General features: G+C 53.9%; 55 protein-coding genes and 1 pseudogene (2 of these 56 running past the window's edge). 43 read left to right on the forward strand and 13 right to left on the reverse strand.

Going from position 1 to position 57,671, the window contains the following annotated elements:
• The 4 genes from HV037_RS07185 to HV037_RS07200 all read left to right on the forward strand — a co-directional run.
• Positions 1 to 1,204, forward strand: the 3' portion of a protein-coding gene (locus HV037_RS07185) for a 6-phospho-beta-glucosidase (protein WP_019077368.1). The gene continues 227 nt to the left of window position 1, outside the view; only the last 1,204 of its 1,431 coding nucleotides appear in the window; its start codon lies off the left edge, out of view; it ends in the stop codon at positions 1,202 to 1,204.
• A gap of 183 nt (positions 1,205 to 1,387) precedes the next feature.
• Complete coding sequence (gene upp, locus HV037_RS07190; protein ID WP_103284105.1) at positions 1,388 to 2,014, forward strand: uracil phosphoribosyltransferase; 627 nt, start codon at positions 1,388 to 1,390, stop codon at positions 2,012 to 2,014.
• A gap of 95 nt (positions 2,015 to 2,109) precedes the next feature.
• Positions 2,110 to 3,399, forward strand: coding sequence for a uracil permease (gene uraA, locus HV037_RS07195; RefSeq protein WP_016157119.1), 1,290 nt, complete (start codon positions 2,110 to 2,112; stop codon positions 3,397 to 3,399).
• 95 nt (positions 3,400 to 3,494) lie between these two features.
• The gene (locus HV037_RS07200) at positions 3,495 to 4,196 is read left to right on the forward strand and encodes a DnaA inactivator Hda (protein ID WP_200049399.1); all 702 of its coding nucleotides are present in this window, start codon (positions 3,495 to 3,497) and stop codon (positions 4,194 to 4,196) included.
• 34 nt (positions 4,197 to 4,230) lie between these two features.
• On the opposite strand, the gene arsC is transcribed toward HV037_RS07200, so the two are convergent.
• Positions 4,231 to 4,590 carry an arsenate reductase (glutaredoxin) gene (gene arsC / locus HV037_RS07205; protein WP_103284104.1) on the reverse strand — a complete coding sequence of 120 codons (360 nt, stop codon included), beginning with the start codon at positions 4,588 to 4,590 and terminating at the stop codon, positions 4,231 to 4,233.
• 87 nt (positions 4,591 to 4,677) lie between these two features.
• A complete protein-coding gene (gene bepA, locus HV037_RS07210; RefSeq protein WP_075847663.1) occupies positions 4,678 to 6,141 on the reverse strand; it encodes a beta-barrel assembly-enhancing protease in 1,464 nt (487 codons plus the stop codon).
• A 226-nt stretch (positions 6,142 to 6,367) separates the two neighbouring features.
• Between bepA and HV037_RS07215 the strand changes: the two genes are divergently transcribed.
• The 4 genes from HV037_RS07215 to iadA all read left to right on the forward strand — a co-directional run bounded on the left by HV037_RS07215 (position 6,368) and on the right by iadA (position 9,896).
• Positions 6,368 to 7,432 carry an AI-2E family transporter gene (locus HV037_RS07215; RefSeq protein ID WP_016153975.1) on the forward strand — a complete coding sequence of 355 codons (1,065 nt, stop codon included), beginning with the start codon at positions 6,368 to 6,370 and terminating at the stop codon, positions 7,430 to 7,432.
• 166 nt (positions 7,433 to 7,598) lie between these two features.
• Positions 7,599 to 8,258: a nucleoside recognition domain-containing protein gene (locus HV037_RS07220; protein ID WP_103284103.1), complete on the forward strand. Its 660-nt coding sequence runs from the start codon at positions 7,599 to 7,601 to the stop codon at positions 8,256 to 8,258.
• 1 nt (position 8,259) lies between these two features.
• Positions 8,260 to 8,721: a YjiG family protein gene (locus HV037_RS07225; protein WP_003037948.1), complete on the forward strand. Its 462-nt coding sequence runs from the start codon at positions 8,260 to 8,262 to the stop codon at positions 8,719 to 8,721.
• 11 nt (positions 8,722 to 8,732) lie between these two features.
• The gene (iadA, locus tag HV037_RS07230) at positions 8,733 to 9,896 is read left to right on the forward strand and encodes a beta-aspartyl-peptidase (protein WP_103284102.1); all 1,164 of its coding nucleotides are present in this window, start codon (positions 8,733 to 8,735) and stop codon (positions 9,894 to 9,896) included.
• A gap of 115 nt (positions 9,897 to 10,011) precedes the next feature.
• Here the strand turns inward: iadA and bcp are convergent, their stop codons facing one another.
• Entirely contained in the window at positions 10,012 to 10,482 is a 471-nt protein-coding gene (gene bcp, locus HV037_RS07235) for a thioredoxin-dependent thiol peroxidase (protein ID WP_003835095.1), read from the reverse strand.
• Positions 10,482 to 11,054: a glycine cleavage system transcriptional repressor gene (locus HV037_RS07240; protein ID WP_019077363.1), complete on the reverse strand. Its 573-nt coding sequence runs from the start codon at positions 11,052 to 11,054 to the stop codon at positions 10,482 to 10,484. Before HV037_RS07240 ends, bcp begins: the two co-directional genes overlap by 1 nt.
• A 145-nt stretch (positions 11,055 to 11,199) precedes the next feature.
• Between HV037_RS07240 and dapA the strand changes: the two genes are divergently transcribed.
• From dapA to ypfH, 6 genes are all read left to right on the forward strand, one after another.
• Positions 11,200 to 12,078 (forward strand): 4-hydroxy-tetrahydrodipicolinate synthase, encoded by an 879-nt coding sequence (dapA, locus tag HV037_RS07245; protein ID WP_016153972.1) that lies wholly within the window; start codon positions 11,200 to 11,202, stop codon positions 12,076 to 12,078.
• A 16-nt stretch (positions 12,079 to 12,094) separates the two neighbouring features.
• Positions 12,095 to 13,129: an outer membrane protein assembly factor BamC gene (gene bamC / locus HV037_RS07250; RefSeq protein WP_103284100.1), complete on the forward strand. Its 1,035-nt coding sequence runs from the start codon at positions 12,095 to 12,097 to the stop codon at positions 13,127 to 13,129.
• A gap of 111 nt (positions 13,130 to 13,240) precedes the next feature.
• On the forward strand, positions 13,241 to 13,954 hold the full coding sequence (gene purC, locus HV037_RS07255; protein ID WP_003835086.1) for a phosphoribosylaminoimidazolesuccinocarboxamide synthase: 714 nt from the start codon (positions 13,241 to 13,243) through the stop codon (positions 13,952 to 13,954).
• Positions 13,955 to 14,082: 128 nt separating this feature from the next.
• Entirely contained in the window at positions 14,083 to 14,949 is an 867-nt protein-coding gene (locus HV037_RS07260; RefSeq protein ID WP_016153970.1) for a neutral zinc metallopeptidase, read from the forward strand.
• Positions 14,950 to 14,964: 15 nt separating this feature from the next.
• Positions 14,965 to 16,980, forward strand: coding sequence for a GNAT family N-acetyltransferase (locus tag HV037_RS07265; RefSeq protein ID WP_103284099.1), 2,016 nt, complete (start codon positions 14,965 to 14,967; stop codon positions 16,978 to 16,980).
• Positions 16,981 to 17,053: 73 nt separating this feature from the next.
• The gene (gene ypfH / locus HV037_RS07270) at positions 17,054 to 17,752 is read left to right on the forward strand and encodes an esterase (RefSeq protein WP_049270071.1); all 699 of its coding nucleotides are present in this window, start codon (positions 17,054 to 17,056) and stop codon (positions 17,750 to 17,752) included.
• Between the two features lie 48 nt (positions 17,753 to 17,800).
• On the opposite strand, the gene HV037_RS07275 is transcribed toward ypfH, so the two are convergent.
• The 3 genes from HV037_RS07275 to HV037_RS07285 are packed head-to-tail and all read right to left on the reverse strand — an operon-like array spanning position 17,801 to position 19,516.
• Positions 17,801 to 18,001, reverse strand: a complete 201-nt coding sequence (locus HV037_RS07275; RefSeq protein ID WP_003835080.1) for a YpfN family protein — start codon at positions 17,999 to 18,001, stop codon at positions 17,801 to 17,803.
• Positions 18,002 to 18,028: 27 nt separating this feature from the next.
• The gene (gene dapE, locus HV037_RS07280) at positions 18,029 to 19,156 is read right to left on the reverse strand and encodes a succinyl-diaminopimelate desuccinylase (protein WP_049270076.1); all 1,128 of its coding nucleotides are present in this window, start codon (positions 19,154 to 19,156) and stop codon (positions 18,029 to 18,031) included.
• Positions 19,157 to 19,159: 3 nt separating this feature from the next.
• The gene (locus HV037_RS07285) at positions 19,160 to 19,516 is read right to left on the reverse strand and encodes an ArsC family reductase (protein WP_016153966.1); all 357 of its coding nucleotides are present in this window, start codon (positions 19,514 to 19,516) and stop codon (positions 19,160 to 19,162) included.
• 389 nt (positions 19,517 to 19,905) lie between these two features.
• Between HV037_RS07285 and ypfM the strand changes: the two genes are divergently transcribed.
• Positions 19,906 to 19,965 carry a protein YpfM gene (gene ypfM / locus HV037_RS07290; RefSeq protein WP_001386977.1) on the forward strand — a complete coding sequence of 20 codons (60 nt, stop codon included), beginning with the start codon at positions 19,906 to 19,908 and terminating at the stop codon, positions 19,963 to 19,965.
• 75 nt (positions 19,966 to 20,040) lie between these two features.
• Here the strand turns inward: ypfM and acrD are convergent.
• Positions 20,041 to 23,155, reverse strand: a pseudogene (acrD, locus tag HV037_RS07295) (multidrug efflux RND transporter permease AcrD).
• Between the two features lie 184 nt (positions 23,156 to 23,339).
• Entirely contained in the window at positions 23,340 to 25,037 is a 1,698-nt protein-coding gene (gene narQ / locus HV037_RS07300) for a nitrate/nitrite two-component system sensor histidine kinase NarQ (protein WP_016157109.1), read from the reverse strand.
• A 263-nt stretch (positions 25,038 to 25,300) separates the two neighbouring features.
• Between narQ and aegA the strand changes: the two genes are divergently transcribed.
• The 3 genes from aegA to HV037_RS07315 all read left to right on the forward strand — a co-directional run bounded on the left by aegA (position 25,301) and on the right by HV037_RS07315 (position 29,180).
• Complete coding sequence (gene aegA, locus HV037_RS07305) at positions 25,301 to 27,280, forward strand: formate-dependent uric acid utilization protein AegA (RefSeq protein ID WP_049270080.1); 1,980 nt, start codon at positions 25,301 to 25,303, stop codon at positions 27,278 to 27,280.
• Positions 27,281 to 27,437: 157 nt separating this feature from the next.
• Positions 27,438 to 28,013 (forward strand): GDP-mannose pyrophosphatase NudK, encoded by a 576-nt coding sequence (gene nudK / locus HV037_RS07310; RefSeq protein ID WP_016157107.1) that lies wholly within the window; start codon positions 27,438 to 27,440, stop codon positions 28,011 to 28,013.
• 123 nt (positions 28,014 to 28,136) lie between these two features.
• Complete coding sequence (locus HV037_RS07315; RefSeq protein ID WP_029139621.1) at positions 28,137 to 29,180, forward strand: DUF1176 domain-containing protein; 1,044 nt, start codon at positions 28,137 to 28,139, stop codon at positions 29,178 to 29,180.
• Here HV037_RS07315 and tkt read toward each other — a convergent pair.
• Positions 29,170 to 31,164, reverse strand: a complete 1,995-nt coding sequence (gene tkt / locus HV037_RS07320; RefSeq protein ID WP_016157105.1) for a transketolase — start codon at positions 31,162 to 31,164, stop codon at positions 29,170 to 29,172. The genes HV037_RS07315 and tkt overlap by 11 nt on opposite strands.
• A gap of 280 nt (positions 31,165 to 31,444) precedes the next feature.
• Between tkt and maeB the strand changes: the two genes are divergently transcribed.
• The 18 genes from maeB (at position 31,445) to eutR (ending at position 48,657) form a co-directional block, all read left to right on the forward strand.
• On the forward strand, positions 31,445 to 33,724 hold the full coding sequence (maeB, locus tag HV037_RS07325; protein ID WP_016153959.1) for an NADP-dependent oxaloacetate-decarboxylating malate dehydrogenase: 2,280 nt from the start codon (positions 31,445 to 31,447) through the stop codon (positions 33,722 to 33,724).
• A 160-nt stretch (positions 33,725 to 33,884) separates the two neighbouring features.
• Positions 33,885 to 34,220 (forward strand): ethanolamine utilization microcompartment protein EutS, encoded by a 336-nt coding sequence (eutS, locus tag HV037_RS07330; RefSeq protein WP_003037995.1) that lies wholly within the window; start codon positions 33,885 to 33,887, stop codon positions 34,218 to 34,220.
• 12 nt (positions 34,221 to 34,232) lie between these two features.
• Complete coding sequence (gene eutP, locus HV037_RS07335; protein WP_016153958.1) at positions 34,233 to 34,712, forward strand: ethanolamine utilization acetate kinase EutP; 480 nt, start codon at positions 34,233 to 34,235, stop codon at positions 34,710 to 34,712.
• A complete protein-coding gene (gene eutQ / locus HV037_RS07340; protein WP_049270083.1) occupies positions 34,690 to 35,394 on the forward strand; it encodes an ethanolamine utilization acetate kinase EutQ in 705 nt (234 codons plus the stop codon). The genes eutP and eutQ overlap by 23 nt, the downstream gene beginning before the upstream one ends.
• Positions 35,395 to 35,403: 9 nt before the next feature.
• Positions 35,404 to 36,207, forward strand: coding sequence for an ethanolamine utilization cob(I)yrinic acid a,c-diamide adenosyltransferase EutT (eutT, locus tag HV037_RS07345; RefSeq protein WP_049282277.1), 804 nt, complete (start codon positions 35,404 to 35,406; stop codon positions 36,205 to 36,207).
• The gene (pta, locus tag HV037_RS07350; protein ID WP_181500212.1) at positions 36,204 to 37,220 is read left to right on the forward strand and encodes a phosphate acetyltransferase; all 1,017 of its coding nucleotides are present in this window, start codon (positions 36,204 to 36,206) and stop codon (positions 37,218 to 37,220) included. Before eutT ends, pta begins: the two co-directional genes overlap by 4 nt.
• A gap of 35 nt (positions 37,221 to 37,255) precedes the next feature.
• Positions 37,256 to 37,549, forward strand: coding sequence for an ethanolamine utilization microcompartment protein EutM (gene eutM, locus HV037_RS07355; protein WP_003835054.1), 294 nt, complete (start codon positions 37,256 to 37,258; stop codon positions 37,547 to 37,549).
• A gap of 114 nt (positions 37,550 to 37,663) precedes the next feature.
• Positions 37,664 to 37,951 carry an ethanolamine utilization microcompartment protein EutN gene (gene eutN / locus HV037_RS07360; RefSeq protein ID WP_016153954.1) on the forward strand — a complete coding sequence of 96 codons (288 nt, stop codon included), beginning with the start codon at positions 37,664 to 37,666 and terminating at the stop codon, positions 37,949 to 37,951.
• An 11-nt stretch (positions 37,952 to 37,962) separates the two neighbouring features.
• The gene (locus HV037_RS07365) at positions 37,963 to 39,366 is read left to right on the forward strand and encodes an aldehyde dehydrogenase family protein (protein WP_016153953.1); all 1,404 of its coding nucleotides are present in this window, start codon (positions 37,963 to 37,965) and stop codon (positions 39,364 to 39,366) included.
• A gap of 12 nt (positions 39,367 to 39,378) precedes the next feature.
• A complete protein-coding gene (gene eutJ, locus HV037_RS07370) occupies positions 39,379 to 40,218 on the forward strand; it encodes an ethanolamine utilization protein EutJ (RefSeq protein ID WP_065554055.1) in 840 nt (279 codons plus the stop codon).
• Positions 40,208 to 41,395 (forward strand): ethanolamine utilization ethanol dehydrogenase EutG, encoded by a 1,188-nt coding sequence (gene eutG / locus HV037_RS07375; protein ID WP_016153951.1) that lies wholly within the window; start codon positions 40,208 to 40,210, stop codon positions 41,393 to 41,395. Before eutJ ends, eutG begins: the two co-directional genes overlap by 11 nt.
• A 27-nt stretch (positions 41,396 to 41,422) precedes the next feature.
• Positions 41,423 to 42,655: an ethanolamine utilization protein EutH gene (gene eutH, locus HV037_RS07380; protein ID WP_016153950.1), complete on the forward strand. Its 1,233-nt coding sequence runs from the start codon at positions 41,423 to 41,425 to the stop codon at positions 42,653 to 42,655.
• Positions 42,652 to 44,055, forward strand: a complete 1,404-nt coding sequence (gene eutA, locus HV037_RS07385) for an ethanolamine ammonia-lyase reactivating factor EutA (protein WP_016153949.1) — start codon at positions 42,652 to 42,654, stop codon at positions 44,053 to 44,055. Before eutH ends, eutA begins: the two co-directional genes overlap by 4 nt.
• A gap of 11 nt (positions 44,056 to 44,066) precedes the next feature.
• Positions 44,067 to 45,428 (forward strand): ethanolamine ammonia-lyase subunit alpha, encoded by a 1,362-nt coding sequence (eutB, locus tag HV037_RS07390; protein WP_003038029.1) that lies wholly within the window; start codon positions 44,067 to 44,069, stop codon positions 45,426 to 45,428.
• 20 nt (positions 45,429 to 45,448) lie between these two features.
• Positions 45,449 to 46,345 (forward strand): ethanolamine ammonia-lyase subunit EutC, encoded by an 897-nt coding sequence (gene eutC / locus HV037_RS07395; protein WP_016153947.1) that lies wholly within the window; start codon positions 45,449 to 45,451, stop codon positions 46,343 to 46,345.
• Positions 46,346 to 46,354: 9 nt separating this feature from the next.
• Positions 46,355 to 47,014 (forward strand): ethanolamine utilization microcompartment protein EutL, encoded by a 660-nt coding sequence (eutL, locus tag HV037_RS07400; protein WP_016153946.1) that lies wholly within the window; start codon positions 46,355 to 46,357, stop codon positions 47,012 to 47,014.
• A gap of 11 nt (positions 47,015 to 47,025) precedes the next feature.
• Positions 47,026 to 47,556, forward strand: a complete 531-nt coding sequence (eutK, locus tag HV037_RS07405) for an ethanolamine utilization microcompartment protein EutK (protein WP_103284098.1) — start codon at positions 47,026 to 47,028, stop codon at positions 47,554 to 47,556.
• Between the two features lie 48 nt (positions 47,557 to 47,604).
• Complete coding sequence (gene eutR / locus HV037_RS07410; RefSeq protein ID WP_016153944.1) at positions 47,605 to 48,657, forward strand: HTH-type transcriptional regulator EutR; 1,053 nt, start codon at positions 47,605 to 47,607, stop codon at positions 48,655 to 48,657.
• A 67-nt stretch (positions 48,658 to 48,724) separates the two neighbouring features.
• Here the strand turns inward: eutR and hemF are convergent, their stop codons facing one another.
• Both hemF and amiA read right to left on the reverse strand, forming a co-directional pair.
• On the reverse strand, positions 48,725 to 49,624 hold the full coding sequence (gene hemF, locus HV037_RS07415; RefSeq protein WP_103284097.1) for an oxygen-dependent coproporphyrinogen oxidase: 900 nt from the start codon (positions 49,622 to 49,624) through the stop codon (positions 48,725 to 48,727).
• Between the two features lie 2 nt (positions 49,625 to 49,626).
• Entirely contained in the window at positions 49,627 to 50,496 is an 870-nt protein-coding gene (gene amiA, locus HV037_RS07420; RefSeq protein WP_016153942.1) for an N-acetylmuramoyl-L-alanine amidase AmiA, read from the reverse strand.
• Between the two features lie 211 nt (positions 50,497 to 50,707).
• On the opposite strand from amiA, the gene HV037_RS07425 reads away from it, so the two are divergent.
• The 7 genes from HV037_RS07425 (at position 50,708) to HV037_RS07455 (ending at position 57,185) form a co-directional block, all read left to right on the forward strand.
• The gene (locus tag HV037_RS07425) at positions 50,708 to 51,133 is read left to right on the forward strand and encodes a GNAT family acetyltransferase (RefSeq protein WP_003038048.1); all 426 of its coding nucleotides are present in this window, start codon (positions 50,708 to 50,710) and stop codon (positions 51,131 to 51,133) included.
• Positions 51,120 to 51,569 carry a DUF2919 domain-containing protein gene (locus tag HV037_RS07430; RefSeq protein WP_016157098.1) on the forward strand — a complete coding sequence of 150 codons (450 nt, stop codon included), beginning with the start codon at positions 51,120 to 51,122 and terminating at the stop codon, positions 51,567 to 51,569. The genes HV037_RS07425 and HV037_RS07430 overlap by 14 nt, the downstream gene beginning before the upstream one ends.
• A gap of 59 nt (positions 51,570 to 51,628) precedes the next feature.
• Positions 51,629 to 52,204 carry an RpoE-regulated lipoprotein gene (locus HV037_RS07435; RefSeq protein ID WP_016153940.1) on the forward strand — a complete coding sequence of 192 codons (576 nt, stop codon included), beginning with the start codon at positions 51,629 to 51,631 and terminating at the stop codon, positions 52,202 to 52,204.
• A 93-nt stretch (positions 52,205 to 52,297) separates the two neighbouring features.
• Entirely contained in the window at positions 52,298 to 53,197 is a 900-nt protein-coding gene (gene yfeX, locus HV037_RS07440) for a porphyrinogen peroxidase (RefSeq protein ID WP_016153939.1), read from the forward strand.
• Positions 53,198 to 53,653: 456 nt separating this feature from the next.
• On the forward strand, positions 53,654 to 55,030 hold the full coding sequence (argH, locus tag HV037_RS07445; RefSeq protein WP_047416385.1) for an argininosuccinate lyase: 1,377 nt from the start codon (positions 53,654 to 53,656) through the stop codon (positions 55,028 to 55,030).
• Between the two features lie 60 nt (positions 55,031 to 55,090).
• Positions 55,091 to 55,788 (forward strand): IS1 family transposase gene (locus tag HV037_RS07450; protein WP_223274117.1). Its coding sequence is split into 2 segments (ribosomal slippage): positions 55,091 to 55,340 and positions 55,340 to 55,788, totalling 699 coding nucleotides; the frame shifts between segments, so codons are not numbered across the junction.
• 80 nt (positions 55,789 to 55,868) lie between these two features.
• Positions 55,869 to 57,185, forward strand: a complete 1,317-nt coding sequence (locus HV037_RS07455) for an anaerobic C4-dicarboxylate transporter family protein (RefSeq protein ID WP_181500213.1) — start codon at positions 55,869 to 55,871, stop codon at positions 57,183 to 57,185.
• A gap of 121 nt (positions 57,186 to 57,306) precedes the next feature.
• On the opposite strand, the gene HV037_RS07460 is transcribed toward HV037_RS07455, so the two are convergent.
• Positions 57,307 to 57,671, reverse strand: the 3' portion of a protein-coding gene (locus tag HV037_RS07460) for an anaerobic C4-dicarboxylate transporter family protein (protein ID WP_016153936.1). Its footprint extends 952 nt past the window's final position; 365 of the gene's 1,317 nt are visible here — the last part of the coding sequence; its start codon lies beyond the right edge, outside the window; its stop codon occupies positions 57,307 to 57,309.

The following is a 57,671-nucleotide window of genomic DNA, read 5'->3' on the forward strand; positions in this document are numbered from 1 at the left end:
TGCCGAAATGGGGTTTAAATGTTTTCGCACTTCGATTGCCTGGACGCGTATTTTCCCCTTAGGCGACGAAGCGCAACCCAATGAGGCTGGCCTGCAGTTCTATGATGACCTGTTTGACGAATGCCTGAAATATGGCATTGAACCGGTGATTACGTTGTCGCATTTCGAGATGCCATACCATCTGGTGACGCAATATGGCGGCTGGCGTAACCGCAAACTTATCGATTTCTTTGTCCGTTTTGCCGCAGTGGTTTTTACCCGTTACCAGCACAAAGTGAAGTACTGGATGACGTTTAATGAAATTAACAACCAGGCAAATTATCACGAAGACTTCGCGCCTTTTACTAACTCAGGCCTGAAATATCAGCCCGGTGAAGACCGCGAGCCGGTTATGTACCAGGCGGCGCACTATGAACTGGTGGCAAGCGCGCTGGCGGTAAAGGCTGCGCGTGAGATTAACCCGGCATTGCAGATAGGGTGCATGATTGCCATGTGTCCTATCTATCCACTGACCTGCGCGCCGGACGATATGATGATGGCGATGAACGCCATGCACCGGCGTTACTGGTTTACCGATGTCCATGTGCGCGGCAAATACCCGCAGCATCTTCTCAACTACTTTGCCCGGCGTGGCTTTGATCTTGATATCACCGAGGAAGACCGTCAGGCGCTGACCGAGGGTTGTGTCGATTACATCGGCTTTAGCTACTATATGTCTTTCGCAACGCAGGCCACGGCAGACAACCCACAGTTGGACTACGACGAGTCGAAAAGTCTGGTTTCCAACCCGTACGTGCAGAAATCGGACTGGGGCTGGCAGATTGATCCCGTTGGTCTGCGCTATTCGCTGAACTGGTTCTGGGATCATTACCAACTGCCGCTGTTTATCGTCGAAAACGGCTTTGGTGCGATTGACGTGCAGCAGGCCGACGGATCGGTGGATGATTCCTATCGTATTGACTATATGGCCGCACATATCAGCGAAATGAAAAAAGCGGTAGTGGAAGATGGCGTGGACCTGATGGGTTATACCCCGTGGGGCTGTATTGATTTAGTCTCGGCCGGGACGGGGGAGATGAAAAAACGCTACGGCTTTATCTATGTTGATAAAAATAATGACGGAAGCGGAACGTTAGCACGCTCGCCGAAGAAATCTTTTTCATGGTATCAAAACGTTATCCAGACCAATGCTGAATATCTATAAAATTCATAGTATTGAAAGCCAGCCCCGCCAATAATGCGGGGCTTGTTTTATACTCATCATCCAGACGCAAACGACTTTGGTTGATCCATATCAAGCGTATCCAGTGTTGCGCCAGAGACGAAAAGCGGTATAATCCGGCGATTTTTTTTGTGGTTGCCACTCGTCTGAGGAAAGGAGAAGAGTATGAAGATCGTGGAAGTCAAACACCCACTCGTCAAACACAAGCTGGGACTGATGCGTGAAAACGACATCAGCACTAAACGCTTTCGTGAACTCGCCTCGGAAGTTGGCAGCCTGCTGACTTATGAAGCAACCGCTGGTCTGGAAACCGAAAAGGTGACCATTGAAGGCTGGAATGGTCCGGTTGAAGTTGACCAAATCAAAGGTAAAAAAATCACCGTTGTGCCAATCCTGCGTGCGGGCCTGGGCATGATGGAAGGCGTACTGGAAAACGTTCCGAGCGCGCGTATCAGCGTGGTTGGTATGTACCGTAACGAAGAAACGCTGGAGCCGGTTCCGTACTTCCAGAAGCTGGTATCTAACATCGATGAGCGTATGGCGCTGATCGTTGACCCGATGCTGGCAACCGGCGGTTCCGTTATCGCCACCATCGACCTGCTGAAAAATGCAGGCTGCAACAGCATTAAAGTGCTGGTCCTGGTTGCGGCACCGGAAGGTATCGCGGCACTGGAAAAAGCGCACCCGGATGTTGAGCTGTACACGGCCTCCATCGATCAGGGGTTGAACGAGCACGGATACATTATTCCAGGGCTCGGCGATGCCGGCGATAAGATTTTTGGTACCAAGTAAACGAATAAGTGAAAAGAAGCCGACTTTAAGAGTCGGCTTTTTTTTGAATATAACAACCCAAGGCTAATAACAAACAACACTCAGAGGAAAACACTATGACGCGCCGTGCTATCGGGGTGAGTGAAAGACCGCCGCTTTTACAGACAATCCCGCTTAGTTTGCAGCACCTGTTCGCTATGTTTGGCGCAACGGTTCTGGTGCCAGTCCTGTTCCACATCAACCCGGCTACCGTTCTGCTGTTTAACGGCATTGGTACGTTGCTGTATCTCTTTATCTGTAAAGGTAAAATTCCTGCGTATCTGGGTTCCAGCTTCGCATTTATTTCCCCAGTACTGCTGTTGCTGCCGTTAGGGTATGAAGTGGCGCTGGGTGGTTTCATTATGTGCGGCGTTCTGTTCTGCCTGGTTTCTTTCATCGTTAAGAAAGCAGGAACCGGCTGGCTGGATGTCATGTTCCCTCCTGCGGCGATGGGCGCAATCGTTGCCGTCATCGGTCTGGAGCTGGCTGGCGTCGCTGCGGGCATGGCGGGGTTACTGCCAGCAGAGGGACAATTACCGGATTCAAAAACCATCATCATCTCAATGGTGACGCTGGCGGTTACGGTATTTGGCTCTGTACTGTTCCGCGGTTTTATGGCGATTATCCCGATTCTGATTGGGGTGCTGGCCGGCTACGCGCTCTCCTTCGTGATGGGAGTCGTGGACACCACGCCGATTGCGCAGGCCCACTGGTTTGCTCTGCCAACGTTCTACACGCCGCGCTTTGAATGGGTTGCCATTCTGACCATCCTGCCGGCGGCGCTGGTGGTCATCGCTGAACACGTTGGACACCTGGTGGTAACGGCGAATATCGTGAAAAAAGATTTGATTCGCGATCCTGGCCTGCATCGTTCTATGTTTGCCAACGGCCTGTCTACGGTTATCTCTGGTTTCTTCGGCTCTACGCCGAACACCACGTACGGCGAAAACATTGGCGTAATGGCGATTACCCGTGTTTACAGTACCTGGGTTATCGGCGGCGCGGCAATTTTTGCCATTCTGCTCTCCTGTGTGGGCAAACTGGCGGCGGCGATCCAAATCATTCCACTGCCGGTCATGGGGGGCGTATCGCTGCTGCTGTACGGCGTGATTGGTGCTTCTGGTATTCGCGTACTGATCGAGTCAAAAGTAGACTACAACAAAGCGCAAAACCTGATCCTGACCTCGGTTATTTTGATCATCGGCGTGAGTGGTGCGAAAGTTCACATTGGCGCCGCTGAGCTGAAAGGCATGGCGCTGGCGACCATTGTTGGCGTTTGTCTGAGCCTGATTTTCAAAGTTATCAGCCTGCTGCGTCCGGAAGAAGTCGTGCTTGACGCGGAAGATGCCGACAGTCCGCAACAGTAAATCTCTTACCGGGTGGCGATGCTGCCCGGTTCTATCACGACGTATTTCTGTGTTAAACTCAACGCGATTTTATGAAATCCTGGGTTGAGGTATCTCTGAACACACCGGCACAGCTCTCTTTGCCACTTTATCTTCCTGATGACGAAACTTTCGCAAGTTTCTGGCCGGGGGATAACTCCTCTTTACTGGCTGCACTGCAAAACGTGCTGCGTCAGGACCATAGCGGGTATATTTATCTCTGGTCGCGTGAAGGCGCTGGCCGTAGTCATTTGCTGCATGCAGCTTGTGCGGAACTGTCCGCGCGCGGCGATGCGGTAGGCTATGTGCCGCTCGACAAGCGTACCTGGTTCGTCCCCGAGGTGCTCGACGGTATGGAGCATTTATCGCTGGTATGCATCGATAACATCGAATGTGTGGCCGGGGATTCGCTGTGGGAAATGGCGATCTTTGATCTCTACAACCGCATCCTGGAGTCGGGGAAAACGCGTCTGCTGATCACAGGCGATCGCCCGCCAAGACAGTTGAATCTGGGGTTGCCGGATCTCGCCTCGCGCCTGGACTGGGGACAAATCTACAAGCTGCAGCCGCTTTCCGATGAAGATAAGCTGCAGGCGTTGCAATTACGCGCCAGACTTCGTGGGTTTGAACTGCCGGAAGATGTGGGACGCTTCCTGCTCAAGCGTCTGGATCGAGAAATGCGTACGCTGTTTATGACGTTGGATCAGCTTGATCACGCATCGATCACTGCCCAGCGTAAGCTGACCATTCCATTCGTAAAAGAGATACTGAAGCTGTAAGCGCCGCAGCCGAAAAAACTGCGGCAGGTTCAGGTTAACCGATGATTTCCAGTACCTGCTCCGGCGGGCGTCCAATTCGCGCCTGGCCTTTGGCAACCACAATCGGGCGCTCCATCAATTTCGGGTTTTCCACCATTGCCTGAATCAGCGCATCTTCACTCAGATTTACGTCCGCCAGATTAAGTGACTTATAGAGATCTTCTTTCTTGCGCATCAGCTCGCGCGCGCTGGACATGCCCAGCATCTGCAGCAATTCACGCAGGGTTGTGGCGTCAGCCGGGGTTTCCAGATACAACACCACTTCCGGGTCCACGCCGTTGGATTTCAGTAACTCCAGCGTTTCACGGCTCTTGGAGCAGCGTGGGTTATGGTAGATTTTAATCGCGTCTGACATGACTTCTCCTTGCATAACAATCCTGCCGGATGGCGACCAAAAGACCTTATCTGGCCTACATATCGCCATCCGGCAAGGGTTCGATAATTACATTTTCGTATACGGTTTAAAGCGCTCTTGCAGTTGGCGTAGCTGGTCGATACGGGCATCGTATCTGGCCTGCTGCTGGCTACCCAGCTTGACCTGTGAGCTTGCGCTGCTGAGCATCGAAATCGCCTGATCCAGACGTCCTGCGAGGGCATACCCTTCCGCGCGGGCTGCCAGTTCCTGATCACGGTTGTTCAGGTTGGCTTCCGTTTGCGCTAAAAGATCCCAGCCGTTAGGGTCGTCCTTATGGCTAAACGTATAGCGATTCAGGATGGTCGCTGCCTCTTTGGCTTGCCCGGCCTGTAAATACGCATTTGCCAGGTTGAGCTGCAGTACCGGGTTGGTGCGCAGGTCGCGGGCGTTTTTCAACCGATTAATGGCATCGCTGGTTTTCTTCTGGCCGAGATCGATATCCGTTGCCAGGTCGAGATACCAGGCATTGTTAGCATCTGCCGCCAGCAGCGGTTGCAGTGTTTTACGTGCCTCGTCATATTTACTGGCCTCCATTGCCTGCAATGCCCGGCCATACTGCGCCGCACGTTGCTCACGTATGTTGCCTTTCGACCAGTTACTCAGCAGGTCATCGGTCAGCTGGTTGCGACCAGAGTTGTACATGCCTAAGGTGCGTGCCTTGGCCAGATAAAAATCTTCTGAAGACTGGACGACAGCCGGACGCATTTGGTTGGCGCGGTTACGGGCATCCGACAGACGGCTTTCTGGCAGGGGGTGAGTCAGCAAAATTTCTGGTGGACGCGAAGAGTAACGGGCCTGATCGAGCAATTTTTCCAGAAACGTCGGCATGGCCTGGGGATCGAATCCCGAGCGTTGCAGTACCTGAATACCGATGCGGTCTGCTTCCTGTTCGTTTTGCTGCGTAAAGCTAATCATCCCCTGACGTGTACCCGCCAGCGTACCGGTCAGCGCCGCCATACCCGCTTGCGGGCTGGCCATCGCCAATAAAATTGACCCTAACGCACCCACCCACGTTAGCGGCGCGCTGCGTTTCTGGTCTTCCATTGCACGCGCCAGGTGACGCTGCGTAACGTGGGAAATTTCGTGCGCCATAACCGATGCCAGTTGGCTTTCGTTATCGGAATAGCGGAACAGTGCGGAGTGCAAAACAACGTTGCCGCCAAAGAAAGCAAAGGCGTTGATTTCATCGTTGTTAATCAAAAAGAAGGTGAAGGGCGTTTTTACCGAGTCGGCGTGCGAGACCAGACGCATCCCCAGCGCATTAATGTATTGCGTCAGCAACGGATCGTTAATTAATGGCGCACTGCCGCGCAGCTGGCGTACATAATAATCGCCCATCTGCATTTCCTGTCCTATGGAAAGCGTACTCCCTGCCGAGGTTCCCATATCAGGTAGGGTGTCCGCGGTTTCTGCAAATGCGGGCGCAACCTGACCGATGGTCAGTGCAGCAATGAGGGTAGCAACCAGGTTTTTTTTCAACTGCCTGAACATAACCTCTGTCCTGTATTCTTTTTTGAGATAGCCATTTGACCAATGCCGTGAAGTTTCGTTCACACTCCGCAAGCTTAGGGAGTGTAACTGCGAAACCTGACGATGAACACCCAGGAAAAATGACTTTTCACTTTGCGTAATCCGCTATAAAAAGCGAAGTCTTTTTTGTGACATTTCGATACAATTCGGGATCGCAATCCCGCTATTGGATTCATGGAAGGGTTTTATGCTCGAAATGTTGATGCAATGGTATCGCCGCCGCTTTAGCGACCCCGAAGCCATCGCCTTGCTGATTATTCTGGTTGCCGGTTTTGGCATCCTGTTCTTTTTTAGCGGTCTTCTGGCGCCGCTGCTGGTCGCCATTGTGCTGGCGTACCTGCTCGAATGGCCGACAGTACGGCTGGAACATATTGGTTGTTCACGGCGTTGGGCGACATCGATTGTGTTGGTGGTGTTTGTCGGTATTTTGCTGCTGATGGCGTTTGTGGTAATGCCCGTTGCATGGCAACAGGGGATCTACCTGATCCGCGATATGCCCGGCATGCTCAACAAATTGTCTGATTTTGCCGCCACCTTACCGCGGCGTTATCCGGCGCTGATGGATGCGGGCATTATTGATGCGATGGCGGAGAATATGCGCTCGCGAATGCTCACCATGGGCGATTCGGTGGTGAAATATTCGCTGGCTTCACTGGTCGGATTGCTGACGCTGGCGGTGTATCTGATTCTCGTCCCGTTGATGGTATTCTTCCTGATCAAAGATAAAGGACAAATGCTGAACGCTGTGCGTCGGGTGCTGCCGCGTAATCGCGGACTGGCGGGGCAGGTGTGGAAAGAGATGAACCAGCAAATCACCAACTATATCCGCGGCAAGGTGCTGGAAATGGTGGTGGTTGGCGTGGCGACCTGGCTCGGCTTCCTGCTGTTTGGCCTCAACTATTCGCTGCTGCTGGCGGTGCTGGTAGGCTTCTCCGTGCTGATCCCGTACATCGGCGCTTTCGTGGTCACTATTCCGGTGGTCGGTGTGGCATTGTTCCAGTTCGGGCTTGGCACCGAGTTCTGGAGCTGTTTTGCCGTATACCTGATAATCCAGGCGCTGGACGGTAATTTGCTGGTGCCGGTGCTGTTCTCCGAGGCGGTAAATCTGCATCCGCTGGTGATTATTCTCTCAGTGGTGATATTCGGCGGCCTGTGGGGATTCTGGGGCGTATTCTTTGCGATTCCTCTGGCGACGTTAATCAAAGCGGTAATGCATGCCTGGCCGGATGGTCAGGTCGTTGATGAACCCTAATCTGTTTGCTCCGGCGATGCAATGTCGCCGGAGCCGAACTTGTCTGACCTCTATCCACACATTCTGAATAATCTCCTCTGGTGTCGTTTTTCTCTGCGTTTGTCTTTAACTTGACCCGCGTGATGTCTTTAAGTCACGCAAGGAATAAGGCCAACAGGAGAACAAAATGGATCACAACACACACACGCAGCAGAAGGTGGGATGGGGCGGTTATCTCGCTTTTTTTATTACGATTATTCTTTTTTCCGGCATGTTTGCGAAAAGTACCGAATGGTGGCGAGTCTTTGATTTCACCGTTCTCAACGGTGCGTTTGGGCAGATTAATGCGGCGGGGGACACGGCGGTCTCTTTTCGCGGCACGGGCGGTATGGGCGCAAAAGACGGCTTCTTATTCGCGCTTGAGCTGGCGCCTTCCGTCATTCTTTCACTCGGGATAATTTCCGTCACCGAAGGGCTGGGAGGGTTGCGTGCGGCACAGCAACTGATGACGCCAGTCCTGCGCCCGTTACTCGGTATTCCGGGTATTTGCTCGCTGGCGCTGATTGCGAATTTGCAAAATACCGATGCTGCGGCAGGGATGACTAAAGAAATGGCGGAAGAGGGCATTATCACTGAACAGGAACGTGCCATTTTTGCCTGCTGGCAAACCAGCGGCAGTGCGTGTATTACCAACTATTTTTCCTCGGGTGCTGCGCTGTTTACGATGGTTACCGTTCCGGTGATTACGCCGCTGGCGGTGATCCTTGTCTTCAAATTTGTGGGTGCGAACCTGCTGCGTTTGTGGATTGCGCAGCTGGAAAATCGCCGTACGCAGCAGGAGGCGTGAGATGACAACGCAAGTACGTAAAAACGTCATGGATATGTTTATCGATGGCGCACGGCGCGGATTCACTATTGCAACAACCAGCCTGTTGCCTAACGTGGTAATGGCGTTTGTGATTATTCAGGCGCTGAAGGTGACGGGACTGCTCGAGATTGTCGGGCGGGTATGTGAGCCGGTAATGGCGCTGTGGGGACTGCCGGGGGAATCTGCTACCGTACTGCTGGCGGCGGTGATGAGTATGGGAGGCGGCGTCGGTGTTTGCGCCAGCCTGGTTGTCGCCGGTACGCTTTCGGGACATGATGCTACGGTGCTGTTACCGGCTATCTACCTGATGGGCAATCCGGTGCAAAATGTGGGACGCTGTCTGGGTACCGCGGGGGTCCATCCCCGTTATTACCCGCTTATTATTGCGGTATGCGTAATTAATGCGCTGCTCTCTATTTGGGTTATGCAGGTTATTGCCTGACAAGGAAGGTTATGAACTGTTCCATTCTTAATTTGACGTTGTTCCAGCAGGGACACGTGTACGCGCCGGAAGACTTAGGGCGCCAGGATATACTGGTGTCTGGCAGCAAAATTGTTGCCATCGCACCGTCGATTTCCCCTGACGATTTTCCTGGCTGCGAGTGTATCAATCTTGACGGCGCGATTGTGTGCCCAGGATTTATCGATCAACACGTCCATCTGATTGGCGGCGGCGGAGAAGCGGGGCCGCACACCCGCACGCCGGAAGTGCGCTTGTCGCGGCTGGTTGAAGCTGGCGTCACCTCGGTGGTGGGATTGCTGGGGACAGATGGTATTACCCGTCACCCTGAATCGCTGCTGGCGAAAACCCGCGCGCTGGAATTTGAAGGCATCAGCGCATGGATGCTGACCGGGGCGTATTCTCTGCCTTCCCCGACCATCACCGGCAGTATCGATCGCGATGTGGCGCTGATCGATAAAATCATTGGCGTGAAATGTGCTGTTTCGGACCATCGTTCTTCAGCCCCGGACACCTCGGCGCTGGCAAACATGGCGGCGCAGTCGCGCGTTGGCGGATTGTTAGGGCGCAAGCCGGGGATTAGCGTCTTCCATATGGGCGACAGCCCGCGCATGCTGGAGCCGTTGTACCAGATCCTCGACAGCTGCGATGTACCGATTACCAAGCTGCTGCCCACACACGTCAATCGTGCGGAACCGTTGTTTCAGTCGGCGCTGGAGTATGCCCGCAAAGGCGGTTATATCGACATTACCAGCAGCATTGATGAACCCGTCGACCCGGCCACGGCTATCGCCACGGCACTACGCCAGAACGTGCCGCTGTCGCGTATTACCTTGAGTTCAGACGGCAACGGTAGCCAGCCGGAATTTGATGACTACGGTAATCTTATCGGCATCGGTGTCGCAGGGTTTGAATCACTGGCTGAAACAGTGCGCCAGTTGGTGAAGGTTCATGCCATACCGCTGGAACTGGCGCTGTGTCCGCTGACGCGAACGGTCGCAGAATTTTTGGGACTGGAACATAAAGGGCGTCTGGCGGTGGGATGCGATGCCGACATTCTGGTGCTCAATGATGCGCTTGAAGTTCATCACCTGTGGGCGAAGGGAAAAGCCGTCGTCAGAGAGAAAAAAGCCTGTGTAAAAGGGACGTTTGAATAAACGACGTTGATGCCGGATGGCGGCGTAGACGCCTTATCCGGCTACGGAGTTATGCGGATGGCGGCCTGATAAGACGCGTGGCGTCACCATCAGGCGCTATCTGGCAAAATGTAAATCAGGCGTTCTCTTTCAGCCAGTTCATTACCACGTCGTGGTGGTTGCTGGTTTTGAAGTCATCAAACACATGCTCAATTTTCCCTTCAGCATCAATCAGGAAGCTGATGCGGTGGATGCCATCATAGGTTTTGCCCATAAATGACTTCTCACCCCAGACGCCGAACTGCTCGCAAACCTGGTGATCTTCGTCGGACAGGAGCGTGAAGTTAAGGACTTCTTTCTCCGCGAATCGGGAAAGCTTCTCTGGTTTATCGGTGCTGATTCCCAGCACTTCAACACCTGCTTTTTTTAACTCATCCATGTTATCGCGCAGGCCGCAGGCCTGTACGGTACAGCCGGGTGTCATGGCTTTCGGGTAAAAATAAACCAGAACACGCTGTCCCTGGAAGTCGGTTAAATTTACTTGTTCTCCGTCTTGATCCGGCAAGCTAAATTTCGGTGCGATATCACCGGCTTTCAGTGGGTTCATTACTTAACTCCATCCTGTTCATCATGCTGTGAGTAATTGACGACGTTAATACTGCCTTGCGCATTGAGTTCTGTACAGAGTGCTTTAAACGCATCTTCAATATTTGCCGAATCATGTGACGCAGGACTATGTGCGGTAATTTGAATAAACAGCTGTGCCGCCTTTTCGTTCTCAGCCGGTTGCGTGCGTGAAACCAGTTCCGCAATATTCATTTGGTGGCTGTCAAACAGGGCGGTAAAGCGTTCAATCAAATGCGGAGAATCAGGAACATCGACCTGCACCCATACCGTAGCGGGCATCGCCGGACGGGGGCGTGCGGTCGTGCGCTTCATCACAATCAGTAAATCCAGCTCTGCACCTTTCAACGGCAAGGTTGATTCAATTAGGGTAATGGCATTCCAGGTGCCCGACAGCAACATGATAAACGTGAACTCGTCACCCAGCATGGCCAGTCGGCTGTCTTCGATATTACAGCCGCAACTGCTGACATGACGTGTGATGGTGTTCACAATTCCCGGGCGGTCAGCACCCAGCGCAGTAATGACCAGATAGTGTTGCGATGACGATGTCAAACCTATTCTTCCTTTGAGCGGTGAGGTAATCATAAGGAAAGCATAAAAAAAACATGCATACAACAATCAGAACGGCTCTGGTCGCTTGCTTTTATTGTCGTACCAAACGTACCATTGAGACACTTGTTTGCACAGAGGATGGCCCATGTTCACGGGAAGTATTGTCGCGCTTGTTACGCCGATGGATGAGAAAGGTAAAGTCTGCCGGTCGAGCCTGAAAAAACTGATTGATTATCATGTCGCCAGCGGCACCTCGGCGATCGTTTCGGTTGGCACCACCGGTGAGTCTGCCACCCTGAGTCATGATGAGCATGGCGATGTGGTGATGATGACCCTGGAGCTGGCCGACGGGCGTATTCCGGTGATTGCCGGAACCGGCGCTAATGCGACCGCGGAAGCCATTAGTCTGACGCAGCGTTTCAACGACAGTGGTGTTGTCGGCTGCCTGACGGTGACGCCTTACTACAACCGCCCAACCCAGGAAGGTTTGTTCCAGCATTTCAAAGCCATCGCTGAACATACTGACCTGCCGCAAATTCTGTATAATGTACCGTCCCGTACCGGCTGCGATATGTTGCCGGAAACCGTTGGTCGCCTGGCGAAAGTAAAAAATATTATCGCTATTAAAGAGGCCACGGGGAACTTAAGTCGTGTTCACCAGATCAAAGAGCTGGTTTCAGACGACTTTATTCTGCTCAGCGGTGATGACGCGACCGGACTGGATTTTATGCAGCTCGGTGGTCATGGCGTGATTTCCGTGACGTCTAACGTTGCGGCACGCGATATGGCCGAAATGTGCAAACTGGCGGCAGCCGGGAACTTTGCCGAGGCGCGGGTGATTAACCAGCGTCTGATGCCGTTACACAACAAACTATTTGTCGAACCCAATCCTATCCCAGTGAAATGGGCGTGTAAGGAGTTGGGACTTGTGGCGACCGATACGCTACGTCTGCCGATGACGCCAATCACGGATAATGCTCGTGAAATCGTCAAAGCGGCGCTTAAGCATGCCGGTTTGCTGTAAAGTTTAGGGAGATTTGATGGCTTACTCAGTACAAAAGTCGCGCCTGGCCAAGGTTGCGGGTGTTTCGCTTGTTATGTTGCTCGCGGCCTGTAGTTCTGACTCGCGTTATAAGCGCCAGGTGAGCGGTGATGAATCCTATCTGGAGGCCGCACCGCTTGCTGAGCTTCATGCTCCAGCTGGGATGATTCTGCCGGTTATGTCGGGTGACTATAATATCCCGGTCACCAACGGCAGCGGTGCCGTTGGTAAAGCGCTGGACATTCGCCCGCCGGCTCAGCCGTTAGCATTAGTCACCGGTGCTCGCACTCAGATCGCGGGTGATACGTCGACATTGCTGGTGGAAAATGGTCGTGGCAACACGCTGTGGCCACAGGTCGTTAGCGTCATTCAGTCTAAAAACTACACGATCACCAAACGTGATGATGCCAGCCAAACGTTGACCACCGACTGGGTTAACTGGAACCGTCTGGATGAAGACGAGCAGTACCGTGGACGTTATCAAATCTCGGTTAAACCGCAGGGTTATCAGCAAGCGGTAACGGTGAAACTGATTAACCTCGAGCAGGCGGGTAAACCCGTAGCTGATCCAGCATCAATGCAGCGTTACAGCGCTGAGATGATGAACGTTATCTCCGCAGGTCTGGATAAGAACGCCACTGACGCCGCGAATGCCGCGCAGAACCACTCTGCCGCCACCATGGATGTTCAGAGTGCTGCCGATGACACCGGTTTACCGATGCTGGTGGTACGTGGACCGTTCAACGTGGTATGGCAGCGTCTGCCGGCAGCGCTTGAGAAAGTGGGGATGAAAGTGACCGACAGCACCCGTTCTCAGGGCAGCATCGCCGTGACCTACAAACCACTGTCTGATAGCAACTGGCAGGAGCTGGGCGCAAGCGATCCGGGTCTGGTATCCGGCGACTATAAACTGCAGGTCGGTGATTTAGACAACCGCAGTAGCTTGCAGTTTATCGATCCGAAGGGGCATACCCTGACGCAAAGCCAGAACGACGCGCTGGTCGCCGTCTTCCAGGCAGCGTTCAGTAAGTAAAAATAAAGGGCTGGATAACTCCAGCCCTTTTTTTCTGATATGATACGCAAACGTGTGCGTCGGCAGAAAAACGCAATATTTATCGTTAATTCACACCCAGGAGTAATAAAGATGCAAAAGCAAGCTGAGTTGTATCGTGGTAAAGCGAAGACCGTATACAGCACGGAAAACCCGGACCTGTTGGTGCTCGAATTCCGCAATGATACGTCAGCAGGGGATGGCGCGCGCATTGAACAGTTTGATCGTAAAGGCATGGTGAACAACAAGTTCAACCATTTCATTATGACTAAACTGCAAGAAGCGGGCATTCCTACCCAGATGGAGCGACTGCTTTCCGATACTGAATGTCTGGTGAAAAAACTGGAGATGGTACCGGTTGAATGTGTGGTTCGTAACCGCGCAGCAGGTTCCCTGGTTAAGCGTTTAGGCGTTGAGGAAGGTATTGAACTGAATCCGCCGCTGTTTGATCTGTTCCTGAAAAACGATGCTATGCACGATCCAATGATTAACGATTCCTATTGCGAAACTTTTGGTTGGGTGAGCAAAGAGAATCTGGCGCGTATGAAAGAGCTGACCTACAAAGCCAACGACGTGCTGAAAAAGATGTTTGATGATGCCGGTCTGATTCTGGTCGACTTCAAACTTGAATTTGGTTTGTATAAAGGTGAAGTGGTCCTGGGCGATGAGTTCTCACCGGACGGCAGCCGTCTGTGGGACAAAGAAACGCTGGATAAAATGGACAAAGATCGCTTCCGCCAGAGCTTGGGCGGCCTGATCGAAGCCTATGAAGCCGTCGCGCATCGTCTGGGTGTGAAGTTAGACTAATCCTCCCCTGAGCCGGCGATCGCTCTCCGGCTCATCAATCCCGCCGATTTTGATTACTGTTTCTTATGGTAATCCTGTTCCGAACCGCCTACGATCATCATCATAATGAATAAAAAGTTGAGGTGATTATGCGCTGGCAAGGGCGTCGTGAAAGTGACAATGTGGAAGACAGACGAAATAGCTCCGGTGGCGGCCCTTCTATAGGCGGCCCTGGTTTTCGTTTGCCCAGTGGTAAAGGCGGCATCATCCTGCTGATTGTGGTGCTGGTGGCGGGATATTATGGCGTGGATCTCACCGGATTAATGACCGGCCAGCCAGTTTCCCAACAGCAATCATCACACTCCATCAGCCCAAATGATGATGAAGCAGCAAAATTTACCTCGGTGATTCTGGCCACCACGGAAGATACCTGGGGGCAGCAGTTTGAAAAAATGGGCCGGACCTACCAACAGCCGAAGCTGGTAATGTATCGCGGAGCGACGCGTACCGGCTGTGGCGCAGGTCAGTCGGTGATGGGGCCGTTTTACTGCCCGGCGGATGGTACGGTGTATATCGACCTCTCATTTTATGATGACATGAAAAACAAGCTGGGCGCCGATGGTGATTTTGCTCAGGGTTATGTTATCGCCCATGAAGTGGGCCACCACGTGCAGAAACTGCTGGGTATTGAACCGAAAGTTCGCCAGATGCAGCAGAATGCCTCACAGGCTGAAGTGAACCGTCTTTCCGTACGTATGGAACTGCAGGCGGACTGCTTTGCCGGCGTCTGGGGCAACAGTATGCAGCAGCAGGGCGTGCTGGAGTCCGGCGACCTGGCAGAAGCGCTGAACGCCGCTCAGGCCATTGGCGACGATCGCCTGCAGCAGCAGGGACAAGGACGCGTTGTGCCGGACAGCTTTACCCACGGCACTTCTGAGCAGCGGCTTAGCTGGTTCAAACGCGGTTTTGACAGCGGCGATCCGGGACAATGTAATACTTTTGGTAAAGGCATTTAAGCTACTGAGGCAGGGATGTCTGATAATACGGCGCTGAGCGCGTTAACCGAACAGATGGCCCACGAAGGGATCCGTCGTCTGCTGATTATCAGTGGCGAGGGGAACTGGTGTCAGGAGCGGGCATTAGCGCTACGCGACACGTTACCCGGCGACTGGTTATGGGTGGGCGCACCCGCCCCTGCTGAGCCGAACTGTACGCCACAGGCGCTGCAAACGTTATTAGGCCGCGAGTTTCGTCATGCGGTTTTTGACGCCGGGCAGGGATTTGACGCTGCGGCGTTTGCCGCCTTAAGCGGAACGCTGATCGCCGGGAGCTGGCTGGTTTTGCTGACTCCCCCCTGGTATACCTGGCACACGCATCCTGACGTGGATTCACTGCGCTGGAGCGACTGTGCTGAACCTATCCCAACACCACACTTTGTTGAACATGTCAAACGGGTGATTTCCCGTGACGGACAGGCGCTGCACTGGCAGCAGCATCACGCAGTTTCCAGTCCGCGTTTTCCTGTTCGTGTAGTCTGGCACGCGGCAACCGGTGATCCTCAGCCTGAACAGGCGATGATTTTAACCCAGTTGCTGGATATGCCTCCCGGCGTGGCTGCGGTCACAGCCGCACGTGGCCGGGGTAAATCGGCTCTGGCAGGGCAACTGATAGCACGTATCAACGGGACCGCGATTGTCACCGCGCCTGCTAAAGCGGCAACGGATGTGCTGGCGCAATTTGCCGCAGAGCGATACCGCTTTATGGCTCCGGATGCGCTGTTAAGCAGTTCTGCAACCGCAGACTGGCTGGTTGTGGATGAAGCCGCCGCGATCCCCGCGCCGCTGCTACACCAACTGGTTGCGCGTTTCCCTCGTACGCTGTTAACCACCACCGTACAGGGCTACGAGGGAACCGGCAGAGGCTTTTTGCTGAAATTTTGCGCCCGCTTTCCCCATCTTCGACGCTATGAGTTGCAACAACCCGTGCGCTGGGCGCAGGGATGTCCGCTGGAGAAAATCGTCAGCGATGCGCTGGTGTTTGACGACGAAACCTTTGCGCATGCCCCCTTGGGGGAGCTTAACTTCTCGGCATTTGATCAACTCTCATGGCAGACAAACCCGGCGCTACCGTTAGCGGTATATCAGCTACTTTCCGGTGCGCATTATCGCACCTCGCCACTGGATCTGCGGCGAATGATGGACGCGCCGGGTCAGCATTTTCTTCAGGCTTCGGCTGCTGACTCGGTGGCGGGAGCCGTCTGGCTGGTCGACGAGGGGGGATTATCCGCAGAATTAAGCCAGGCCGTCTGGGCCGGATATCGCCGACCAAGAGGAAATCTGGTTGCGCAGTCACTGGCGGCGCACGGCGGAGACCCATTGGCGGCCACGCTCGTCGGGCGGCGGGTCAGTCGAATTGCGGTTCATCCCGCGCGTCAAAGGGAAGGTATTGGGCAACAGCTGATTCTGCAGGCCCGGCACTATTGCACGCAGTGCGACTATCTGTCCGTCAGCTTTGGTTATACGGCTGAATTATGGCGTTTCTGGCAGCGCTGCGGTTTTGTCCTGGTACGGATGGGTAATCATCGGGAAGCCAGCAGCGGCTGTTATACCGCTATGGCGGTGCTGCCCATCAGCGAAGCGGGAAAACGCCTTGCCTGGCGGGCGCACCAGCGCCTGCGACGGGATGCGGAGATTCTTGCTCAGTGGAACGCAGAGCGCATTCCGCTGGTACCACTGAAAGAGACTACGCTTAATGAGGATGACTGGGGTGAGCTGGCTGGGTTTGCTTTCGCGCATCGACCATTACTGACATCATTAGGTTGTCTGAGTCGTTTGCTTGAGCACAGCGAGTTGCCTCTTCCGGCATTACGCGGGCGTATACAGGCTCAACGCAGCGATGCTGAATTGTGCCAACAGCTGAAAATATCGGGTCGCAAAGCGCTGTTGGCAGTTCAGCGCGCCGAGGCGGCGCAGGCCTTAAAACAGCTGGATGCTGAGCGTGAACAACGGCTACATAATCGCATTATGCAATGGCAATTTTTTCACTAACTTCTTCAATTTCCTGGCATGGTCATTGCGGTTAAGCGGCGTAGAATGATTCTCATCAGTTAAGGAGATCGCCATGAAACATGACCATTTTGTTGTTCAAAGTCCCGATAAACCCGCTCAACAGCTCTTGTTGCTGTTTCATGGCGTCGGCGATAACCCGGTTGCCATGGGCGAAATTGGCACCTGGTTTGCGCCGCTGTTTCCGGATGCGCTAATCGTCAGCATTGGCGGGGCAGAGCCTTATGGTACGACTTCCGGGCGTCAGTGGTTTTCTGTACAGGGGATAACGGAAGAGAACCGCCAGGCGCGTATTGACGCGATTATGCCGGTCTTTATCGAAACCGTTCGCTACTGGCAGAAGCAAAGCGGCGTTTCGCCTCAGGCGACCGCGCTGATTGGTTTTTCTCAGGGCTCGATTATGTCGCTTGAGAGTATTAAAGCCGAGCCTGGGCTGGCGTCGCGGGTCATCGCCTTTAATGGTCGCTATGCCACGTTGCCGGAGGTTGCAACCACCGCGACGACGGTGCATTTGATTCACGGCGGTGAAGACCGGGTGATTGAGTTATCTCATGCCGTTGCCGCACAGGAGGCGTTAATACGTGCCGGTGGGGATGTGACGCTGGATATCGTCGAAAATCTGGGGCACGCCATTGATGAACGCAGTATGCAGTTTGCGCTCGACCACCTGCGTTTTACCGTACCGAAGCACTACTTTGATGAAGCGCTGAGCGGCGGTAAGCCTCACGATGATGATGTGATTGAGATGATTTAACCCGCAGGCCGGATGGCGATGTGAAACCGCCATTCGGCCTACGTTGGCTTATTTCTTCGGTTGATCCTTGTTTGGCCAATCGTCGTCGTCATCCCATTTATCGTTAAAATCACGATGCGGGGGAAGCTCCGGCTTATTGGCAAGAAATTTCTTGTGGTCGACGCGCTTGAGATCTTTAATCACGTTCAGCAATACGCCTACCAGAAACACCAACACTAGAATCCACCAGTATTTTGCCAGCCAGTCCATGCTCATTTCCTCTTACAGGAACACTCATCAGGCGACGAGTTGCTCCATGATACGTTGATACATACGGGCAAGCAGCTGCAGGTCGGCGGCATTAACACATTCATTAATTTTATGAATGGTCGCGTTGACCGGCCCCAGTTCTACTACCTGTGCCCCCATGCGGGCAATAAAACGCCCGTCGGACGTCCCGCCTGTAGTCAGTAACTGCGGTTTAATCTCATTATAGTGCTCAATGGCGTTCACCACCGCATCCACCAGTTTACCGCGTGCGGTCAGGAACGGCTGACCGGAAAGCCACCAGTCGACGGTATAACGCAACTGATGTTTCTCCAGCAGTTCCAGCACCCGGGACTTAATCATTTCATCGTTTAATTCGGTGCTGAAACGGAAGTTGAACTGGATAAACAGTTCGCCGGGAATAACATTGTTGCTGCCGGTTCCTGCCTGAATATTGGCAATCTGCATGCTGGTCGCCGGGAAGAATTCGTTGCCCTGATCCCACTCAATCGCCACCAGTTCATTGAGCATTGGCGCCGCGCGGTGTACCGGGTTATCGGCCAGATGCGGGTAGGCTACGTGGCCCTGCACGCCGTGAATGGTCAGATTGCAGGTCAGTGAACCACGACGCCCATTTTTCACCACGTCGCCAACGATTTCCGTACTGGACGGCTCGCCAACCAGACAATAATCCAGTCGTTCATTGCGCGCTATAAGTGCTTCAACCACTTTTACGGTGCCGTTTTGGGCGCTGGCCTCTTCGTCAGAGGTTATCAAAAACGCCAGACGACCCTGATGGTTCGGATGCTGGGCGACAAAACGTTCTGCGGCCACGACCATTGCCGCCAGTGAGCCTTTCATATCGGCTGCGCCACGCCCGAACAACATGCCATCGCGAATGGTCGGTTCGAACGGTGGATTAATCCAACGATCGACATCGCCGACAGGCACTACGTCAGTGTGACCGGCAAATGCCAGAGTCTCACCTTTGCCGCGCCATGCCCAAAAATTCTGTGTGTCACCAAAATCCATACGCTCAACGGTAAAACCTACCGCGCGCAGGCGTTCAATCATTAACGCCTGGCACCCGGCATCATCCGGGCTCAGGGAAGGACGGCGAATAAGCTGCTGTGTCAGCTCAATAACCGGGCACGACATAGACTATACCTCATTAAAAAACTGCGTATAACTGGATTCACTAAAGCCAAGCAGCATAGGCTTACCCGGCGCGCAGAGCAATGGGCGTTTGATAATTGCAGGCATTTCAATCATCAATGCAGCAGCAGAGGACGCATCGGTGATTTGGTTACGTGTGGCTTCATCCAGTTTGCGCCAGGTGGTTCCACGTGTATTGAGCAGCGCCTCCCAACCTAATTCGCTGATAAAGGCGTGTAATAACGCATTGTCCAGGCCGTCGACGCGATAATCATGGAAGCGGTAGTCGACCCCATTGTCTTCCAGCCAGCGTCTGGCTTTTTTAATCGTATCGCAATTCTTAATGCCGTAGAGGGTGATCATTTGAATCCTTATTGACGTAATTTGAATATTTATTCTCGTGTTCTATAAACATGAATAATACATATTGTCATCGAACCGTTATAGAAAAATATAACATTGTTGTTGAATGGTGAATAATGATTCCTGAAAGTTCCAAAATTCACGGGAAACTGAAAATCAGAATTTGCCTGTTTGCATCAGCCTGTTTTTCCATCAGAATTGCCAAAGTCGTAGATGATGTATGAATATTTCAAAATATTGCAGTAAGTCACATAAAATTTATGGGGTTAGCGCATAGTGATTACATATACCCCCGAACACTGGAGGATGTAATCGCAACCATTGGTTAAATGATCTTCTTTTTATGATGATGATTTCGTAGAATGCCCATAATAATAAGAGAGGTTGTTATGATTGAACGTGAACTGGGGAACTGGAAAGACTTTATCGAAGTGATGCTTCGTAAATAATTTTCTGGAAGAAATTCATATCCTGCAAAGGATAATAAAAGGCGACTCAACGTAAGTCGCCTTTTTTGTGTCCGATTATTCTGGGCGTGGCTTCAACGGGAAACGTCTGCGTACCAGCACAAAGAACAGAGGAACAAAGTAAATCGCCAGGATAGTGGCAGAAATCATCCCGCCCATTACGCCAGTCCCCACCGCATGCTGACCGCCGGAACCTGCGCCACTGCTGATGGTCATCGGCAACACCCCAAAGATAAACGCCAGTGACGTCATCAGAATTGGGCGTAAGCGTTGGCGACAGGCATGCAGCGTGGCGTCGAGCAAGTCGTGACCTTTCTCGTTCATCTCATTGGCGAATTCAACAATCAATATTGCGTTCTTCGCCGAAAGCCCGATCACGGTGAGTAAACCCGACCTGAAAGTACACGTCGTTTTCCAGGCCGCGCATCCAGGTAGCGAGCAGCGCGCCAATGACCCCCAGCGGTACAACCAGCATGACGGAGAAGGGAACCGACCAGCTTTCGTACAACGCCGCCAGACACAGGAACACCACCAGCAAAGAAATGGCGTACAGAGCTGGCGCCTGAGAGCCCGACAGCCGTTCCTGGTAAGACATCGCGGTCCATTCGAGGCCGAATCCGGTCGGCAACTGGTGGACCAGCGATTCCATAATGTCCATCGCCGTACCGGTACTGACGCCTGGGGCGGCTTCGCCAACAATCTCGACGGCGGAGTAGCCGTTATAGCGTTCCAGACGCGGTGAACCCGTTTCCCAGCGCGACGTGGCAAAGGCCGAGAAAGGCACCATGCCGCCGCTATTATTGCGGACGTACCACAGATTGATGTCGTCCGGGAGCATGCGATATTTTGCCGCCGCCTGCACGTAAACCTTCTTCACGCGACCCCGGTCCATAAAGTCATTGACGTAGCTGGAGCCCCAGGCCGTTTGCAAGGTGTCGTTGATGTCATCAATGGAAACGCCCAGCGCCTGGGCTTTGCGCTGATCGATATCAATTTGCAACTGCGGGCTGTCGTCCAGACCATTATGACGAACGCGGGTCAGAGACGCGTCTTTCCCGGCCAGCTCAATCAGCTTGTCGCGCGCGGCCATTAACGCATCATGGCCCGCACCGGCGTGATCTTGCAGCTCCATATCGAAACCGGCAGAGCTCCCGAGACCGCTAATCGCCGGAGGGCTGCTGGCGAAGACGCGGGCTTCCTTAATCTTATTAAAGGCTTTGGTCGCGCGCTCGATGATGGCGAAAGAGGTTCCGGTGGTGGTGTCGCGATCATCCCAGTCTTTTAAGCGGACAAACATCCGCGCCACGTTTTGACCGTTCCCGCCAGGGCCGGAACCGACCGTGGAAAAGACCGACGTAATGTTGTCTTTCTCATGGGTGAAGTAATACTTCTCCACTTCCTCAACCACTTTCAATGTTTGCTGCTGCGTGGAGCCGCTGGGCAACTGTATCGAGGTGGTAAACATGCCGCGGTCTTCGAGCGGCAGGAAGGAGGTTGGCAGGCGCAGGAACAGGAAAACCATACCGCCGAGCAGCAGGCCGTAAATCAGTATCCAGCGCAGGCTGCGGTGCAGGATCCTGGCGACGCCTTTTTCGTAGCGTTCGGCGTTGCGGTTAAACATCCGGTTAAACCAGCCAAAGAAACCGGTTTGCCCGTGATGCTCGCCTTTATGTAGCGGTTTGAGCAGAGTGGCGCACAGAGCAGGGGTGAGGATCATCGCCACCAGAACTGAAAGAACCATTGCGGAGACGATGGTAATCGAGAACTGGCGGTAAATAGCCCCGGTAGTGCCGCCGAAGAACGCCATCGGGATAAACACCGCCGACAGCACCATGGCGATACCGACCAGCGCGCCCTGGATTTGCCCCATCGATTTCCGCGTCGCTTCCCGCGGCGAGAGGCCTTCCTCACTCATAATACGCTCGACGTTTTCCACCACCACAATGGCATCATCGACCAGCAAGCCGATCGCCAGCACCATCGCAAACATCGTCAGGGTGTTAACGCTGTAGCCAAAGGCGTAGAGCACGGAAAAAGTACCCATCAGGACGACGGGAACGGCGATTGTAGGAATCAGCGTGGCGCGGAAGTTTTGCAGGAACAGGTACATCACAAGGAATACCAGCGCGATCGCTTCCAGCAGTGTTTTCACCACGTCGATGATTGAGGCTTTGACAAAGGAGGTAGTTTCATACGCCACCTTGTATTCCAGCCCGTGCGGAAAATACTGTGAGAGCTCGTTCAGGCGGTCGATAACCAGCTCCGCCGTTGCCATTTCATTGGCGCCGGAGGCCAGTTTTACCCCCAGACCGGAAGCCGGGTGGCCGTTGAAGCGGCTGAGATAGTCGTACTTTTCCGCTCCCATTTCGACCGTCGCCACATCGCCCAGTTTAACTTCTGAGCCGTCCTGATTGACGCGTAGCGTAATCGCGCGAAATTCATCCGGAGTCTGCAGCAGCGACTGGGCGTTGATCGTCGCATTCAGCGCTTGTTTGTCCACCGAAGGCGTGCCGCCAAGTTGCCCGACGGCAATCTGCGCATTCTGTGACTCGATAGCATCGGTCACATCTTTGGCGGTCATCTGGAAGCTGTTAAGTTTGACCGGGTCGAGCCAGATACGCATGGAATATTGTGAACCGTAGGCGTCAATATCGCCCACGCCGTTTATACGACTGAGCGGATCCTGGATATTACTGGCGACGTAGTCGGCGATGTCCTGCTTATCCATTGAGCCATCGGTGGAGACGAAGGCGATGGTCAGAATATTGGTGTCACCGGTCTTGCGCACCGTGACCCCTTGATTCTGTACCGCCTGCGGCAGCTTACGCATTGCCGATTGCAGCTGGTTTTGCACCTGCTGGACGGCTTCATCAGGATCGGTTCCCGCGAGGAAGCTCAGCGTAACCGACGCCTGGCCTGTCCCGCTGCTCTGCGACGACATGTACATCAGATTATCGAGACCAGTCATGTTCTGCTCGATAACCTGGGTGACGGTATTTTCCAGGGTTTGTGCGGACGCGCCAGGGTAGTTCGCGGTTACCCGCACGTTTGGCGGTGCCAGATCGGGATATTGCTCAACGGGCAGCGAAAAAATAGCCAGGGCTCCTGTCAGGCACAACAGGATTGCTAACACCCAGGCAAAAATGGGGCGATCGATGAAAAAATTCGCCATTAAAAGGGGACCTCGTGTTTCTGCGTATCGTTATGGGTGTGAATTGCTTCACTTTAGCGGCAAGGTACGGGGCAAACGTGGAGAAAAAAAGAAGATAATGTAAATTATCATGCCCGTTTACAGCTTACCTTTCGTGCCAACGCCGTCAGGCCTGGATCGAGAACCGACGGCGCTTTGCGGTTCTTTACGTTAGCTCACCGTCGGATTCTGCCGAACGAAAACTGATACTCACCAGCGTTCCCCCTCCGGAGGGTTGAGAGAAAGTCAGCGTGCCGCTCAGCCTTTCCGCCCGCTCGCGCATAATATTTAACCCATAGTGCCCCGAAGGCTCATGCGGCTCGCCAATGCCGATGCCGTTATCGCGAATATAAACCGTGTGATTACCATCCGGCGCGGTCACGCAACTGACGGCAATTTCGGTTGCGCTGGCATGTTTAATCGCGTTCAGCACCGCTTCACGGACGATCTGCAGCAGATGCACCTGCATTTGCGCGTCCAGCGCCAGCGTCGGTAACCGGCAATCAAGCGTCAGTTTAGCCGAGGTCTGATTTTGCAGCGTTTCCAGCATTTCATGCAGGGCGGAGGGGAGATCGGCCTGCTGTAAAGTCAGGCGGAAGGTTGTGAGCAGTTCGCGTAGCTGGCGGTAGGCGTCGTTCAGCGCCTGAGAGAAATCCGCCATAATGCTTTGCGCTGGGGCGTTATCTTCGGGAATCGAACGCTTCAGCAGCGTGAGCTGAATGCGTAAATAAGAGAGCACTTGCGCCAGCGAGTCGTGCAGCTCGCGCGCAATCGTCGCCCGCTCCTCCATTAACAACAGCTGCTGAAAATGTTTTTGCGCCTGGTTGAAGTACAACCCGCGACCGAGCATCGAGGAGACGCTGTTAAGCAACGGGGTAGAAGCATTGACGTTCGGGCTTTGCCAGTGCAGTTCACCGTAGACGGTTTCCTGCATGGTGACCGGCAGGATCTGCATCGGCAGCTCGGGGCTTTTTGCGCCTTCGCTAATTCGCCAGTTATCTCCGACGGTGAGTTCCAGGAAATAGGCGGCGTCATGCTCGCGGACGATCTGTAAAATATGGCGGAAGCAGTACACATCAATCTGACTGGTATTTAACGCCTGAGAGCACTGATACAACACTTCCAGACGACGATTAGCTTCGTGGAGATCGTGGGTCTTCTCAGCGACAGACGCTTCCAGTGAGCGGTACAGCTTGTGTAATTCACTCGACATCTGGCTGAAGGTCTTGCCCAACAACCCGAGTTCGTTGGGCAAATCAGTATCCAGCGAGGGGATGTCAAACTGACCGTGTTCAATGTGCTGGCTGGCCACCACCAGCTTATTCAGCGGACGCACCACCTGCTGGCGAATACGCCGTAAGGTAAAGAAAACGAGGGTGAAAATGCCGATCCCGCCTGCCAGTGAAATACCAAAAACCAGCATCACTTTGCGTTCAGCATAATGTTGCAGCGCCAGCACGAAGAGATCGATTTGATCGACATAGTTATTGATATTGCTCTGGTACCAATTTAAATCGCCATCGATCAGACGGGCGTTCATTTCCAGCCAGTTTGCATGTAGACGTCCATAGCGACTTTTTACCGCTTGAGGCACGTACCACGCGTTCAGGTTCTGTAGTGCTGGCGAATTTAGCGCCTGCTGGAAAAGCTGGCGGTGAGCGTTAAGCTGCGGACTTTGGCTTTGCAGATCGTAACCCAGACGGTAACTTTGCATGCGCAATGAGCCAGCCACGTTGATGGCTTCAGCATCTCGCAAGCTGCTGGTCAGCGTGAGCAGAGCAATACCCGTTGAGAGAATCGACAACAGCACTATGTAGAAAAAAGCTTTAGCCAGACTGGCCGAGACCGGACGCTTTACCGTCACTTGTGCATCCTCACACAATACACGTCGCGCCTTAAAACAGCCCGAACGATGCGGTGTATTTGATAAATGTTAATAAAACGCCATGAAACTGGATGGTAACTGAAACGCAATTTCATATGCGATGAAATAAATTGATCTGCCACAGGTTCTGGATAAATAGTTGTGCTTCCTGGGCAAATGAACATTGCCGCTTCCTTCCGTGTCGGTTAATAACAACACTCATATAAAGAATAAGGTTTTTGCAACCAAAAAAGAAGGAAGCCATGAATCGTTTTATTATGGTTAATAGCCAGCAGTGCCTGGGATGCCATGCCTGTGAGGTCGCCTGCGTCATGGCTCACAATGGCGAGCAGCATGTCCTGAGTCAACGGCATTTCCAGCCCCGAATTACCGTCATCAAGCATCAGCAGCAGCGCAGTGCGGTAACCTGCCATCACTGTGAAGATGCGCCCTGCGCCAGAAGTTGCCCGAACGGGGCAATCAGCCATGATAACGACAGCGTTCAGGTGAACCCGAAAAAGTGTATTGGCTGTAAATCGTGCGTCGTTGCTTGTCCTTTCGGCACGATGCAGATCGTACTCACTCCTGTCGCTAAAGGGAAGGTGAAAGCCACTGCGCACAAATGCGATTTGTGTCAGGGACGCGAACAGGGACCCGCCTGCGTAGAGAACTGTCCGGCGCAAGCGTTACAACTGGTGACGGAAAATTCGCTTACCGGTCTGTCAAAAGCGCGCAGGCTACGCACCGCCAGTCTGGAAAGCCAGCCCTGGCATGCCAACGCCACCGATTTCGTTTCGCATGCAATTACCAAACGTGAGCAAATGCAGGCGACGCCTGCGCGTGGTGAGCCGGATAAGCTGGCAATTGAGGCCCGTAAAACCAGCTTTGAGGAGATCTATCTGCCGTTTCGTACGGCGCAGGCGGAACGGGAAGCGTCCCGCTGCCTGAAATGCGGCGACCACAGTATTTGCGAATGGACCTGCCCATTGCATAACCATATTCCGCAGTGGATTGAACTGGTCAAAGCCGGGAATATCGATGCGGCGGTTGAGCTTTCTCACCAGACCAACTGCCTGCCGGAAGTGACCGGGCGCGTATGTCCGCAGGACCGACTTTGCGAAGGGGCATGTACGGTGCGTAGCGAGCATGGGGCGGTCACTATCGGAAATATTGAGCGTTACATCTCTGATCGGGCCCTGAGCAAAGGATGGCGACCGGACTTAAGCCACGTGCAGAAAGTGGATAAGCGCGTTGCTATCATCGGCGCGGGTCCGGCGGGTCTGGCCTGCGCGGATGTGCTGGCGCGCAGCGGAGTCAGCGCCACCGTATACGATCGCCACCCTGAAATCGGCGGTTTGCTGACGTTCGGCATTCCGGCCTTCAAGCTGGACAAATCGCTGCTGGCCCGCCGCCGTGAAATCTTCAGCGCCATGGGTATTCATTTCGAACTTAACTGTGAAGTGGGTAAGGATGTGGCGCTGTCGGCGCTGCTGGAGGATTACGATGCCGTGTTCGTGGGCGTAGGAACCTATCGTTCCATGAAGGCGGATCTGCCGAATGAAGACGCGCCTGGCGTTTATGACGCGTTACCGTTCCTGATTGCCAACACCAAGCAGGTGATGGGGCTGGATGAACTGCCTGAAGAGCCGTTTATCGACACCGCCGGACTGAACGTGGTTGTACTGGGCGGAGGCGATACGGCAATGGACTGCGTGCGTACCGCGCTGCGTCATGGCGCACGCCAGGTGACCTGCGCTTATCGTCGTGATGAAGCCAACATGCCCGGTTCGAAAAAAGAGGTGAAGAACGCCCGGGAAGAGGGGGCGAACTTCGAGTTTAACGTCCAGCCGGTTGAGCTGGTGTTGCATGATGATGGGCGAGTCAGCGGCGTGCGTTTTTTACGTACCCAGCTTGGCGAGCCGGACGCGCAGGGGCGTCGTCGCCCGGTTCCCCTCGCCGGGAGTGAGTTTGTCATGCCCGCAGATGCGGTGATCATGGCGTTTGGTTTTCACCCACATGGCATGCCGTGGCTGGAGACGCATGGGGTTAAGGTCGATAACTGGGGGCGCATTGCCGCCAATGTTGAAAGCGCATACCGTTATCAAACCAGCAACCCGAAAATCTTCGCCGGTGGTGACGCGGTACGCGGTGCGGATCTGGTGGTTACGGCGATGGCGGAAGGACGGCATGCCGCCCAGGGGATCGTCGACTGGCTGGGCGTAAAATCAGTCAAATCTCACTAAGTCGCTAAGAAGGCCGGATAAGGCGCGTTAGCGTTGCTATCCGGCTCTGTGCCGCATAATTGCCTGATGGCGCTTCGCTTATCAGGCCGACATTGCACCAAGACAAACCCGGTTTCACGGCGTAGTATTATTTCTCACTTCTTGCTGTGGAGCCGGTATGTCGCAAAAAATTACCCTCATCAAAGATAAAGTCCTTTCCGATAACTACTTCATCCTGCGCAATATCACCTATGACCTGACCCGTAGCAATGGAGAGGTGATTCGTCACAAACGCGAGGTTTACGATCGCGGCAACGGCGCCACTATCCTGCTGTATAACCCGGAGAAGAAAACGGTGGTGCTCATCCGCCAGTTTCGCGTCGCCACCTGGGTCAATGGTAATGAAAGCGGTCAACTGATTGAAACCTGCGCCGGGCTGCTGGATAACGACGAACCGGAAGCGTGCATTCGGAAAGAGGCCATTGAAGAGACCGGCTTTGAAGTGGGTGAAGTGCGTAAGCTGTTTGAACTCTATATGTCGCCGGGCGGCGTGACGGAGATAATTCATTTCTTTATTGCGCAATACAGCGACAGCCAGCGGGCAAATGCGGGCGGAGGGGTGGAAGATGAAGATATTGAGGTTCTGGAGCTGCCGTTCACACAGGCGCTGGAAATGATTAAAACGGGTGAGATCCGTGACGGTAAGACGGTGCTATTGCTGAACTATTTGCAGTCGTCGCATCTCATGGACTAATGCGCGGGATTTATATTTCTTTACAAATTTTCGGCCAATCCGACGATTCTTATTGAGCCACATCAGTCGCGCAAGGAAGATACCGCTTAGGCTGTGTGTTTTGACTTCGGGGTTGTACCGTCCATGCGCTATCGCGTTATTTTACTTTTCCTGCTCGGGTTGTTACCCGTCCGTTTGCTGTGGGCCGCGCCCGCGCAACAGACGTTTTCTGACTGGCAGGTGACGTGCAATAACCAAAACTTTTGCGTGGCGCGCAATACCGGAGAACATCACGGCCTGGTCATGACCTTGAGCCGCAGTGCCGGGGCACATACCGACGCCGTGTTGCGTATTGAACTGGGTGGGCTGGAATCGCCCACAGCCAAAGAGAGCGATATTGCGCCACGTCTGCTACTGGATGGCTCAGCGCTCCCGCTTCGCGGCGAACACTGGCGTATTACCCCCTGGCAACTGATGACCGATGATCCGGCCACCATCAGCGCATTTTTAACAACCGTACAGGACGCGAAGGCGATAACCCTGCAAAAAGGGGCGCAAAACCTGTCCCTGGTCGGGCTAAAAGCCGCGCTGCTTTTTATCGACGCCCAGCAAAAACGGGTCGGCAGCGAAACCGCATGGATTGAAAAAGGCGACGAGCCTCCGCTCAGCGTACCTCCCGCTCCCGCTTTAAAAGGCGTGGCTGTGATTAACCCAACGCCAACGCCTCTCACGCAACAAGAGCGCAGTGAATTGCTGGATTACGGTAACTGGCGGATCAACGGTATTCGCTGTTCGATCGATCCGCTGCGTCGCGAGATGCGCGTCACGGCCTTAACGGATGATAAAGCGCTGCTGATGATCGGCTGTGAAGCCGGGGCATATAACACCATCGATCTGGCGTGGGTGGTTTCACGTACTACCCCGTTGACGTCACGGGCGGTACGGCTAAGCCTGCCTTTTAAAACGGATGCGGAAAGTCGCGATATGGAGCTGACCAACGCCACGTTTGATGAGAAGTCGCGCGAGCTGGTAACCCTCGCTAAAGGACGAGGGTTGGCAGATTGCGGTATCCAGACCCGCTGGCGCTACGACGGCCAGCGTTTTCGTCTGGTGCGCTATGCCCAAGAGCCAAGCTGCGATAACTGGCATGGGCCAGATGCCTGGCCCACGCTGTGGATCACACGTTAAGCACCTTATGCGCTTTGTCGACAATGTTATCCACCGTAAAGCCGAAGAACGGGAACAGCTTGTCTGCCGGAGCCGACTCCCCATAACCCGTCATACCGACAATCGCCCCTTTCAGCCCAACATATTTGTACCAGTAGTCGGCAATTCCTGCTTCTACCGCCACGCGCGCGCTGACGTTTGAGGGGAGAACCGATTCCCTATACGCCTCATCCTGGGCGTCGAAGATATCGGTTGAGGGCAGAGAAACCACTCGCACGTTACGACCTTCACCGGTCAGTTTTTCCGCTGCCAGCAGTGTGATTTCCATTTCTGAACCGGTAGCAATCAGGATAACATCCGGCTTACCGCCACCATCCTTCAGCACATAGCCGCCGCGGGCAATCTGCTGCACTTGCTCAGGCGTCCGCTCAACCTGCGCCAGATTTTGCCGCGAGAGGATCAGCGCCGTTGGCCCGTCATGGCGTTCGACCGCCAGCTTCCAGCCTACCGCCGCTTCAACCTGATCGCAGGGTCGCCAGGTGCTGAAATTAGGCGTCAGACGCAGGCTGGCGAGCTGTTCGACGGCCTGGTGCGTGGGACCATCTTCCCCAAGGCCAATCGAGTCGTGGGTATAAACCATGATTTGTCGGGCTTTCATCAGCGCCGCCATGCGTGCGGCATTACGGGCATATTCGACAAACATCAGGAACGTTGCGGTGTACGGTACGAAGCCCCCGTGGTGAGCGATACCGTTGGCAATCGCGGTCATGCCAAACTCCCGCACGCCGTAGTGGATGTAGTTTCCTGCATGATCCTCTTTAAGAGAAGTGGAGCCTTTCCAGATGGTCAGGTTGCTGGGCGCCAGATCCGCCGAACCGCCAAGTAGCTCAGGCAGTATCGGCCCGTAGGCGTTCAGGGTATTTTGCGAGGCCTTACGGGTGGCGATTTTGGCCGGATTGGCCTGCAGCTCGGTGATATATTTCTGGGTCGTTTCTTCCCACTCTTCCGGCAGTCCACCGCTCATCCGGCGGGTAAACTCTGCCGCCAGATCCGGATGCGCATGTCGATAAGCGGCGAATTTCTCATTCCAGCTCTGTTGGGCTTTCTCGCCTTTTTCACGAGCGTCCCACGCCCGGTAAATCTCTTTGGGGATTTCAAAGGCAGGATGATGCCACCCCAACTTCTGCCGGGTCAGCGCCACTTCTTCTTCACCCAGCGCCGCGCCGTGCGCTTCTTCTTTCCCGGCTTTATTCGGTGAACCAAAACCAATCACCGTGCGGCAGATAATCAGCGACGGTTTATCGGTAACGGCCTGTGCTTCCTGAATCGCTTTTTTCACCGCCTCAGGGTCATGACCGTCAATCTCGTGCACCACATGCCAGTGATAGGCCTCAAAGCGTTTCGCGGTATCGTCGGTAAACCAGCCGTCGGTTTCGCCATCAATTGAGATGCCGTTGTGATCGTAAAAGCCGATGAGTTTGCCAAGTCCCAGGGTGCCCGCCAGCGAGCACACTTCGTGAGAAATGCCCTCCATCAGACAGCCGTCGCCCATAAAGACCCAGGTATAGTGATTAACAATCTCGTGGTCTGGCTGGTTAAACTGCGCCGCCAGCGTGCGTTCTGCAATCGCCATTCCGACAGCGTTGGCTAAACCCTGACCCAACGGTCCGGTGGTGGTCTCCACGCCCGGCGTATAGCCAATTTCCGGGTGTCCTGGCGTCTTCGAATGGAGCTGGCGGAAGTTCTTTAACTCTTCGAGCGGCAGGTTGTAGCCGGAAAGATGCAACAGGCTGTAAAGCAGCATTGAGGCGTGGCCATTGGATAAAATAAACCGGTCACGATCGTACCAGGTGGGATCGGACGGGTTATGGCGCAGGAAATCGTTCCACAGTACTTCGGCGATATCGGCCATCCCCATTGGTGCTCCAGGGTGGCCAGAGTTAGCTTTTTGGACGGCATCCATACTTAGCGCACGAATGGCATTGGCAAGCTCTTTACGGGTCATAGGAAATACTCCTTGAAAAGTAAAGTGTTAGATGCGTGTTGTGATTCACACTTTTGAGATAATTGCGGGCGTTGTCAGCAAAAAGCATAGCAGACAAGCATGGTATTGCTGGCTTAAGCAGGTAACATAGATGTTATAAATTGATAACAAATTCTTTCTTTGAATGGTGAGAGTATGGGGACCTTCAAAGTTTGTGCCGTTGACTGAGGTGATAATGTGCGGCTCAGTAGAATGGTTACCCGCGCCACTTTTTTGATAGATACGTGAAAGGAACAACAAGATGGATGACCAGTTAAAACAAAGCGCCCTCGATTTCCACGAATTTCCGGTACCCGGTAAAATCCAGGTTTCTCCGACCAAGCCTCTGGCAACCCAGCGCGACCTCGCGTTGGCCTACTCGCCGGGCGTGGCTGCACCGTGTCTTGAAATTGAAAAGGACCCGCTGGCAGCCTACAAATACACCGCACGCGGCAACCTGGTTGCGGTTATTTCCAACGGTACTGCGGTTCTGGGCCTGGGTAATATTGGCGCGCTGGCCGGTAAACCAGTGATGGAAGGTAAAGGTGTTCTGTTTAAGAAATTCGCCGGGATTGACGTGTTCGACATCGAAGTTGATGAACTCGATCCGGATAAATTTATCAACGTGGTAGCGGCGCTTGAACCAACGTTTGGCGGCATTAACCTCGAAGATATCAAAGCGCCGGAGTGCTTCTACATTGAGCAAAAACTCCGTGAGCGCATGAATATTCCGGTATTCCATGATGACCAGCACGGTACGGCAATCATCAGTACTGCCGCAATCCTTAACGGTCTGCGGGTGGTTGAGAAAAATATCTCTGATGTGCGCATGGTGGTGTCCGGTGCAGGTGCGGCGGCGATTGCCTGTATGAACCTGCTGGTGGCGCTGGGTATGCAGAAACACAACATTGTGGTCTGTGACTCCAAAGGGGTGATTTACAAAGATCGTGAACCAAACATGGCGGAAACCAAAGCGGCTTACGCAGTGGTGGATGACGGTAAGCGTACGCTGGATGATGTCATTGACGGCGCAGACATTTTCCTCGGTTGCTCGGGTCCGAAAGTGCTGACGCAGGAAATGGTTAAGAAGATGGCGCGTGCGCCAATGATCCTGGCCCTCGCCAACCCGGAACCGGAAATCCTGCCGCCGCTGGCGAAAGAGGTGCGTTCTGACGCCATCATTTGCACCGGCCGTTCCGACTACCCGAACCAGGTTAACAACGTTCTGTGCTTCCCGTTCATCTTCCGCGGCGCGCTGGACGTCGGCGCTACTGCCATCAACGAAGAGATGAAACTGGCCGCGGTACACGCCATTGCTGAGCTGGCGCACGCCGAGCAGAGCGAAGTGGTGGCCTCCGCCTATGGCGACCAGGACCTGAGCTTCGGGCCGGAATACATTATTCCGAAACCGTTCGACCCGCGTCTGATCGTCAAAATCGCCCCTGCGGTGGCGAAGGCGGCGATGGATTCCGGTGTGGCAACGCGTCCAATTGCCGACTTTGACGCTTACATCGATAAGCTGACCGAATTCGTCTACAAAACCAACCTGTTCATGAAGCCGATTTTCTCTCTGGCACGCAAAGCGCCGAAGCGCGTGGTGCTGACTGAAGGGGAAGAGGCGCGTGTACTGCATGCCACGCAGGAGCTGATCACTTTAGGTCTGGCGAAACCGATCCTGATCGGTCGCCCGAGCGTTATCGAAATGCGTATCCAGAAACTGGGTCTGCAGATCAAAGCGGGCGTCGATTTTGAGATCGTCAACAATGAGTCAGATCCGCGCTTTAAAGAGTACTGGAGCGAGTACTACCAGATTATGAAACGTCGTGGTATTACCCAGGAGCAGGCGCAGCGTGCGGTAATTGCCAACACCACGGTGATCGGCGCGATCATGGTGCAGCGCGGCGAAGCGGATGCAATGATCTGCGGTACGATTGGCGACTACCATGAGCACTTCAGCGTGGTGAAAGAGGTGTTTGGTCACCGCGATGGCGTGCATACTGCCGGGGCGATGAACGCCTTGCTGCTGCCAAGCGGTAACACCTTTATCGCCGATACCTACGTTAACGACGATCCTACGCCGGAGCAACTGGCGGAAATCGCCGTGATGGCGGCAGAAACCGTGCGTCGCTTTGGTATCGAACCGAAGGTAGCGCTGCTGTCGCACTCCAACTTTGGCTCATCTAACTGTCCGTCGGCCAGCAAAATGCGCGAAGCGCTGGAGCTGATTAAGGCGCGTGCGCCAGAGTTGATGATTGATGGCGAAATGCACGGCGATGCTGCGCTGGTGGAAAGCATCCGTCATGACCGCATGCCGGACAGTCCGCTGAAAGGCTCAGCGAATATTCTGGTGATGCCGAATATGGAAGCTGCCCGTATTAGTTACAACTTACTACGCGTTTCCAGCTCTGAAGGCGTAACGGTCGGCCCGGTGCTGATGGGGGTTGCGAAACCGGTTCACGTATTAACGCCGATCGCTTCTGTTCGTCGTATCGTTAATATGGTGGCGCTGGCGGTCGTAGAAGCCCAAACTCAGCCGCTGTAATTTCACTTTAATTTATTTCCGGCGCGGGTTTCTCCCGCGCCTTTTTATTTCCCCTTTCTTAGTGATCCACTTCACCTTTTAAACATGGTTGCCGAATTTTGTTATTTACTCTGACAAAAAATTGCCACGATGAGGGCAGTTTTAGCGGAGGCGGTGAGCAATGGAAAAAGAACGCATTATTCAGGAATTTGTGCCGGGGAAACAGGTTACGCTGGCGCATCTCATTGCGCACCCTGGTGAGGAACTGGCGAAAAAGATCGGCGTTCCCGAAGCGGGTGCCATCGGCATCATGACGCTGACGCCAGGCGAAACCGCGATGATTGCCGGTGACTTAGCTATGAAGGCGGCAGATGTACATATCGGCTTTCTCGATCGATTCAGCGGTGCGCTGGTCATCTACGGCTCGGTAGGCGCGGTAGAAGAAGCGTTATTACAGACGGTAAGCGGTCTGGGTCGGTTATTAAATTTCACTTTGTGCAACCTGACAAAAAGTTAATCAGAGGCGGCGATGAAACGTATTGCGTTTGTCGGTACGGTGGGGGCGGGGAAAACAACGCTCTTTAATGCGCTACAGGGAAATTATTCCCTCGCCAGAAAAACACAGGCCGTGGAGTTTAATGAAAATGGCGATATCGACACGCCAGGAGAATATTTTAGCCATCCGCGCTGGTATCACGCCTTAATTACCACGCTGCAGGATGTTGATACGTTGATTTATATACACGCGGCAAATGATAAAGAAAGTCGCTTACCTGCCGGGCTGTTGGATATCGGCGCCAGTAAACGACAAATCGCCGTTATCAGCAAAACGGACATGCCGGATGCCGACGTCGCCGCAACGCGACAACTACTTCGCGGGATAGGGTTCCAGGAGCCGATTTTCGAACTCAACAGCCATGACCCGCGCAGCGTGCAGCACCTGGTGGATTATCTGACTGAGCTCAGCCAAAAGGAGGAAAGGGCAGGTGAAAAAACTCATCACAGCTAACGATATTCGTGCGGCCCACGCACGCGGCGAACAGGAAATGTCGGTTGTTCTGCGCGCCAGCATCATCACCCCGGAGGCGCGCGAAGTTGCGGAGCTGCTGGGCGTCACCATCAGTGAATGCGATGAATCCGCGCCAACCGTCGCTGCTGCTGCACCGGCTGCGGTGGATGATGGCAAAACGGAAAGCCAGCGCATTCGCGAAACCATCATTGCGCAGTTACCGGAAGGGCAGTTTACCGAAAGCCTGGTCGCCCAACTGATGGACAAAGTCATGAAGGAGAAACAGTCGCTGGAGCAGGGCGGAATGCAGCCGAGCTTTAACTCGGTGACCGGCAAAGGCGGCGTCAAAGTCATCGACGGCAGCAGCGTGAAGTTTGGTCGTTTTGACGGCGCACAACCGCACTGCGTGGGTTTAACCGATCTGGTGACCGACCAGGACGGTAGCAGTATGGCCGCCGGGTTCATGCAGTGGGATAACGCTTTTTTCCCATGGACGCTGAACTACGACGAAATCGACATGATTCTGGAAGGCGAGCTGCACGTTCGCCACGAAGGCGAAACCATGATTGCTAAAGCCGGGGACGTGATGTTTATCCCGAAAGGCTCCAGCATCGAATTTGGTACGCCATCGACGGTGAAATTTCTGTATGTAGCCTGGCCTGCGAACTGGCAGTCCTGCTAAGGCGGATGTATGAAGGATTTCATTACCGAAGCATGGCTCAGAGCGAATCATACGCTCAGCGAAGGGGCTGAAATTCATCTCCCCGCTGATGCTCGCCTGACGCCATCTGCCCGGGAATTACTGGAAAGCCGACATCTGCGCATTAAGTTTATCGACGAGCAGGGCAGCCTGTTTATTGATGACGAAGAACAGCAGCCGCAGCCGGTGCATGGTTTAACCAGCAGCGATACGCATCCACAGGCCAGTTGCGAACTGTGTCATCAACCGGTGGTGAAGAAAGCAGACACGCTGACGCATCTGACAGCGGACAAGATGGTCGCTAAAAGTGACCCGCGCCTGGGATTTCGCGCCGCGCTGGACAGCACCATCGCCCTGGCCGTGTGGTTGCAAATAGAGCTGGCGGAACCGTGGCAGCCGTGGCTGGCGGATATCCGTTCGCGTCTGGGCAACATTATGCGCGCCGACGCTATCGACGAGCCGCTGGCAGCACAAGCTATCGTCGGGTTAAGCGACGAAGATTTACACCGGCTTTCGCATCAGCCGCTGCGCTATCTGGACCACGACCATCTGGTGCCTGAAGCCAGTCATGGCCGTGATTGCGCGTTGCTTAATCTGCTGCGTACCAAAGTCCGTGAAACGGAGACGGTGGCGGCCCAGGTATTCATCACCCGTAGTTTTGACGTGATGCGACCGGACATCATGCAGGCGCTCAATCGCCTTTCCAGTACGGTCTACGTGATGATGATTCTGAGCGTAGCGAAGCATCCACTGACGGTTAGCCAAATTCAACAGCGACTGGGGGAGAAGCAATGATCATTGAACGTGCTCGTCAACTCGCCCAGCGCTCACCTGCACGGGTGGTGTTCCCGGATGCGCTGGATGTTCGGGTGTTGAAAGCGGCAAATTACCTGCATCAGCACGGTCTGGCACATCCTGTTCTCGTCGCCAGTCCGTTTGCGCTGCGCCAGTTTGCCTTCAGCCATCGGGTGGCGATGGATGGCATTCAGGTTATCGACCCGCAAAGCAACCAGTCCATGCGTGAAGAGTTTGCGCTGCGCTGGCTGGCCCGCGCGGGAGATAAAACGCCTGCAGATGCGCTGGAAAAACTCAACGATCCGCTGATGTTCGCCGCCGCCATGGTTAGCGCGGGTAAAGCTGACGTCTGTATTGCGGGCAATTTGTCGTCGACAGCAAACGTGCTGCGCGCTGGGTTACGCATTATTGGGTTACAGCCAGGCTGTAAAACGCTGTCGTCAATTTTCCTGATGCTGCCGCAGTACCTCGGGCCGGCATTAGGGTTTGCCGATTGCAGCGTCGTGCCGCAGCCCACAGCCGCACAGCTGGCGGATATTGCGATTGCCAGCGCGCAGACATGGCAGGCGATCACCGGTGAAGAACCGCGTGTGGCCATGCTGTCGTTTTCAAGTCAAGGCAGTGCTCGTCATCCTAACGTCGCTAACGTGCAGCAGGCTACGGAGATCGTTCGTGAGCGTGCCCCGCAGCTTACCGTGGATGGGGAACTGCAATTTGATGCCGCCTTTGTTCCGGATGTCGCCGCGCAAAAAGCGCCCGCCAGTCCGTTAAAGGGCAATGCCAATGTGATGGTCTTCCCATCGCTGGAGGCAGGCAATATTGGCTACAAAATCGCCCAGCGTCTGGGAGGGTATCGTGCCGTAGGTCCGTTGATCCAAGGGCTTGCCGCACCGCTTCATGACCTCTCTCGCGGCTGTAGCGTACAGGAAATTATCGAACTGGCGTTGGTGGCAGCAGTGCCGCGTCAGACTGACATGAGTCGTGAAAACGCCTCACACACACTGGTTGTTTAGGTCCCGTTCTGGACCCCTTATGAGAGGAAAACACAATGGAAGCATTAGGAATGATTGAAACCCGGGGCCTGGTTGCACTGATTGAGGCTTCTGACGCAATGGTTAAAGCGGCACGCGTGAAACTGGTCGGCGTGAAGCAGATCGGCGGCGGTCTGGTTACTGCAATGGTCCGTGGCGACGTAGCGGCATGTAAAGCCGCAACGGATGCTGGTGCTGCTGCTGCACAGCGTATTGGTGAGCTGGTTTCCGTACACGTAATCCCGCGTCCGCATGGCGATCTGGAAGAAGTGTTCCCGATCAGCTTTAAAGGCGACAGCAACGACATGTAAGTCGTCCATGTGACGCCACAGACTTCATTGCTGGCGTCACCCTCTCTCCTTTTCACATTACCTTCTGCGGAGGGTAGGGGGAGGTTTTACCTGAAATATGCCACGGAGGCGCGTATGAAACTGGCAATCGTCACAGGACAAATTGTTTGTACCGTACGCCATCAGGGGCTCGCGCACGACAAGTTGCTGATGGTGGAAATGATTGATGCCTGCGGAAATCCCGACGGGCAATGTGCTGTTGCTATCGACAGCATTGGGGCGGGAACCGGAGAGTGGGTGCTGCTGGTCAGCGGAAGCTCAGCCCGTCAGGCGCACCGTAACGAATCATCACCTGTCGATCTGTGCGTGATTGGCATTGTTGATGAAGTGGTGGCAGGTGGTCAGGTGATCTTCCATAAATAAGGCAGAAAATCATGAATCAACAGGATATTGAACAGGTCGTGAAAGCGGTGCTGCTGAAAATGAAAGACAGCAGCCAACCCGTCAGTGCCGTTCAAGAAATGGGCGTTTTTGCCTCCCTGGATGACGCAGTGGCGGCAGCAAAACTGGCCCAGCAAGGGCTGAAAAGCGTTGCCATGCGCCAACTGGCTATCACGGCTCTACGTGAGGCGGGCGAAAAACATGCCCGAGAATTAGCGGAACTTGCCGTCACAGAAACCGGCATGGGACGCGTTGAAGATAAATTTGCCAAAAACGTGGCGCAGGCACGCGCCACGCCGGGCGTGGAATGCCTGTCTCCACAGGTTCTGACCGGTGATAACGGCCTGACGCTGATTGAAAACGCGCCGTGGGGCGTGGTGGCCTCGGTGACACCGTCCACCAACCCGGCTGCGACCGTTATTAACAACGCCATCAGCCTGATTGCGGCTGGCAACAGCGTGGTCTTCGCACCGCATCCGGCTGCCAAGGGCGTGTCTCAGCGCGCTATCACTCTGCTTAACCAGGCGGTAGTTGCTGCAGGCGGACCGGCAAACCTGCTGGTTACCGTGGCCAATCCGGATATCGAAACCGCCCAGCGTCTGTTTAAGTACCCAGGCATCGGCCTGCTGGTGGTGACCGGCGGTGAAGCCGTAGTGGATGCCGCGCGTAAGCACACCAACAAACGTCTGATTGCCGCCGGTGCGGGAAATCCGCCGGTGGTGGTTGATGAAACGGCTGATCTGGCACGTGCTGCGCAGTCGATCGTCAAAGGCGCTTCGTTTGACAACAACATTATCTGCGCCGACGAAAAAGTGCTGATCGTGGTCGATAGCGTCGCTGATGAGCTGATGCGTCTGATGGAAAGCCAGCATGCAGTCAAGCTGACCACGGCTCAGGCCGAACAGCTGCAACCGGTGCTGCTGAAAAATGTCGATGAACGCGGTAAAGGCACGGTCAGTCGTGACTGGGTAGGCCGCGACGCAGGAAAAATCGCTGCGGCGATTGGTCTGAACGTACCGGAGCAAACCCGGCTGTTATTCGTCGAAACCTCTGCGACTCACCCGTTTGCCGTAACCGAACTGATGATGCCGGTTCTGCCGGTCGTGCGGGTCGCCAACGTCGATGAGGCCATTGAACTGGCGGTCAAGCTTGAAGGCGGCTGTCACCATACGGCGGCGATGCACTCGCGCAATATCGACAACATGAACCGCATGGCAAACGCCATTGATACCAGCATTTTCGTTAAGAACGGACCGTGCATTGCCGGTCTTGGACTCGGCGGCGAAGGCTGGACCACGATGACCATTACCACGCCAACCGGGGAAGGGGTGACCAGCGCACGCACGTTTGTGCGTCTGCGTCGCTGTGTGTTGGTGGATGCCTTCAGAATTGTATAAGGAGTGAACGACATGGCGCACGACGAACAACGTTGGCTGACACCCAGATTGCTAAAAGCGGCAACGCTATGTAACCAGACGCCCGTAAAGAGCGATTCACCGCTGTGGCTGGGCGTGGATTTGGGGACGTGTGATGTGGTGTCGATGGTTGTCGACAGTGACGGACAGCCGGTTGCAGTTTGCCTGGACTGGGCCGACGTCGTGCGCGATGGCATCGTCTGGGATTTCTTCGGTGCGGTGACCATCGTTCGTCGCCATCTCGATACGCTCGAACAACAGTTGGGTTGCCGCTTTACCCACGCGGCAACCTCGTTTCCACCGGGAACTGACCCACGGATCTCGATCAACGTGCTGGAATCTGCCGGGCTTGAAGTCAGTCATGTGCTCGACGAACCGACCGCGGTGGCGGACCTGTTGCAGCTTGATAACGCTGGCGTGGTGGATATCGGTGGCGGTACCACCGGGATTGCGATTGTGAAGCGAGGCAAGGTGACTTACTCCGCCGATGAAGCGACCGGCGGGCACCACATTTCTCTGACGCTTGCCGGGAACCGTCGCATCCAGTTGGAAGAGGCGGAGCAGTTCAAACGCAGCAACGGTAAAGAAATCTGGCCGGTGGTTAAGCCGGTCTACGAAAAAATGGCGGAAATTGTGGCTCACCATATTGCCGGACAGGGCGTGGCTGATTTATGGCTGGCCGGTGGTTCCTGTATGCAGCCGGGCGTTGATGAACTGTTTCGTAAGCGTTTCCCGGAACTGCAGGTGCATTTACCCCAGCACAGCCTGTTTATGACCCCGCTGGCGATTGCAAATAGCGGAAAAGAAAAAGCGGAAGGAATCTATGCAAGCTGAATTGCAGACCGCGCTCTTTCAGGCATTCGATACCCTGAATCTGCAACGCGTAAAAACGTTTAGCGTTCCACCGGTTACGTTGTGTGGACTGGGAGCGCTCAGTACCTGCGGACAGGAAGCACAAACGCGCGGCCTGACGCATATGTTCGTCATGGTCGACAGTTTCCTGCACCAGGCGGGGATGACCGCCGCACTGGAACGCAGCCTGGCGATGAAAGGTGTGGCGATGACGCTGTGGCCATGTCCGGTGGGCGAACCGTGCATTACGGACGTCTGCGCGGCGGTCGCGCAACTGCGTGAATCGAAGTGCGATGGCGTAGTGGCCTTTGGTGGCGGTTCCGTATTGGATGCCGCAAAGGCTGTGGCGTTGCTGGTGACCAATCCCACCCAGACGCTGGCAGACATGGACGAGAGCAGCGCGTTACGCCCGCGTCTGCCGCTGATTGCCGTACCGACTACCGCCGGAACGGGTTCAGAAACCACTAATGTCACGGTGATTATCGACGCCGCGACCGGGCTTAAAAAAGTGCTGGCCCACGCAACCCTGATGCCGGATGTGGCGATTCTTGACGCCGCGCTGACGGAAGGTGTGCCCGCACACGTAACGGCGATGACCGGGATCGATGCGCTGACGCACGCCGTTGAAGCGTATAGCGCTCTGAACGCGACGCCGTTTACCGACAGTCTGGCGATTGGCGCGATTGCGATGATAGGTAAATCGCTGCCGAAGGCCGTTGGCTATGGTCAGGATCTGGCGGCGCGAGAAAGCATGCTACTGGCTTCCTGTATGGCCGGGATGGCGTTTTCCAGCGCGGGGCTGGGCCTGTGTCACGCGATGGCGCACCAGCCGGGTGCGACGCTGCACATTCCACATGGACAGGCTAACGCCATGCTGCTGCCCACAGTAATGGGTTTCAACCGCATGGTGTGTCGTGAGCGTTTCAGCCATATCGGACGGGCGTTAACCAACAAGAAGTCGGACGATCGCGATGCCATCAACGCCGTCAGCGAGCTGATTAGCGAAGTGGGCCAGACCAAACGACTCTCTGACGTTGGGGCAAAGCCCGAGCATTACAGCGCATGGGCTCACGCCGCGCTGGAGGATATTTGTATTCGCAGTAACCCACGCACCGCCACGCAGGCCGACATTATCGCGTTGTATGCGGCGGCACAATAAATACACATATGACAGGGAGTGAAGGTTATGGGAATTAACGAAATCATCATGTACATCATGATGTTCTTTATGCTGATTGCCGCCGTGGACAGGATCCTGTCGCAGTTCGGCGGTTCGGCACGCTTCCTCGGTAAATTCGGGAAGAGTATTGAGGGATCGGGCGGCCAGTTTGAAGAAGGTTTTATGGCGATGGGCGCACTGGGTCTGGCGATGGTCGGTATGACCGCGCTGGCACCGGTACTGGCGCATGTGCTCGGGCCGGTGATTATTCCACTGTACGAAATGTTGGGCGCGAACCCGTCGATGTTTGCCGGAACGCTGCTGGCGTGCGATATGGGCGGCTTCTTCCTGGCGAAAGAACTGGCGGGCGGCGACGTTGCGGCGTGGCTGTACTCTGGCCTGATCCTCGGGGCGATGATGGGGCCGACGCTGGTCTTCTCTATTCCGGTTGCGCTGGGGATTATTGAGCCGTCCGACCGTCGTTATCTGGCGCTGGGCGTGCTGGCTGGGATCGTCACCATTCCGATTGGCTGTATTGCGGGTGGTTTGATCGCGATGTACTCCGGTGTCGAAATCAACGGACAGCCGGTGGAGTTCACCTTCGCGCTGATCCTGATGAACATGATCCCGGTGCTGATCGTTGCCGTGCTGGTGGCGCTGGGACTGAAATTCATCCCGGAAAAAATGATCAACGGCTTCCAGATCTTCGCGAAATTCCTGGTGGCGCTGATCACCATCGGTCTGGCGGCAGCGGTGATCAAATTCCTGCTCGGCTGGGAACTGATTCCGGGTCTTGATCCTATCTTCATGGCACCGGGTGACAAGCCGGGTGAAGTGATGCGCGCCATCGAAGTTATCGGTTCTATCTCCTGCGTGCTGCTGGGTGCGTACCCAATGGTACTGCTGCTGACCCGCTGGTTTGAAAAGCCGCTGATGAGCGTCGGTAACCTGTTAAAAATCAATAACATCGCGGCTGCTGGCATGGTGGCGACGCTGGCGAACAACATCCCAATGTTCGGCATGATGAAGAATATGGATACCCGCGGCAAAGTGATCAACTGCGCTTTTGCGGTCTCCGCAGCCTTCGCTCTGGGTGACCACTTAGGTTTCGCCGCGGCCAACATGAACGCGATGATCTTCCCAATGATTGTCGGCAAGCTGATTGGCGGCGTGACGGCGATTGGTGTGGCTATGCTGTTGGTACCGAAAGACGAAGATGTTCCGGCACCAGCAGAAACCAACCCGGAGGCGCAATCGTGAATACTCGCCAGCTACTCAGCGTCGGTATCGATATCGGCACCACCACCACTCAGGTCATCTTCTCGCGCCTTGAGCTGGTCAACCGTGCGGCAGTGTCGCAGGTGCCGCGTTACGAATTCATCAAACGCGAAATTAGCTGGCAAAGCCCGGTGTTCTTTACCCCCGTTGATAAGCAGGGCGGGTTGAAAGAGGCCGAACTTAAGGCGCTGATCCTCGCCCAGTATCAGGCGGCGGGAATTGCGCCTGAGACCGTCGATTCCGGCGCGATCATCATTACCGGAGAAAGTGCCAAAACCCGCAACGCGCGACCTGCGGTGATGACGCTCTCTCAGTCGCTGGGGGACTTCGTGGTAGCCAGCGCCGGTCCGCATCTGGAATCAGTGATTGCCGGTCACGGCGCAGGGGCTCAAACCCTGTCAGAGCAGAAGTTGTGCCGCGTACTGAATATCGACATCGGTGGCGGGACGTCGAACTACGTCCTGTTCGATGCCGGAAAAGTCAGCGGTTCGGCCTGCCTGAACGTCGGCGGACGACTGCTGGAAACGGACGGTCAGGGGCGGGTGGTGCATGCGCATCAGCCAGGACAGATGATTGTTGATGACGTATTTGGCCCTGGCACCGACGCCCGAACCCTTAATGCGGCGCAGCTTGTTCAGGTGGCTCGACGGATGGCGGCGCTGATCGTTGAGGTGATTGACGGCACGCTGTCACCGCTGGCGCAGGCGCTGATGCAAACCGGTCTGTTGCCGACGGGTGTGAAGCCGGAAGTGATTACGTTGTCCGGCGGGGTGGGCGAGTGCTACCGCAACCAGCCTGCCGATCCATTCTGTTTTTCCGATATTGGGCCGCTGTTAGCGACGGCGCTGCATGAACATCCACGCCTGCGTGAGATGAACGTGCAGTTCCCGGCGCAAACCGTGCGCGCCACGGTGATTGGCGCCGGTGCGCATACGCTGTCGCTTTCGGGCAGCACCATCTGGCTGGAAGGTGTGGCGCTTCCGCTGCGCAATCTGCCGGTGGCGATTCCGGTTGATGAGGCTGATTTGGTGGCCGCCTGGCAACAAGCGCTGATGCAGCTCGATCTGGACCCGCAAACAGACGCTTACGTGCTGGCGCTACCCGGTTCGCTGCCGGTGCGCTACGCCGCGCTGTTAACGGTTATTGATGCGCTACTGGCCTTTGTCGCGCGCCATCCGAATCCGCATCCCCTGCTGGTGGTAGCCGAGCAGGATTTTGGTAAAGCCCTGGGCATGCTGTTACGCCCACAGTTACAGCAACACCCGCTGGCAGTCATCGATGAGGTGGTTGTCCGGGCGGGGGACTATATCGACATTGGTACGCCTCTTTTTGGCGGATCGGTTGTGCCGGTGACGGTGAAATCACTCGCATTTCCTTCCTGAGGGAACGACTTATGAAACTAAAGACCACATTGTTCGGCAATGTTTATCAGTTTAAGGATGTTAAAGAGGTGCTGGCAAAAGCCAACGAACTGCGTTCGGGGGATGTGCTGGCAGGGGTAGCTGCAACCAGTTCGCAAGAGCGAGTGGCGGCCAAACAGGTGCTGTCGGAAATGACGGTAGCGGATATCCGCAACAACCCGGTGATTTCCTATGAAGAGGACTGCGTGACGCGTCTGATTCAGGACGACGTCAACGAAACGGCCTATAACCGCATCAAAAACTGGAGTATCAGCGAGCTGCGCGAGTACGTGCTGAGCGATGAAACCTCCGTTGATGACATTGCGTTTACGCGCAAAGGATTAACGTCGGAAGTGGTCGCAGCGGTAGCAAAAATCTGCTCTAACGCGGACCTGATCTACGGCGGTAAGAAAATGCCGGTGATCAAAAAGGCCAACACCACCATTGGTCTGCCGGGCACCTTCAGCTGTCGTTTACAGCCGAACGACACCCGTGATGACGTGCAGAGTATTGCGGCACAAATCTACGAAGGGCTGTCCTTCGGGGCGGGCGATGCGGTGATTGGCGTTAACCCGGTAACAGATGACGTGGAAAACTTAAGCCGCGTACTTGATACCGTGTACGGCGTCATCGACAAATTCAATATCCCGACCCAGGGCTGCGTCCTGGCGCACGTTACTACCCAGATCGAAGCCATTCGTCGCGGCGCGCCGGGCGGGCTGATTTTCCAGAGTATCTGCGGCAGCGAGAAAGGCTTAAAAGAGTTTGGCGTTGAGCTGGCCATGCTGGATGAAGCGCGTGCAGTGGGCGCTGAGTTTAACCGTATCGCCGGGGAAAACTGCCTGTACTTCGAAACCGGACAAGGGTCTGCGCTTTCTGCTGGCGCTAACTTCGGCGCCGATCAGGTGACGATGGAAGCACGTAACTACGGTCTGGCGCGTCACTACGATCCGTTCCTGGTGAACACCGTTGTCGGCTTTATCGGGCCGGAGTATCTCTACAACGACCGTCAGATTATTCGCGCGGGTCTGGAAGATCACTTTATGGGCAAGCTGAGCGGCATCTCAATGGGCTGCGACTGCTGCTATACCAACCATGCTGATGCTGACCAGAACCTCAACGAAAACCTGATGATTCTGCTCGCCACCGCTGGCTGCAACTACATCATGGGCATGCCGCTCGGTGACGACATCATGCTCAACTATCAGACCACCGCCTTCCACGACACCGCGACCGTGCGCCAGTTGCTGAACCTGCGTCCGTCGCCGGAGTTTGAACGCTGGCTGGAAACCATGGGCATTATGGCAAACGGTCGCCTGACCAAACGGGCGGGCGATCCGTCACTGTTCTTCTGATGACGCGGGGATGACACACGATGGATCAAAAACAGATTGAAGAAATTGTACGCAGCGTGATGGCGTCAATGGGTGAGTCGCAGCCGCAGGCGCAAGCGCCGGCAGTACAAGCGCAATGCAGCACCACCCAGTGCGCCGCGCCGACCGGTGAAAGCTGTGCGATGGATTTAGGCTCAGCCGAGGCTAAAGCGTGGATTGGCGTTGAGAATCCGCACCGCGCAGAGGTGTTGACTGAACTGCGTCGCAGCACTGCGGCGCGTGTATGTACCGGTCGAGCCGGTCCACGTCCGCGTACCCAGGCGCTGCTGCGCTTCCTGGCCGACCACTCGCGTTCGAAAGATACGGTATTGAAAGAAGTGCCGGAAGAGTGGGTAAAAGCCCAGGGGCTGCTGGAAGTGCGCTCGGAAATCAGTGACAAAAACCTGTATCTGACGCGTCCGGATCTGGGGCGTCGTCTGAGTGCGGAAGCCATTGAAGCGCTGAAATCACAGTGTGTAATGAACCCGGATGTGCAGGTGATTATCTCTGATGGCCTGTCTACGGACGCTATCACCGCTAACTACGAAGAGATCCTGCCGCCGCTGTTGTCTGGCTTAAAACAGGCCGGATTGAAGGTCGGGACGCCGTTCTTTGTTCGCTATGGTCGCGTGAAAATCGAAGATCAGATCGGCGAACTGCTGGGCGCGAAAGCGGTGATCCTGCTGGTTGGGGAACGTCCGGGCCTGGGCCAGTCGGAAAGCCTTTCTTGCTACGCCGTCTATTCGCCGCGTGTGGCGACGACCGTTGAAGCTGACCGTACCTGTATCTCGAACATTCACCAGGGCGGTACGCCACCGGTTGAAGCGGCGGCGGTCATTGTGGATTTGGCCAAGCGCATGCTGGAGCAAAAAGCATCCGGCATCAATATGACCCGTTAAGGAGGCATCATGCCAGCATTAGATTTGATTAGACCTTCAGTCACCGCAATGCGCGTGATTGCCTCGGTAAATGACGGTTTTGCCCGTGAACTTAAATTACCGCCACATATACGTAGCCTCGGACTCATCACAGCAGATTCTGATGACGTGGCGTATATTGCCGCAGACGAAGCGACAAAACAGGCAATGGTGGAAGTGGTTTATGGCCGCTCGCTGTATGCCGGCGCGGCGCACAGTCCCTCTCCAACTTCGGGTGAAGTGCTGATTATGCTCGGTGGACCCAACCCGGCAGAAGTTCGTGCAGGTCTGGACGCGATGGTAGCCAATATTGAAAGCGGCGCGGCGTTTCAGTGGGCGAATGACGCAGAAGATACCGCCTTCCTGGCGCATGTGGTTTCGCGTACCGGTTCGTATCTCTCGGCGACCGCAGGATGCCGGCTTGGCGATCCGATGGCGTATCTGGTGGCACCGCCGCTGGAAGCGACATTTGGTATTGATGCTGCGCTGAAATCGGCTGATGTACAACTGGTGACCTACGTTCCGCCGCCGTCAGAAACCAACTATTCGGCTGCGTTTATGACCGGTAGCCAGGCCGCTTGTAAAGCTGCATGTAACGCCTTTGCCGATGCCGTTCTGGATATTGCTCGTAACCCAATCCAGCGCGCGTAAGAGAGGTTGTGATGATCAATGCACTGGGATTACTGGAAGTGGATGGCATGGTCGCTGCCGTGGATGCGGCGGATGCCATGCTGAAAGCCGCGAACGTGCGCCTGCTTAGCCACGAAGTGCTCGATCCTGGCCGGTTGACGCTGGTGGTGGAAGGCGATCTGGCGGCGTGCCGCGCAGCGCTGGATGCCGGCAGCGCCGCTGCTGCGCGTACAGGCCGTGTTATCAGCCGTAAGGAAATCGGCCGACCGGACGATGATACCCAGTGGCTGATCGGCGGTTTTAAGCGCCAGCCGAAGAAACCAGAACAGAAGCCAGAAGTGAAAACAGATGTAAAAACGCAGAAGACGCAGGACGCCCCGTTGACGCCTGAATCCTCTGATCAACTTCTGACGCTGTTGGCATCGGTCCGTCAAGGAATGACGGCAGGGGAAGTGGCTGCCCAATTTGGCTGGTCACTTGATGAAGCCAGAAAGGCGCTGGAACAGCTCTTTTCTGACGGAGCGTTGCGTAAACGCAGTAGTCGCTATCGCTTAAAAAATTAACCTGTCGGAGGGCCGGGGGCTTCGTTGAAGCTTCCGGCTTAAAAGATCATGAAAAAGAACCGTACTGCAAACCTGCACCATCTTTATCATGAAGCATTACCCGAAGACGTTAAACTTACGCCGAAAGTGGAGGTGGACAACGTTCACCAGCGGCGAACAACGGATGTGTATGAGCATGCGCTGACGATTACCGCATGGCAGCAGATCTACGACCAGTTACATCCGGGAAAATTTCATGGCGAGTTCACGGAAATCCTGCTCGATGATATTCAGGTGTTCCGTGAATACACCGGACTGGCGTTACGTCAGTCGTGTCTTGTCTGGCCGAACTCTTTCTGGTTTGGTATTCCGGCCACGCGCGGCGAACAGGGATTTATTGGCACCCAGTGTCTGGGGAGCGCTGAAATTGCCACCCGCCCTGGCGGGACAGAGTTTGAACTGAGTACGCCGGATGATTACACCATTCTGGGTGTCGTCATTTCGGAAGAGGCGATTGCCCGTCAGGCCAACTTCCTGCATAACCCGGAAAGAGTGCTGCATATGCTGCGCAACCAGTCGGCGCTGGAAGTGAAAGAACAACACAAAGCCGCGCTATGGGGCTTTGTGCAGCAGGCGCTGGCGACGTTTAGCGAAAATCCGGAAAACCTCCATCAACCTGCGGTACGCAAAGTGCTGGGCGATAACCTGCTGCTGGCGATGGGCACTATGTTGGAAGAGGCGCAGCCGATTATCACGGCTGAGAGCATCAGCCATCAGAGCTATCGTCGCCTGCTGTCGCGTGCGCGGGAATATGTGCTGGAAAATATGTCAGAACCGCTGACCGTGCTCGATCTGTGTAATCAACTGCACGTCAGCCGCCGGACGTTGCAAAACGCCTTTCACGCGATCCTTGGTATCGGTCCGAATGCCTGGTTAAAACGCATTCGCCTGAACGCCGTACGTCGCGAGCTGATAAGCCCGTGGTCGCAGAGTACGACGGTGAAAGACGCCGCCATGCAGTGGGGGTTCTGGCATTTAGGGCAGTTTGCCACTGACTACCAGCAGCTGTTTGCGGAAAAACCTTCATTGACGCTGCATCAGCGCATGCGCCAGTGGGCATGATGCGATGAATGTGCCGGATGTGACGCAAATGCGTTTTATCCGGCCTGGGGGCTGGTATTGTCTGGGGTTACACCCAGTCGCGAACCTGAATAAACGCGCTAAGGGCGGCTTCCGGGCTGTTCGCTTCCGGCTGCCAGTCATACTCCCAGCGCACCAGCGGCGGCATCGACATCAGAATCGATTCCGTACGGCCGCCGGTCTGCAGACCGAATAACGTGCCGCGATCCCACACCAGGTTAAATTCCACATAGCGTCCGCGACGGTAAAGCTGAAAATTGCGTTCACGTTCGCCCCAGCTCATTGCTTTGCGGCGCTCAACGATGGGCAGATACGCTTCGGTATAGCCTTGACCTACCGCCTGCATAAAGGCGAAGCCGTGGTCGAAATCCGGCGTATTCAAATCATCGAAAAACAGCCCGCCAATGCCGCGCTGTTCGTTGCGATGCTTGAGGAAGAAGTAGTCATCGCACCACTTCTTGTAACGGGGATAAACGTCTTCGCCGAACGGCTGGCACAGAGCTCGCGCCGTGCGGTGCCAGTGAACCGCATCCTCATCAAAGCCGTAGTATGGCGTTAAGTCAAAGCCGCCGCCAAACCACCAGACCGGGTCAGTGCCCGGTTTTTCCGCGATAAAAAATCGCACGTTGGCATGACTGGTCGGAATGTAGGGATTCTGCGGATGTACCACCAGCGAGACGCCCATGGCCTCAAAGCTGCGTCCCGCAAGCTCCGGGCGATGGGCGGTAGCCGAGGCCGGCATTGCCTCGCCGTGAACGTGGGAGAAGTTGACACCCGCTTGCTCGAAAATACCGCCGTTACGCAGCACCCGGCTGCGCCCGCCGCCGCCTGCTTCACGTTGCCAGTTATCCTCAACAAACTCGGCGCCGTCTACGGCGGATAACTGCTGGCAAATATCATCTTGCAGGCTGAGCAGGAACTGTTTTACGCGCTGTGCATCGGGCTTCATGGTTAACGTTTCTTCGAGTGTGCTTTCTGGTTATCAAACCAGTGGAAATAGCTGATGATGCCATTGGCGATAGCGGTGGCGATTTTCTGGCGAAATGCCGCCGTACCCAGCAGACGTTCTTCTTCCGGGTTGGTAATGAACGAGGTTTCGACCAGTACCGACGGAATTGATGGTGATTTTAGCACCACGAAGGCGGCTTGTTCCGTGCTGCGACTGTGAAGACGATGTACCGGTTTGATCTTCTTGAGAATATGCGAGCCTAACGTCAGGCTGTTTTTAATGGTATCCGTTTGCACCAGATCGAACAGCACCTGCTGCAGCAAATGGTCTTTATCGGTGGTCTTCTTCCCGGCCACTTCATCGGCCCGGTTTTCACGATCGGACAGATACTTCGCCATGGCGCTACTGGCACCGCGATTGGACAACGCAAAGACCGACGCACCTGCAGCGCTCGGATTGGTAAAACCATCGGCGTGGATCGACATGAACAGGTCCGCGCCATGCTTATGTGCGATCTCGACGCGATCGTAAAGCGGAATAAATGTATCGCCGGAGCGCGTCAGGCGCGCATCAATCCCCTGGTTGCGTAGAATCGAGCGCACGTTTTTGGCAATCGCCAGTACCACGTGCTTTTCCTTCGACCCATTGCGACCAATTGCGCCGGTATCAATCCCTCCGTGACCCGGATCAAGGACAACAACGCGCTTAGCGCCGGCTTTTTTCGCTTTCGGTTTGCTGTGTCCATTGCTGGTCTTAAGCGCTTCTTCTTTAGCGATGGCTTGCGACATGCCTGACAGCGTTAGGGCGGCCAGCCCGGCTTTCAACACCTGGCGGCGCGATGTGAGTGTTTTTAGTGGTTTAAAAGTGCTCATACGGCCTGAGTTGTAAAAAAAGGTTCTAAACGTTATATCGTATCGCGTTGTCCGTTGCGACGGATCGGGATAAGAATTGTTTTACTTTTCATTTCAATACGTGACAATTCCGTATTATGCCATTTTTTCCGCCGCTTCGCGTCAGATATTGGCTAAATCAGCCGTTCGCGCCATAATCGCTTTTTAACGTCCTGAAAAGGTACCCAATACCATGGAAATACGCGTTTTTCGCCAGGAAGATTTCGAAGAGGTGATCACCCTCTGGGAGCGCTGTGATTTGCTGCGTCCATGGAACGATCCTGAAATGGACATTGAGCGTAAAGTCAATCATGACGTCAGCTTGTTCCTGGTCGCTGAAGTGAATGGCGAGGTGGTCGGTACGGTGATGGGCGGATATGACGGGCATCGCGGCTCGGCCTATTACCTGGGCGTACATCCTGAGTTTCGCGGTCGCGGCATTGCCAATGCGCTGCTCAACCGGCTGGAGAAAAAGCTCATTGCCCGCGGTTGTCCGAAGATTCAAATCATGGTGCGTGACGATAATGACGTCGTACAGGGTATGTATGAACGTCTGGGTTATGAACATGCGGATGTACTCAATCTGGGCAAGCGTTTGATCGAAGATGAAGAGTACTGAGTTTCATCCGGCCGACTATGACGCTCATGGGCGTCTGCGCCTGCCTTTTCTCTTCTGGTGCGTGCTGCTGCTGCAGGCGCGCACCTGGGTTCTGTTTGTGATTGCCGGTTCTTCCCGTGAGCAGGGCAACACGTTGCTGAATCTGTTTTATCCCGATCACGACGCTTTCTGGCTGGGTTTGCTTCCCGGCGTTCCCGCGGTATTAGCATTTTTACTCAGCGGGCGACGCTTTGCGTTTCCGGTGGTATGGCGCTGGCTGCGAGGATTACTGATCCTCGCTCAACTGGTGCTACTGTGTTGGCAGCCGGTGATGTGGCTGGCAGGCGATCCGGTCAACGGCGTCGGGCTGGCGCTGCTGGTGGCGGATGTCGTTGCGCTGATCTGGCTGTTAACTAATCAACGTCTGCGCGCCTGTTTTTCCCTCGAGAAAGAATAACGGCACTTTTTGGCGAAACCGGACTCCAAGCAACGTTGATAAATAAGGAAGGAAGTGAAATGAAATCACTGCGTTTGACTTTATGCGCGATGCCGCTGCTATTGACCGGGTGTTCAACGTTGTCATCGGTGAACTGGTCTGCCGCCAATCCGTGGAACTGGTTTGGTTCTTCAACGCAGGTCACTGAGCAGGGCGTCGGAGCGTTAACTGGCGCAACCCCGCTGGATGAAAAAACCATTGCTGATGCGCTGGACGGTGATTACCGCCTGCGTAGTGGGATGAAGACCGATAACGGTAATGTGGTGCGCTTTTATGAAGCGATGAAAGATGACAAGCTGGCGATGGTTATCAATGGCAATCAGGGAACGATTAGCCGTATTGATGTAGTCGACAGCGATATTCCCTCTTCTGCGGGTGTCGAAATCGGTACACCGTTTAGCGACCTTTACACTAAAGCCTTTGGTAATTGTCAGAAGGCGACTGGCGATGACAGCGCGGGCGTTGAATGCAAAGCTGAGGGAAGTCAACATATTAGCTACGTCTTTTCCGGTGAGTGGAGCGGGCCTGAGGGCTTAATGCCGTCTGACGATACGTTGAAAGCATGGAAAGTAAGCAAAATTATCTGGCGGCGTTAATTTGCGTCTGAACAAATCGGCTTGTTAAAAAAACAGGTAGAATAGCGCCCATCAATGCCACGATGTCGTGGCATCTTTTTTTCAGGAGGAACAATGTCTCAGGTTCAGAGTGGCATTTTGCCAGAACATTGCCGTGCGGCGATTTGGATTGAAGCCAATGTTAAAGGCGACGTTGAGGCTCTGCGTGGGGCCAGCAAAACCTTCGCCGATAAGCTGGCGACCTTTGAAGCGAAGTTCCCGGATGCGCATCTGGGCGCGGTTGTTGCTTTTGGCAACAACACCTGGCGTACACTGAGCGGCGGCGTTGGCGCAGAAGAGTTAAAAGACTTTATCCCTTACGGTAAAGGTCTTGCGCCAGCCACCCAGTATGATGTGCTGATTCATATTCTCTCTTTGCGTCATGACGTGAATTTCTCCGTTGCACAGGCGGCAATGGAAGCCTTTGGCGACTGTATTGAAGTCAAAGAAGAGATCCACGGTTTCCGTTGGGTTGAAGAGCGCGATCTCAGCGGCTTTGTTGACGGAACGGAAAACCCGGCAGGCGTTGAAACGCGCCGTGAAGTCGCGGTTATTAAAGATGGCGTGGATGCTGGTGGCAGCTATGTGTTTGTGCAGCGTTGGGAACATAACCTGAAGCAGCTTAACCGCATGAGCATTCATGACCAGGAAATGATGATTGGGCGTACCAAGGAAGCCAACGAAGAGATCGACGGTGATGACCGTCCGGTTACTTCTCACCTGAGCCGCGTCGATCTCAAAGAAGATGGTAAAGGACTGAAAATTGTGCGCCAGAGCCTGCCATACGGCACCGCCAGCGGTACGCACGGCCTCTATTTCTGTGCCTATTGCGCCCGTTTGCACAACATCGAGCAGCAACTGCTGAGCATGTTTGGCGACACTGACGGCAAGCGCGATGCGATGCTGCGTTTCACTAAACCGGTGACCGGCGGCTATTATTTCGCGCCATCGCTGGATCGTTTGCTGGCCCTGTAATTTTTTGATGCCAGATGGCGCTGATGCCGCCATCTGGCACAATATAGCTCTCCCCCGAATCACCCAACGTCCGCCATGCTGATGATGCACTCGCGTTGACGCTCATCCTGAAAAATCACCTCCCACTTTCATTATTATTTATCTGCCAGTTTCTCGGTTATGACAACGGTATTAAATGGAATTATTTAGAATTAATAAACTATTAATACCAATTTATTACTTTAAAAATTCTGAATATATTTGAATTAAATCATAATTTAAATGTGATGAAGATCAGGTTTTTTAATGCAATTTATGAAAACAAAATAAATAATAAGTGTAATTAATTTAGATATAAATTGATTTAATGTCTTCATTTGTTGACAATTAAAATGACTGTCTTGTAATCTGAAAATGACCGAAAAATAACGGAATTTATATTTAACCATTTTGCAACAAAGGGTCATTGGAGGTTTTATGTCTACAAAATTATGGGGTGGGCGTTTTGATATGCCTACAAATAAACTGGTCGAATCTTATAATGCGACAATTATGCTGGAACAACGTCTCTGCCCTTTTGATATTCAGGGGAGTATTGCTCACGCCACTATGTTGGGCCGTCAGGGGATTATCACGCAGGATGAAGCGAATGCGATTATTGGCGGGTTAAGGCAAGTTAATAAAGAGATTGAGGACGGGCAATTCGTTTTTGATACCGTTGATGAAGATATTCATATGGCGATAGAAAGACGTATGACAGAAATAATTGGTCCTGTTGGCGGGAAGCTACATACCGGCCGCAGTCGTAATGACCAGACGACTGTCGATTCGAAAATGCACATGAGATCGACTATTCGTGAAATTCAGCAGGATATCGTTCATCTACAAAAAGTTATTATCAGCAAGGCTGAAAATAACATTAATGCGATCATGCCTGGCTATACTCATTTACAGACCGGTCAGCCTATACTTCTGTCGCACTGGATAATGGCATATTATTGGATGTTACGCCGTGACTGGACTCGTTTTGCAGACCTTTATCAACGCATGGGGGAATGCCCTTTAGGTTCAGCAGCCCTTGCCGGTACTACTTTCCCCATTGATCGTGATTTCACGGCTAAAGAGCTTGGCTTTGACAAGCCGACTGAAAACAGTATTGATTCTGTCAGCGATCGTGACCATATGGTTGAATTCACTGCTGCCGCTGCTATGTGCTTTATGCATCTTACCCGTTTGTCAGAAGAACTGGTTTTATTCTCAAGTCAGGATTTTAAGTTTATTGAGCTTTCAGATGATTTCTGTACCGGTTCCAGCATCATGCCACAGAAGAAAAACCCCGACGTGGCTGAAAAAATGCGCGGCAAAGGGGGGCGTATGTACGGAAATCTAATGGCGATGTTGACCATTATGAAAGGTATCCCTCTGGCCTATAATACTGATATGAGTGAGGATAAAGAGCAGGTCTATGACTCTATGGATACCTTACAGACCAGTCTGAAAATTATGGCGCCGATGCTCGAAAAAATGGTTATTCTTTCAGATAATACTCGCAGCGCAGCGGCAAGAGGATTTTCAAACGCAACCGATATGGCTGACTACCTGGTTCGTAAAGGCATTCCTTTTAGAGAAGCTCACCATATTGTTGGCAGTGCTGTTAATTACTGTATAAAACATAGAAAAATGTTGGAAGAGCTTACTCTGGATGAATTCCACACATTTGATGATAAAATCGAAAATGATATTTATGAGAGTATATCTCTCGAAGCATGTATTAAATCAAGAATGTCTTATGGTGGCACAGGGACTGATGCTGTTAAAAAACAGATCGAAATTGCTAAATCATATTTAAACTAATCCCGGGTAATGGTGCCAACTTACTGATTTAGTGTATGATGGTGTTTTTGAGGTGCTCCAGTGGCTTCTGTTTCTATCAGCTGTCCCTCCTGTTCAGCTACTGAAGGCGTGGTGCGTAACGGTAAAAGCACTGCCGGACATCAGCGCTATCTCTGCTCTCACTGCCGTAAAACATGGCAGCTACAGTTCACTTACACCGCCTCTCAGCCCGGTACACACCAGAAAATTATTGATATGGCCATGAATGGCGTCGGATGTCGCGCCAGTGCACGCATTATGGGCGTTGGCCTCAACACGATTTTACGACACTTAAAAAACTCAGGCCGCAGTCGGTAAACTCACGCATACAACCGGGCAGTGACGTCATTGTTTGCGCGGAAATGGACGAACAGTGGGGTTACGTCGGCGCTAAATCACGCCAGCGCTGGTTGTTTTACGCGTATGACAGGATACGGAGGACGGTTGTGGCGCACGTATTCGGTGAACGCACGTTGGCCACGCTGGAGCGTCTTCTTGGCCTGCTGTCGGCCTTTGAGGTCGTGGTATGGATGACGGATGGCTGGCCGCTTTATGAATCACGCCTGAAGGGAGAACTGCACGTTATCAGCAAGCGATATACGCAGCGCATTGAGCGGCATAACCTGAATCTGAGGCAGCATCTGGCAAGGCTGGGCAGGAAGTCACTGTCGTTCTCAAAATCGGTGGAGCTGCATGACAAAGTCATCGGGCATTATCTGAACATAAAACACTATCAGTAAGTTGGAGTCATTACCTAATCCCGAGCATAGTAATTAATATCTCCCGGATGCAATATCCGGGAGACGCTTTGAGGTGAAAAATGGATGCTTTATTTTTTATACAATTATTTATTGTACTCGCCTGTATTGGTATAGGCGGGCGTTATGGCGGAATGGGGCTGGGTGCTGGTGGAGGACTTGGTGTTGCAATATTAGTTCTGGGTTTTGGACTTAAACCCTCCGCACCATCTATTACTGCAATGCTAATTATTATTTGTGTGATTGGCGCTGTCAGCGTATTACAGGCCGCTGGTGGGCTTGATTATCTTGTGCGCGTGGCTGAAAAATTACTCCGTAAAAAACCACAGGCAATTACTTTTGTTGCCCCCATATTAACTTCCATATTTACGCTATTCTGTGGGACTACTTACGTTGCTTTCTCTTTGTATCCGGTTGTCGCTGAAGTTGCTGCTGAAGCAAAGGTCCGTCCGGAGCGAGCGTTGTCCGCAACGGTTATTGCGGCAAGTGTCGCGGTTGCTGCCAGTCCGATGAGTGCGGCAACCGCGGGGATGCTGGCTATTCTGCATGAATATGCCGGGATTAGCCTTGGACAAATACTGACGATTGCTCTCCCATCATTCTTTATGGCAGCTATTGTTACCAGCTTTTCAGTTTATAAACGCGGAAAAGAGCTGGAGGATGATCCGGAATTCCAGAGGAGAGTTGCTGCTGGCGAATATGAGTTCATGCATACTGAGCAGAAAAAAGAATTTGTTGCTTCAGCTGGCGCTAAAAAAGGTGTCGTTATCTTTGCGATTGGTGTGGTACTGGTACTTATTTTAGGTTCTTTTACTGAGTTACTCCCTTCCTGGGATGGAAAAAGACTGTCAACCCCAATGGTTATTCAGATGGTCATGTTGACAGCCGCGTTGTTTATTATGATTGTCAGTAAAGTACCAAGTAGTACCTTGAATAGCGGCTCAGTCTTCCGTGCAGGTTTGATGGGAGTGGTAGCAATACTCGGTGTTTCATGGATGACGGCGACGTTTTTTGATGCCTATCAGCCAGAACTGATTAAGGTTTTTGGTGACATTGTCAATGATGCACCAATGCTATTTGGTGTGGTTGTATTCTTGTTCTCGCTGGTCATTATGAGCCCGGCGGCGACGGTAGCTGCCATCATGCCACTCGGTGTTACTTTAGGTATTCCAGCCCCGTTTCTTATCGCTATTTTTGCTTGTACCTGTGGTGACTTTATTATACCTGGAGCAAATCAAATCGGCTGTGTTGCATTTGATCGAACAGGTACCACAAAGATTGGACGTTTTGTTGTCAACCATAGCTATATTCGTCCGGGCTTTGTGATGGTTATCTCTCAGGTAATTTTTGCTTATCTCATTGCTCAGGTTGTTCTGTAAAGTACATTCTATGGAAAATTGCAGTGGCGCTATTCAGAAGTGAGTAACAGGCATCCTCTCTGAATTCATTCGGGGGGGATGCCATGAGGAAAAGGTTTACCACAATTAAATTGCTCTCTCACTACATCAGCATTTTGGAAAAAAGGAAGCAAAAAAGAGTTGATGCTACAACGGTGACAAGACCAGGTAGCATGTAGCTGTGATTAACCACATACTTGCCAATTCGAGTTGTCCCGGTACGATCAAACGCCACACAGCCAATCTGTGCCCCCCCTGGAATAATGAATGATCCACAAGTCAGCGGGAGCAGGGCGACCAGGGTTTCTGCCGGATATCCCATTAACACGCCAGCGGGGAGTAGCGCTACAGCAGTCGCTGCGGGGCTATAAATTACGGCTGAAAGACCAAAAACAATAATGCCGAACAAGACTGGATTCTGGAAACCGTGGAAAGCCGTGTTAAATAATTCGTGCCATGCCTCAAAAA

This window comes from Citrobacter sp. RHBSTW-00017, assembly GCF_013797615.1.
GTDB classification, from domain to species: Bacteria; Pseudomonadota; Gammaproteobacteria; order Enterobacterales; family Enterobacteriaceae; genus Citrobacter; species Citrobacter braakii.

Bases quoted from the DNA above. Each gene is read 5' to 3' on its own strand.
- tkt (WP_016157105.1), bottom strand. From the start codon at position 31,164: ATGACCCGTAAAGAGCTTGCCAATGCCATTCGTGCGCTAAGTATGGAT.
- dapA (WP_016153972.1), top strand. From the start codon at position 11,200: ATGTTCACGGGAAGTATTGTCGCGCTTGTTACGCCGATGGATGAGAAA.
- eutJ (WP_065554055.1), top strand. From the start codon at position 39,379: ATGGCGCACGACGAACAACGTTGGCTGACACCCAGATTGCTAAAAGCG.
- eutC (WP_016153947.1), top strand. From the start codon at position 45,449: ATGGATCAAAAACAGATTGAAGAAATTGTACGCAGCGTGATGGCGTCA.
- pta (WP_181500212.1), top strand. From the start codon at position 36,204: ATGATCATTGAACGTGCTCGTCAACTCGCCCAGCGCTCACCTGCACGG.
- HV037_RS07275 (WP_003835080.1), bottom strand. From the start codon at position 18,001: ATGGACTGGCTGGCAAAATACTGGTGGATTCTAGTGTTGGTGTTTCTG.
- eutM (WP_003835054.1), top strand. From the start codon at position 37,256: ATGGAAGCATTAGGAATGATTGAAACCCGGGGCCTGGTTGCACTGATT.
- HV037_RS07430 (WP_016157098.1), top strand. From the start codon at position 51,120: ATGAAGAGTACTGAGTTTCATCCGGCCGACTATGACGCTCATGGGCGT.
- eutG (WP_016153951.1), top strand. From the start codon at position 40,208: ATGCAAGCTGAATTGCAGACCGCGCTCTTTCAGGCATTCGATACCCTG.
- HV037_RS07425 (WP_003038048.1), top strand. From the start codon at position 50,708: ATGGAAATACGCGTTTTTCGCCAGGAAGATTTCGAAGAGGTGATCACC.
- HV037_RS07265 (WP_103284099.1), top strand. From the start codon at position 14,965: ATGTCTGATAATACGGCGCTGAGCGCGTTAACCGAACAGATGGCCCAC.
- hemF (WP_103284097.1), bottom strand. From the start codon at position 49,624: ATGAAGCCCGATGCACAGCGCGTAAAACAGTTCCTGCTCAGCCTGCAA.
- eutN (WP_016153954.1), top strand. From the start codon at position 37,664: ATGAAACTGGCAATCGTCACAGGACAAATTGTTTGTACCGTACGCCAT.
- eutH (WP_016153950.1), top strand. From the start codon at position 41,423: ATGGGAATTAACGAAATCATCATGTACATCATGATGTTCTTTATGCTG.
- bepA (WP_075847663.1), bottom strand. From the start codon at position 6,141: ATGTTCAGGCAGTTGAAAAAAAACCTGGTTGCTACCCTCATTGCTGCA.
- eutT (WP_049282277.1), top strand. From the start codon at position 35,404: ATGAAGGATTTCATTACCGAAGCATGGCTCAGAGCGAATCATACGCTC.
- eutS (WP_003037995.1), top strand. From the start codon at position 33,885: ATGGAAAAAGAACGCATTATTCAGGAATTTGTGCCGGGGAAACAGGTT.
- eutR (WP_016153944.1), top strand. From the start codon at position 47,605: ATGAAAAAGAACCGTACTGCAAACCTGCACCATCTTTATCATGAAGCA.
- HV037_RS07365 (WP_016153953.1), top strand. From the start codon at position 37,963: ATGAATCAACAGGATATTGAACAGGTCGTGAAAGCGGTGCTGCTGAAA.
- HV037_RS07435 (WP_016153940.1), top strand. From the start codon at position 51,629: ATGAAATCACTGCGTTTGACTTTATGCGCGATGCCGCTGCTATTGACC.
- nudK (WP_016157107.1), top strand. From the start codon at position 27,438: ATGTCGCAAAAAATTACCCTCATCAAAGATAAAGTCCTTTCCGATAAC.
- argH (WP_047416385.1), top strand. From the start codon at position 53,654: ATGTCTACAAAATTATGGGGTGGGCGTTTTGATATGCCTACAAATAAA.
- bamC (WP_103284100.1), top strand. From the start codon at position 12,095: ATGGCTTACTCAGTACAAAAGTCGCGCCTGGCCAAGGTTGCGGGTGTT.
- HV037_RS07260 (WP_016153970.1), top strand. From the start codon at position 14,083: ATGCGCTGGCAAGGGCGTCGTGAAAGTGACAATGTGGAAGACAGACGA.
- eutL (WP_016153946.1), top strand. From the start codon at position 46,355: ATGCCAGCATTAGATTTGATTAGACCTTCAGTCACCGCAATGCGCGTG.
- HV037_RS07455 (WP_181500213.1), top strand. From the start codon at position 55,869: ATGGATGCTTTATTTTTTATACAATTATTTATTGTACTCGCCTGTATT.
- HV037_RS07215 (WP_016153975.1), top strand. From the start codon at position 6,368: ATGCTCGAAATGTTGATGCAATGGTATCGCCGCCGCTTTAGCGACCCC.
- HV037_RS07225 (WP_003037948.1), top strand. From the start codon at position 8,260: ATGACAACGCAAGTACGTAAAAACGTCATGGATATGTTTATCGATGGC.
- eutB (WP_003038029.1), top strand. From the start codon at position 44,067: ATGAAACTAAAGACCACATTGTTCGGCAATGTTTATCAGTTTAAGGAT.
- yfeX (WP_016153939.1), top strand. From the start codon at position 52,298: ATGTCTCAGGTTCAGAGTGGCATTTTGCCAGAACATTGCCGTGCGGCG.
- maeB (WP_016153959.1), top strand. From the start codon at position 31,445: ATGGATGACCAGTTAAAACAAAGCGCCCTCGATTTCCACGAATTTCCG.
- bcp (WP_003835095.1), bottom strand. From the start codon at position 10,482: ATGAACCCACTGAAAGCCGGTGATATCGCACCGAAATTTAGCTTGCCG.
- purC (WP_003835086.1), top strand. From the start codon at position 13,241: ATGCAAAAGCAAGCTGAGTTGTATCGTGGTAAAGCGAAGACCGTATAC.
- aegA (WP_049270080.1), top strand. From the start codon at position 25,301: ATGAATCGTTTTATTATGGTTAATAGCCAGCAGTGCCTGGGATGCCAT.
- uraA (WP_016157119.1), top strand. From the start codon at position 2,110: ATGACGCGCCGTGCTATCGGGGTGAGTGAAAGACCGCCGCTTTTACAG.
- ypfH (WP_049270071.1), top strand. From the start codon at position 17,054: ATGAAACATGACCATTTTGTTGTTCAAAGTCCCGATAAACCCGCTCAA.
- HV037_RS07285 (WP_016153966.1), bottom strand. From the start codon at position 19,516: ATGATCACCCTCTACGGCATTAAGAATTGCGATACGATTAAAAAAGCC.
- HV037_RS07220 (WP_103284103.1), top strand. From the start codon at position 7,599: ATGGATCACAACACACACACGCAGCAGAAGGTGGGATGGGGCGGTTAT.
- dapE (WP_049270076.1), bottom strand. From the start codon at position 19,156: ATGTCGTGCCCGGTTATTGAGCTGACACAGCAGCTTATTCGCCGTCCT.
- upp (WP_103284105.1), top strand. From the start codon at position 1,388: ATGAAGATCGTGGAAGTCAAACACCCACTCGTCAAACACAAGCTGGGA.
- iadA (WP_103284102.1), top strand. From the start codon at position 8,733: ATGAACTGTTCCATTCTTAATTTGACGTTGTTCCAGCAGGGACACGTG.
- arsC (WP_103284104.1), bottom strand. From the start codon at position 4,590: ATGTCAGACGCGATTAAAATCTACCATAACCCACGCTGCTCCAAGAGC.
- HV037_RS07315 (WP_029139621.1), top strand. From the start codon at position 28,137: ATGCGCTATCGCGTTATTTTACTTTTCCTGCTCGGGTTGTTACCCGTC.
- amiA (WP_016153942.1), bottom strand. From the start codon at position 50,496: ATGAGCACTTTTAAACCACTAAAAACACTCACATCGCGCCGCCAGGTG.
- eutK (WP_103284098.1), top strand. From the start codon at position 47,026: ATGATCAATGCACTGGGATTACTGGAAGTGGATGGCATGGTCGCTGCC.
- eutP (WP_016153958.1), top strand. From the start codon at position 34,233: ATGAAACGTATTGCGTTTGTCGGTACGGTGGGGGCGGGGAAAACAACG.